40 protein-coding genes and 1 pseudogene (1 of these 41 only partly in view) are annotated in these 49,203 nt (G+C 73.6%); 17 read left to right on the forward strand and 24 right to left on the reverse strand.

Features of this window, described 5'->3' with window-relative positions:
* On the forward strand, nt 1-133 hold the final stretch of the coding sequence (locus IR158_RS05255) for a flavodoxin domain-containing protein (RefSeq protein WP_291810432.1). The gene continues 413 nt to the left of window position 1, outside the view; the window shows 133 of its 546 coding nt (coding positions 414-546); its start codon lies off the left edge, out of view; the stop codon is at nt 131-133.
* 4 nt (nt 134-137) lie between these two features.
* Here IR158_RS05255 and IR158_RS05260 read toward each other — a convergent pair whose 3' ends face one another.
* The gene (locus IR158_RS05260) at nt 138-1,019 is read right to left on the reverse strand and encodes a serine/threonine-protein kinase (protein ID WP_291810435.1); all 882 of its coding nucleotides are present in this window, start codon (nt 1,017-1,019) and stop codon (nt 138-140) included.
* A 220-nt stretch (nt 1,020-1,239) separates the two neighbouring features.
* On the opposite strand from IR158_RS05260, the gene IR158_RS05265 reads away from it, so the two are divergent.
* Genes IR158_RS05265 through IR158_RS05275 form a run of 3 tightly spaced genes read left to right on the forward strand, consistent with a single transcriptional unit; the run spans nt 1,240 to nt 3,592 of the window.
* Nucleotides 1,240-2,403: a ferrochelatase gene (locus tag IR158_RS05265; RefSeq protein ID WP_291810438.1), complete on the forward strand. Its 1,164-nt coding sequence runs from the start codon at nt 1,240-1,242 to the stop codon at nt 2,401-2,403.
* A 42-nt stretch (nt 2,404-2,445) separates the two neighbouring features.
* The gene (hemQ, locus tag IR158_RS05270; protein WP_366928410.1) at nt 2,446-3,156 is read left to right on the forward strand and encodes a hydrogen peroxide-dependent heme synthase; all 711 of its coding nucleotides are present in this window, start codon (nt 2,446-2,448) and stop codon (nt 3,154-3,156) included.
* Nucleotides 3,157-3,178: 22 nt separating this feature from the next.
* Entirely contained in the window at nt 3,179-3,592 is a 414-nt protein-coding gene (locus IR158_RS05275; protein ID WP_291810441.1) for an META domain-containing protein, read from the forward strand.
* Between the two features lie 18 nt (nt 3,593-3,610).
* Here IR158_RS05275 and IR158_RS05280 read toward each other — a convergent pair whose 3' ends face one another.
* The 7 genes from IR158_RS05280 to IR158_RS05310 all read right to left on the reverse strand — a co-directional run bounded on the left by IR158_RS05280 (nt 3,611) and on the right by IR158_RS05310 (nt 11,163).
* On the reverse strand, nt 3,611-4,909 hold the full coding sequence (locus IR158_RS05280; protein WP_291810444.1) for a Glu/Leu/Phe/Val dehydrogenase: 1,299 nt from the start codon (nt 4,907-4,909) through the stop codon (nt 3,611-3,613).
* A 35-nt stretch (nt 4,910-4,944) separates the two neighbouring features.
* Nucleotides 4,945-5,454: a hypothetical protein gene (locus tag IR158_RS05285; protein WP_291810446.1), complete on the reverse strand. Its 510-nt coding sequence runs from the start codon at nt 5,452-5,454 to the stop codon at nt 4,945-4,947.
* Nucleotides 5,455-5,610: 156 nt separating this feature from the next.
* Nucleotides 5,611-6,651 carry a LacI family DNA-binding transcriptional regulator gene (locus IR158_RS05290; RefSeq protein WP_291810449.1) on the reverse strand — a complete coding sequence of 347 codons (1,041 nt, stop codon included), beginning with the start codon at nt 6,649-6,651 and terminating at the stop codon, nt 5,611-5,613.
* A gap of 158 nt (nt 6,652-6,809) precedes the next feature.
* Nucleotides 6,810-7,721: a carbohydrate ABC transporter permease gene (locus IR158_RS05295; protein WP_291810451.1), complete on the reverse strand. Its 912-nt coding sequence runs from the start codon at nt 7,719-7,721 to the stop codon at nt 6,810-6,812.
* Nucleotides 7,718-8,749, reverse strand: coding sequence for a carbohydrate ABC transporter permease (locus tag IR158_RS05300; protein ID WP_291810454.1), 1,032 nt, complete (start codon nt 8,747-8,749; stop codon nt 7,718-7,720). The genes IR158_RS05295 and IR158_RS05300 overlap by 4 nt, the downstream gene beginning before the upstream one ends.
* A gap of 146 nt (nt 8,750-8,895) precedes the next feature.
* Nucleotides 8,896-10,206 (reverse strand): extracellular solute-binding protein, encoded by a 1,311-nt coding sequence (locus IR158_RS05305; protein ID WP_291810456.1) that lies wholly within the window; start codon nt 10,204-10,206, stop codon nt 8,896-8,898.
* A gap of 435 nt (nt 10,207-10,641) precedes the next feature.
* A complete protein-coding gene (locus IR158_RS05310) occupies nt 10,642-11,163 on the reverse strand; it encodes a DUF2505 domain-containing protein (protein ID WP_291810459.1) in 522 nt (173 codons plus the stop codon).
* A 130-nt stretch (nt 11,164-11,293) separates the two neighbouring features.
* On the opposite strand from IR158_RS05310, the gene IR158_RS05315 reads away from it, so the two are divergent.
* Nucleotides 11,294-12,775, forward strand: a complete 1,482-nt coding sequence (locus IR158_RS05315; RefSeq protein ID WP_291810461.1) for a sensor histidine kinase — start codon at nt 11,294-11,296, stop codon at nt 12,773-12,775.
* A gap of 151 nt (nt 12,776-12,926) precedes the next feature.
* Here the strand turns inward: IR158_RS05315 and IR158_RS05320 are convergent, their stop codons facing one another.
* Entirely contained in the window at nt 12,927-13,175 is a 249-nt protein-coding gene (locus tag IR158_RS05320; RefSeq protein WP_013117620.1) for a WhiB family transcriptional regulator, read from the reverse strand.
* Between the two features lie 506 nt (nt 13,176-13,681).
* Here IR158_RS05320 and IR158_RS05325 point away from each other — a divergent pair.
* Complete coding sequence (locus tag IR158_RS05325) at nt 13,682-14,131, forward strand: hypothetical protein (protein WP_291810475.1); 450 nt, start codon at nt 13,682-13,684, stop codon at nt 14,129-14,131.
* A 19-nt stretch (nt 14,132-14,150) separates the two neighbouring features.
* On the opposite strand, the gene IR158_RS05330 is transcribed toward IR158_RS05325, so the two are convergent.
* The 5 genes from IR158_RS05330 to IR158_RS05350 form a co-directional block, all read right to left on the reverse strand.
* The gene (locus IR158_RS05330; RefSeq protein WP_291810478.1) at nt 14,151-17,939 is read right to left on the reverse strand and encodes an FtsK/SpoIIIE domain-containing protein; all 3,789 of its coding nucleotides are present in this window, start codon (nt 17,937-17,939) and stop codon (nt 14,151-14,153) included.
* Nucleotides 17,940-18,075: 136 nt separating this feature from the next.
* Nucleotides 18,076-20,634 (reverse strand): ABC transporter permease, encoded by a 2,559-nt coding sequence (locus IR158_RS05335; RefSeq protein WP_291810480.1) that lies wholly within the window; start codon nt 20,632-20,634, stop codon nt 18,076-18,078.
* Nucleotides 20,634-21,476, reverse strand: coding sequence for an ABC transporter ATP-binding protein (locus tag IR158_RS05340; protein ID WP_291810482.1), 843 nt, complete (start codon nt 21,474-21,476; stop codon nt 20,634-20,636). Before IR158_RS05340 ends, IR158_RS05335 begins: the two co-directional genes overlap by 1 nt.
* A 143-nt stretch (nt 21,477-21,619) precedes the next feature.
* Nucleotides 21,620-22,351, reverse strand: coding sequence for a response regulator transcription factor (locus tag IR158_RS05345; RefSeq protein ID WP_291810484.1), 732 nt, complete (start codon nt 22,349-22,351; stop codon nt 21,620-21,622).
* A complete protein-coding gene (locus tag IR158_RS05350) occupies nt 22,348-23,685 on the reverse strand; it encodes a sensor histidine kinase (protein WP_291810487.1) in 1,338 nt (445 codons plus the stop codon). The genes IR158_RS05345 and IR158_RS05350 overlap by 4 nt, the downstream gene beginning before the upstream one ends.
* Before the next feature lie 186 nt (nt 23,686-23,871).
* On the opposite strand from IR158_RS05350, the gene IR158_RS05355 reads away from it, so the two are divergent.
* The 5 genes from IR158_RS05355 (at nt 23,872) to purE (ending at nt 28,999) form a co-directional block, all read left to right on the forward strand.
* Nucleotides 23,872-24,606: a response regulator transcription factor gene (locus IR158_RS05355; protein ID WP_291810490.1), complete on the forward strand. Its 735-nt coding sequence runs from the start codon at nt 23,872-23,874 to the stop codon at nt 24,604-24,606.
* A 3-nt stretch (nt 24,607-24,609) separates the two neighbouring features.
* The gene (locus IR158_RS05360) at nt 24,610-25,947 is read left to right on the forward strand and encodes an ATP-binding protein (protein WP_291810493.1); all 1,338 of its coding nucleotides are present in this window, start codon (nt 24,610-24,612) and stop codon (nt 25,945-25,947) included.
* Nucleotides 25,948-26,011: 64 nt separating this feature from the next.
* A complete protein-coding gene (gene manA, locus IR158_RS05365) occupies nt 26,012-27,202 on the forward strand; it encodes a mannose-6-phosphate isomerase, class I (protein ID WP_291810497.1) in 1,191 nt (396 codons plus the stop codon).
* 61 nt (nt 27,203-27,263) lie between these two features.
* Entirely contained in the window at nt 27,264-28,442 is a 1,179-nt protein-coding gene (locus IR158_RS05370; RefSeq protein ID WP_291810500.1) for a 5-(carboxyamino)imidazole ribonucleotide synthase, read from the forward strand.
* 8 nt (nt 28,443-28,450) lie between these two features.
* Complete coding sequence (gene purE / locus IR158_RS05375) at nt 28,451-28,999, forward strand: 5-(carboxyamino)imidazole ribonucleotide mutase (protein ID WP_291810503.1); 549 nt, start codon at nt 28,451-28,453, stop codon at nt 28,997-28,999.
* Between the two features lie 30 nt (nt 29,000-29,029).
* Here purE and IR158_RS05380 read toward each other — a convergent pair whose 3' ends face one another.
* Nucleotides 29,030-29,947, reverse strand: coding sequence for an LCP family protein (locus IR158_RS05380; RefSeq protein ID WP_291810507.1), 918 nt, complete (start codon nt 29,945-29,947; stop codon nt 29,030-29,032).
* Between the two features lie 214 nt (nt 29,948-30,161).
* Here IR158_RS05380 and IR158_RS05385 point away from each other — a divergent pair, with 214 nt between their 5' ends.
* Nucleotides 30,162-30,563, forward strand: a complete 402-nt coding sequence (locus IR158_RS05385) for a hypothetical protein (protein WP_291810509.1) — start codon at nt 30,162-30,164, stop codon at nt 30,561-30,563.
* Here IR158_RS05385 and IR158_RS05390 read toward each other — a convergent pair.
* Both IR158_RS05390 and rfbB read right to left on the reverse strand, forming a co-directional pair.
* A complete protein-coding gene (locus tag IR158_RS05390) occupies nt 30,532-31,767 on the reverse strand; it encodes an LCP family protein (RefSeq protein ID WP_291810512.1) in 1,236 nt (411 codons plus the stop codon). The two genes, IR158_RS05385 and IR158_RS05390, sit on opposite strands and share 32 nt — an antisense overlap.
* Nucleotides 31,768-31,853: 86 nt before the next feature.
* The gene (gene rfbB / locus IR158_RS05395) at nt 31,854-32,849 is read right to left on the reverse strand and encodes a dTDP-glucose 4,6-dehydratase (RefSeq protein ID WP_291810515.1); all 996 of its coding nucleotides are present in this window, start codon (nt 32,847-32,849) and stop codon (nt 31,854-31,856) included.
* A 177-nt stretch (nt 32,850-33,026) separates the two neighbouring features.
* On the opposite strand from rfbB, the gene IR158_RS05400 reads away from it, so the two are divergent.
* The 4 genes from IR158_RS05400 (at nt 33,027) to IR158_RS05415 (ending at nt 38,786) form a co-directional block, all read left to right on the forward strand.
* Nucleotides 33,027-34,115 carry a class I SAM-dependent methyltransferase gene (locus tag IR158_RS05400; protein ID WP_291810517.1) on the forward strand — a complete coding sequence of 363 codons (1,089 nt, stop codon included), beginning with the start codon at nt 33,027-33,029 and terminating at the stop codon, nt 34,113-34,115.
* Nucleotide 34,116: 1 nt separating this feature from the next.
* The gene (locus IR158_RS05405; protein WP_291810520.1) at nt 34,117-35,670 is read left to right on the forward strand and encodes a glycosyltransferase; all 1,554 of its coding nucleotides are present in this window, start codon (nt 34,117-34,119) and stop codon (nt 35,668-35,670) included.
* 4 nt (nt 35,671-35,674) lie between these two features.
* Entirely contained in the window at nt 35,675-37,240 is a 1,566-nt protein-coding gene (locus tag IR158_RS05410; RefSeq protein WP_291810523.1) for a DUF2142 domain-containing protein, read from the forward strand.
* A 79-nt stretch (nt 37,241-37,319) separates the two neighbouring features.
* Entirely contained in the window at nt 37,320-38,786 is a 1,467-nt protein-coding gene (locus IR158_RS05415) for a hypothetical protein (protein ID WP_291810526.1), read from the forward strand.
* Here the strand turns inward: IR158_RS05415 and IR158_RS05420 are convergent.
* Together IR158_RS05420 and IR158_RS05425 are read right to left on the reverse strand one after the other, a co-directional pair.
* On the reverse strand, nt 38,736-39,941 hold the full coding sequence (locus IR158_RS05420; protein WP_291810529.1) for an ABC transporter ATP-binding protein: 1,206 nt from the start codon (nt 39,939-39,941) through the stop codon (nt 38,736-38,738). The two genes, IR158_RS05415 and IR158_RS05420, sit on opposite strands and share 51 nt — an antisense overlap.
* A gap of 1 nt (nt 39,942) precedes the next feature.
* Nucleotides 39,943-40,845 carry an ABC transporter permease gene (locus IR158_RS05425; protein ID WP_291810531.1) on the reverse strand — a complete coding sequence of 301 codons (903 nt, stop codon included), beginning with the start codon at nt 40,843-40,845 and terminating at the stop codon, nt 39,943-39,945.
* Nucleotides 40,846-41,032: 187 nt separating this feature from the next.
* On the opposite strand from IR158_RS05425, the gene IR158_RS05430 reads away from it, so the two are divergent.
* Nucleotides 41,033-43,531, forward strand: a complete 2,499-nt coding sequence (locus IR158_RS05430) for a glycosyltransferase (protein ID WP_291810534.1) — start codon at nt 41,033-41,035, stop codon at nt 43,529-43,531.
* Nucleotides 43,532-43,586: 55 nt separating this feature from the next.
* On the opposite strand, the gene IR158_RS05435 is transcribed toward IR158_RS05430, so the two are convergent.
* From IR158_RS05435 to IR158_RS05455, 5 genes and pseudogenes are all read right to left on the reverse strand, one after another.
* The gene (locus IR158_RS05435) at nt 43,587-44,609 is read right to left on the reverse strand and encodes a glycosyltransferase (RefSeq protein WP_291810537.1); all 1,023 of its coding nucleotides are present in this window, start codon (nt 44,607-44,609) and stop codon (nt 43,587-43,589) included.
* Nucleotides 44,606-45,718 carry a glycosyltransferase family 1 protein gene (locus tag IR158_RS05440; protein WP_291810540.1) on the reverse strand — a complete coding sequence of 371 codons (1,113 nt, stop codon included), beginning with the start codon at nt 45,716-45,718 and terminating at the stop codon, nt 44,606-44,608. Before IR158_RS05440 ends, IR158_RS05435 begins: the two co-directional genes overlap by 4 nt.
* A 54-nt stretch (nt 45,719-45,772) precedes the next feature.
* Entirely contained in the window at nt 45,773-47,860 is a 2,088-nt protein-coding gene (locus IR158_RS05445; protein WP_291810542.1) for a hypothetical protein, read from the reverse strand.
* Nucleotides 47,857-48,420 (reverse strand): hypothetical protein, encoded by a 564-nt coding sequence (locus IR158_RS05450; protein WP_291810546.1) that lies wholly within the window; start codon nt 48,418-48,420, stop codon nt 47,857-47,859. Before IR158_RS05450 ends, IR158_RS05445 begins: the two co-directional genes overlap by 4 nt.
* Before the next feature lie 124 nt (nt 48,421-48,544).
* Nucleotides 48,545-49,203, reverse strand: a pseudogene (locus tag IR158_RS05455) (hypothetical protein); the annotation flags it as partial.

Below are 49,203 nucleotides of genomic sequence, written 5' to 3' on the forward strand. Positions count from 1 at the left end.
GCGCGAGGGCGACCACCGCGACATGACGGCGGTCGCGGCGTGGGCGGACGAGATCGCCGACTCCCTCGACCCGGACGCCGCTCCGAACCGGCCCGTCGCGGCGGCCACGCAGGGTCGACCGGTCCGGGCGTGAGGGGTCAGGAGACCCGCAGGGCCCGTTCCCGCTGACGGCGCAGACCGCGCAGCTCGGCGGCGGCCGCGACCATCGTGGGCCGCTGCACGGGATCGGTGCGGGTCATCGCGCGCAGCAGCGCAGCGAAGTCACGGTCGAGGTCGTCGGCGATCTGCGGCGCGTGCAGCAGCCGGGCCAGCGACGCCGTGAGCGGGTCGCCCGGGAACGCGCGCCGCGCCGTCAAGCACTCGAGGAGGACCAGGCCCAGGGAGTACACGTCGCTCGCGGGCCCGGCCTGCTCACCCAACGCCTGCTCGGGGCTCTGGTAGCTCGCCGTGGCACGGTCGTCCGTCCGGCTCGCCGGGTACGCGGCGTCGGACGCCGCGATGCCGAAGTCCGCGAGCACGACCGGCAGGGCCGGTGCGTCGCGTCGCCCCGACGTCGGCGTGGTGTCGGCCACGAGCACGTTCGAGGGCTTCACGTCGCGGTGCACGACACCGGCACGGTGCGCGTGGGCCAGGCCCTGCGCGAGCTGGTGCCCGACGTCCGCGGTCGTCGCGGCGTCGAGGGGACCGTCCGCGACGAGCTCACGCAGCGTGCGGCCCTCGACGAGCTCCATCACGAGGAAGGCGACCGGTCCCGTGGCGGGTGTCACGTCCGCCCCCACGTCGAGCAGGGCGACGAGGGACGGGTGCGACAGGTCGGCCAGGACCCTGGCCTCCTGCGCGTACCGCCGCACCTGCGACGGGTCGGCGCCCGCCAGCCGGAACAGCTTGATGGCGACCTGCCGGTCGAGACGCGTGTCGACCGCCCGGTACACCTGCGCGGATCCGCCCTCCCCGAGGCGATCGGCCAGCACGTAGCGACGCGCCAGCTCAGGTGCGGCGTGCCGTCCGGCGCGCGTCACAGCTTGCTCATCGGTCGTGCTCCGGTTCCTCGGGGTCGCGGCGCGCGGAGGTCGCACCATGACGACCGTATTGCCGTCGACCGGACCCCGCACACGGAGACGCCGGAACCACCCGGACGCGTTCCCGAGGTGACGCGGTGTCGTGACAACGTCACGTCGAGGACGACCCCGTGGGCAGGTCGCTGCCCGGACACGATGGGATGATCGGACGGTGCTTCCCGTGACACCACCCACGACCGATCTGCCCGCAGACCCGTCCGCCGCCGGGCTCGCACCGTACGACGCCGTCCTGCTCTACTCGTTCGGCGGCCCGAACGGCCCGGACGACGTCCTGCCGTTCCTGCGCAACGTGACCGCAGGCAAGAACATCCCGGACGAGCGCCTGGCCGAGGTCGCCGAGCACTACCACCACTTCGGGGGCCGCAGCCCCATCAACGAGCAGAACCTCGCGCTGCGGGCGGCCCTGCAGGACGAGCTGCGGCGCCGCGGTCTCGACGTCCCTGTCGTGTGGGGCAACCGCAACTGGGAGCCCTACACGCGCGACGCGCTCGCCGAGGCCCGCGCCGCGGGCGCGCGCCGGGTCGTGGCGCTCGTGACGTCGGCGTACTCGTCGTACTCCGGCTGCCGCCAGTACCGGGAGAACCTCTGGACGGCGCTGGACGAGGTCGCCACCGGCGACGGGGACGCGCTCGTGGTGGACAAGGTCCGCTCCTACTTCAACCACCCGGGCTTCGTCCAGGCCAACGTCGACGCGGTCGTCGAGGCGTACGAGGGCACGCCCACCGACGCCCCGTGGCCGCGCCTCGTGTTCGTCACGCACTCGATCCCCGACACGATGCAGGACGCGTCGACCGTCGCCGGTGCGTCGTACCGCGAGCAGCACCTGGACGTCGCGCGCACGGTGGCTGACGCGGCCTCGGGACGGCTCGGCCGTCGGGTCGAGTGGGACCTCGCGTACTGCTCCCGGTCGGGCCCGCCCAGCCAGCCGTGGCTCGAGCCCGACGTGAACGACCACCTCGCGGCACTCGCCGCCGCGGGCACGACGTCCGTGGTGCTCTCGCCGATCGGCTTCGTCTCCGACCACATGGAGGTCGCGTTCGACCTCGACACGGAGGCGCTCGAGACCGCGCGCGAGCTCGGCATGACGGCCGTGCGGGCGGACTCCGTCGGCGTGCGCGAGCCCTTCGTGCGCGGCCTCGCCGACCTGCTGCTCGAGCGGGCGGCGATCGCGCGGGCCGACGACGCGGGCCTGCCGCGCCCTGCCGAGGCGACGGTGGGCCAGCTGCCGCCGTTCCGTTCGGTCTGCGTGCCCGGGTGCTGCCGGATGCGCGACGGCGTCGACTCGGGCCGCCCGGCGGCCTGCTCGACGGACCCCTGGACCTGACGTCATCGCCGACGCCCCGCCCCACCCCACGACGGAGACCCTGTGACCACGCACGCGACCGCACCCGACACCGACGCCCTCAACACGACGATCCGCTACACGATGTGGTCGGTCTTCGCCGTCGACGGACCGCTGCCCGCCGACGCCGACGCCCGCGCCGGGGTCGTCGCGGACGCGCTGCGTGCGGTCGCGTCCGACGACGGGCTGGTCGTGCGGGGCTGGTACGACGTGGCGGGCCTGCGTGCGGACGCCGACCTGATGGTCTGGTGGCACGCGGAGACCGTCGAGCAGGTGCAGGGCGCCTACCACCGGCTGCGGGCGAGCGCCCTCGGCGCGGTCCTCACACCCGTGTGGTCGGTCGTCGGCCTGCACCGCCCCGCCGAGTTCAACCGCGCGCACGTGCCGGCGTTCCTCGCCGGCGAGCCGGCGGGCGACTACGTGTGCGTCTACCCGTTCGTGCGGTCGTACGACTGGTACGTGCTGCCCGACGAGGAGCGGCGTCAGATGCTCCACGAGCACGGTGCCGCGGCCCGCGGGTACGCCGACGTGCGGGCCAACACCGTGGCGTCGTTCGCGCTGGGGGACTACGAGTGGCTGCTCGCGTTCGAGGCACCCGAGCTCCACCGCATCGTCGACCTCATGCGCGACCTGCGCGCGACGCAGGCCCGGCGGCACGTGCGCGAGGAGGTGCCGTTCTACACCGGCCCGCGCGTCGAGCTCGAGGAGTGGGCGCAGCGCCTGCCGCGCGCCTGAGCGCGGGATGTCATGATCGAGCATGCGTGATGACGGGCACGACCGGTCGACGTCCCTCGATCCCTCGGGCGAGGTCCCGGACGCCCCCTGGCTGCACGGGACGTGGCGGGTCGTCCGCCTGGACGGTGCCGTGCCCGCCGCCGGCACTCACGGACCGCCGTGGCTCACCTTCGACGGCGACGGCGTCGTGTTCGGTCACGCCGGCGTCAACCGGGTCCGGGGGACGTGGCGGCTCGACGGCTCGGCGCTGACCTTCGGGCCGGTCGTCGCGACGCTCATGGCGGGCCCACCCGAGGCGACGGCGACCGAGCGGGCCGTGCTCGGCGTGCTCCAGGACGGTGCCACGGTGACGCCCGGCGACAGCGCGTTCACGCTGCGGACGGCCGCTGGGCGGACCGCCGAGCTGGTGCGCGCACCGGCTGACGGGCTGCGCTGACCCGCGCAGGGAGTCCGCTCAGGGGTACAGGCCGCGGATGAGGTGCGCCTCGGCCACGCGCCGCACGCCGATCGTCATCGCGGCCTCCCGCAGCGTGACGGACTCGGCACGGGCGAGTGCGGACACCGCTGCGTGGCTCGCGAGCATCCGCTGCTCGAGCCGTTCGGCGATCTCTCCCTCGGTCCACCAGTACGCCTGGTTGGCCTGCACCCACTCGAAGTAGCTGACCACGACGCCTCCGGCGTTCGCCAGGATGTCGGGCACGACGACGATGCCGCGCTCGGCCAGCACCCGGTCGCCCTCGCTGGTCGTCGGGCCGTTGGCGCCCTCGACGACCCAGCGCGCCTTGACGTTCGCCGCGGTCGTGCCGTCCAGCACACCCTCGACGGCGGCCGGGACCAGCAGGTCCACGTCGAGAGCCAGGAGCTCCGTGTTGCTCAGGGGCTCCGCGTCCGCGAACCCGGTGACGGACCCGGTGCCGGCGACGTGCTCGAGGAGCGCCGGCAGGTCCAGGCCGTCGTCACGGCGCACGCCGCCGTGCTCGTCGCTGACCGCGACGACGCGGGCGCCGGCCTCGTGGAGCAGCCGCGCGGCGTGGGACCCGACCTTCCCGAAGCCCTGCACGGCCGCGGAGACCTCGGACAGCTCGACGCCGTCGGCGCGCAGCGCCGCGCGGGCCGTGTGGACGACGCCCTGCGACGTGGCCGTCGGGCGGCCGAGAGAGCCGCCGACCGCCAGGGGCTTGCCCGTCGTGACCGCCGGGATCGTGAACCCGCGGTTGACCGAGTACGTGTCCATGACCCAGGCCATGGTCTGCTCGCTCGTCCCGATGTCGGGCGCCATGATGTCCCGCTCCGGTCCGATCATCGGCATGATCTCGCTCGTGTAGCGGCGGGTGATGCGTTCCAGCTCGGCTGACGAGTGCGCGTGCGGGTCGATCGTGACGCCGCCCTTCGCGCCACCGTAGGGGACGTCGACGACCGCACACTTCCACGTCATCCACATCGCGAGCGCACGGACCTCGTCGATGTCCACGCCGGGGGCGTATCGCAGCCCACCCTTGCCGGGACCGCGCGAGATGTTGTGCTGCACCCGGTAACCCGTGAAGACCCGCACGCGGCCGTCGTCGCGTCGCAGCGGGACGGCGACGCGCAGCTCACGACGCGGGGTCGCGAGCACCTCGTGCAGGTCGCTGTCGTAGCCGAGGATCTCGACCGCACGCGCCAGCTGGGCCTGTGCGGTCGCCAGGGGAGCGGTGCCGGGGTCGGGCTGGGCGGTCGCACCGTCGGGCGTCGGGGGAGAGGAGGGGAGGGCCATGCCCCACCCTGGCACGTCGACCGGCGCCCCACCCGTCAACACAGCCGGACGTCCGTGACCCACCGGACGATGTCGCCGCCCAGGTGGCGGCTGTGCCGTGCCGGCACCACCACGCACGATCCGAGCGAGTCGTCGGCGTGCACCGGGGCGACGGACAGGTCGGTGGAGCGGCAGTTGACCACACGGGCGGACCACGGCGACGGGAACGCCAGGTAGTACGACGAGACGTGGTCGCACCACGCCTCGGCGTCGTCGATGGCGGCCGACGTGGCGACGTCGTCCTGGTCCGCCACGGACGCACGGTCCCTCACCGTCGTGTCTGCTGCGGTCGGTGCGCGGGGCGCGACATCACGCGCGGTGGCAGCCGTCAGGAGAGCGGTCGCCGCGGCCGCCACCACTGCGAGGGCGAGCCTGCCACGGTGGTGCGCGCGGGCTCCCCGGTCGGCGAGCAGACGCTCGCGGCGGCTGGTCGCTGCTGCGTCGCGCTCCGGGTGACGCGCGGCCGCGGGCACGTCGTGCTCACCGGGACGGGGGGTACGGAGCATGGCGTCTCCTCTCGGCTCCCGCCGAGGCGCTGACGGGAGCGCCACACTCCGTTGTGCGGCGCCGCGACCACCATGGCGTGGTGACGTCGGGCTGTCAAGAATTGACAGCACTAGGTCAGCGCGAGTACTGACTCGCCCCGGGCCGGCGCCGGGAGATCACGCGGACGCGCGCACCACGAGCTCCGGCGCGAAGATCAGCGGCTCCCTGTCCGGGGCTCCGTGCAGCTGGTCCAGCAGTCGCGCACCGGCCGCGCGGGCCATCGCGACCACCGGCTGGATGACGCTCGTCAGCGGCGGCGTCGTCGACGCGGCCACACCGAGGTTGTCGTAGCCCACGATCGCCACGTCTCCCGGGACGTCACGCCCGAGCTCGGCGAGGACCCCGAGCGCGCCGGTGGCCATGAGGTCGGAGGCGATGAAGATGCCGTCGACGTCGGGGAAGCGTGTGAGCAGGTCGCGCGCCGCGTGCGCACCCGAGGTGATGGTGAAGTCGCCGTGCACGACCGCCGACTGGTCCAGGCCGGAGGCCTCCATCGCCAGCCGCCACCCGGCGAGCCGGTCGATGCCGGCGGACATGTCCTGCGGTCCGGCGATGGTCGCGATGCGACGGCACCCCCGGTCGATGAGGTGCTGGGTGGCCAGCCGCCCACCCTCGGTGTTGTCCGTGTCGACGTACTGGACGTCCTCGTCCGAGGCCGACAGCGGCCGCCCGACGAAGACGTTGGGCACCCGCGACGTCAGGAGCGCCCGGTCGAGCTCGTCGTCGCGGTGGTGCGACACGACGATGGCGCCGTCCACGTGACCGTTGCGCAGGTAGCGGATCGTCCGCTCGCTCTCGCCCGGACGGGCGATGACGAGCACGACCTGGATGTCCGAGTCGGCGAGCGACGTGCTCAGGCCGTTGAGCGTGCCCGCGAAGAACGGGTCGGACAGCACGCGCTCGTCGGGCTCGGGGACGACGAGTGCGATCGAGTCGGTGCGTCGCGTGACGAGCGAGCGCGCCGCGCGGTTGGGCGTGTAGCCGAGGTCGGAGACGGCGGCCTCGACGGCGGACAGCGCCTCGGGGGAGACCCGCAGCCCGCCGTTGATGGCGCGTGACGCCGTCGACCGGGAGACGCCTGCGCGTTCGGCGACCTGCTCGAGCGTGGGTGCGTTCGGGCGTGCGAGGTCCGTGCGGGTCGGGACGATGTCGACCACCTTTGGTCATCCCCTCCTGTGGCTGCCGGGCAGCGTGGACGTTCTTGCGGCCCGGGGCACCGTGAAGCTACCGCGCACGATGCGCAGGTTACCTGGTGCCGAGCTGGTGGGCCGTGGTCGGGCGCTCGGGAGTGTGCGCCCGACCACGGTGCAGGGCATCAGCCCTTCACGGCTCCCGCCATGATCCCGGCGACCAGCTGGCGCCCGGCAAAGATGAACAGCACGATCAGCGGCAGCGTGACGAGGAACACGCCCGCCATGACGAGCGAGTAGTCGACGAAGTAGTTCGCCTGGAGCAGACGGACCGCGACCGGCAGCGTCGGGTTCTCCGGGTTGAGGACGATCGACGGCCAGAAGAAGTTCGTCCACTGGGTGACGAACGTGAACAGCGCCAGCATCGCCATGGCCGGCCGTGCCGACGGCATGGCGATCGACCAGAACGTCCGCAGCATCGACGCCCCGTCGACACGGGCGGCCTCGATGAGCTCGTAGGGCAGTGCCTCCTGGAGGTACTGGGTCATCCAGAAGACGCCGAACGCCGTGACGAGCGCCGGCACGATGACCGCCTGCAGCGTCCCGATCCACCCGATCTTCGCCATGATGATGTAGAGCGGGATGACGCCGAGCTGCGTCGGCACCGCCATGGTGGCGATGACGAACACGAGCAGCGGCCCGCGCCCCCGGAAGTTGAGCTTCGCGAACGAGAACCCGGCGAGCGTCGAGAACAGCACCGTGGCGGCCGCCGTGATCAGCGAGACCAGGAGCGAGTTCCGGAACGCCTTCCAGAAGTCGAAGGCGTCGGAGTTGATGACCTTCGAGAAGTTGTCGAAGAGACTCGCGTCGGGCACCAGCTGCGGCAACGGGCTCTGCGCGAGGCTCACGGGGTCGGACGACCCCAGGAGCAGCGTGTAGTAGATCGGGCCGATGCCGATGAGCACGGCCGCGCCCAGGAGCACGTACGTGACCACGCCCGGACGCCGGTTGTAACCGCCGGTCTTCCCGCGACGGCTGCTGGCCGCCTTGGCCGCCCTGGGTCCGGCGGTCTGGTGGATGACGGGGACGGAGCTCATGCCGACCTCCTCGAGCTACGCGCAGCGGCACGGCGCTGGCGACGGGATGGACGGCCGGTCCCTGCGGACGAGATCCGGTTCGTGATCGCGAAGTTCGCCAGGCCGATGATGACGACGACGATGAAGAGGAGCCACGCGACCGCTGCCGCCCTGCCGAGGTTGCGCTGGGTGCCCCAGCCGACGTCGTAGAGGTAGAGCGTCGTGGTCATCCACTGCTGCGAGGCGCCGCCACGGCCCTGGGCGTCGAACACGCGCGGCTCGTCGAAGATCTGCAGGCCGCCGATGGTGGAGGTGAGGATGACGAAGATCACCGTGGCGCGGATCTGCGGGACCGTCACCGAGAAGAACTGCCGAACGCGGCCGGCGCCGTCGATGATCGCGGCCTCGTACAGCTCACGCGGGACGGCCTGCATGGCCGCGAGGAAGATCAGGGTGTTGTACCCGGTCCAGCGGAAGTTCACCATCGAGGCGATGGCCACGTGGCTCGCGAGGGGGTCGACGTGCCACCGGATGGGGTCGACCCCGAACGCGCCGAGCCAGCTGTTGATGAGGCCGGACTGGTCGGCGAACATGCGCCCGAAGATGAGGCCCACGGCCACGGGGGCGACGACGTACGGGAGCAGCACGCCCATGCGCCAGAAGGTCTTGGCGCGCAGGTTCTGGTCGAGGAGAGCCGCCAGCACGATCGCCACCAGCACCTGCGGCACCGACGAGAGCGCGAAGATCGAGAACGTGTTGCGCAGCGACTTCCAGAAGGTCGCCTGCCCGAGCACGTCGGTGTAGTTCTGCAACCCGATGAAGTCGCCCTGACCGCCCAGCAGCTTCCAGTCGTACACCGACACGAACGCCGTGTAGATGAGCGGGAACAGGCCGGTGATGGCGAAGATGATGAAGAAGGGGGAGATGTACAGGTACGGGGAGAGCTTGACGTCCCAGCGGGAGAGCCGCTGGGAGAAGCCGACCCGTCGCGGCGCACGTGGCGCGCCTTGTGGCGCTGACCGCGTGGGCGCGGGTGACTTGACGGACATGACGGACCTCGCGTGGGGAGCCGGGACTCAGGGCCGCGTCCTGCCGGCGGCCCTCGGACGTCGGTGGCGGTGATCGCGTACCGCCACCTGAGGACCGGCCGGGGACGTCGGTGGACGTCCCCGGCCGGTCCGGGTGAGTCAGAGACTCAGAGACCCAGGCTGTCGAACGCCGAGACTGCGCCCTGCCAGCCCGCCGCGGGGTCCTCGCTCTTGTCGACGTCCACGCGGGCGAGCGCGTCGGTCACCGTCTGGTGGATCTGGAAGTAGTTCGGGCCCTTGAACTGGGTCACCGAGATCGCTGCAGCGCGGTTCGCGAAGATCTCGCCGACCGGTGCGTCGTTGAAGAACTCGTTCGTGGCGGACTTGAGGTCCTCGGACTCCCACGCCTCGACCTGGCTCGGGAAGGTGCCCGCGTTCTCGAACGCCTTGACCTGCGTCTCGGGCGACGTGAGCCACGCGGCCAGCTTCTTGGCCTCCTCGACGTTCTTGCCCGAGGCGGGCACCGTCAGGTACGAGCCACCCCAGTTACCGCCACCGCCGGGGAAGACGTCGGCGACGTCCCAACCGGTGACACCGCCCGCGCGCTCCTCGATCGGGCCGGTCATCCAGGCGGGGCACAGCATCGTCGCGAAGCCGTTGCTCTGGAACGCGGCGTCCCAGTCGGGGCTCCACTGCGTGAGACCGGCCGACAGGTCGGCGGACGCCGCGGTGACCTGGTCGAACAGGTCCTTGATCTCCGTGTTGTCACCGAGGGACTTCGGCGTGCCGTCGCTCTCCTCGTACGGGTTCTCGACCTGGTTGACCATGCCCTGGAACGTGGCGGACGCCGAGTCGAACCACGCGACGTCGGGCGAGGCGGCGGTGAACGTGCGGCCGACCTCGAAGTACTTGTCCCACGTGGCGCCCTCGCCGCCGAGCAGCTCGGCGACCTCCGCGCGGTCGGTGGGCAGGCCGGCGGCCTCGAACAGGTCGGCGCGGTAGCAGATGCCCTCGGGGCCGATGTCCGTGCCGTAGCCGATGAGGCGGCCGTCCTCGGACGTCGCGGCCTCCTGCTTCCAGGTCTCCCAGCGGCCCTCGACCGACGGGTCGGTCAGGTCCTCGAAGGCGTCGGCACTGGTGAGCAGCTCGGGCAGCCAGTCGACCTCGATGGCCTCGACGTCGGCGAGACCGGCACCGCCGGCTGCGAGCTTCGTCGTGAGGTTGGTGCGGGCGTCGGCCGACTCGGCGGCGCGCGTCTGCTTGACCGTGACGTTCGGGTTCGCCTCGGTGTACTCGGCGAGCAGCTCGTCGGTGTAGCCGAAGTTGTTGAACGTCGCGACGGTGAGCGTGACCTTGCTGTCGCCGCTCGCTGCGTCGTCGTCGGCCTCGCTGCTCTCACCGGAGCAGGCGGTGCTGAGCAGCGAGATGCTCATGACGCCAGCGGCGAGCGCCCACGCCTTGCGTGTGGTCTTGCGCACAATGACTCCCTTGTCAGTCGGACGGCTGCGTCGCCGTACACCTTGTCCGCGTCCCGCCCGCCGACCGATTCCGGCCGGGACGAGCGTCGCGCGTTGGGGCTGTCGAGCCCCGACGTGGGTGCGCTCCCGTGACATCTCGCGGGAGCGTTCCCACGCACTGCGGGACACCTTTGTCGGGAGATGGGCGGGTGTCAAGGACGGGGATCGGCAAAGGTGGGGTGGTAGCGGTCCCACGGGGGTGTCATCGCTGGTCAAAGCGATTTCCCATGCTTCCCACGTTATTCAATCGTTACGGCTCGGAGATCTCCCCGTGCCCCCGTTCGGGGGAAGTGTCCGGGGCGCCCCCGGGCGTGCCGACGGAGGTCGTGCGCCGTGCCGCGGGGGCGGACGCGGCGGGGGGCTCGCGGCGTGCCCGGCTCGAGGTCGCCGACGACCTCAGCGGGCGGCCTCGGCGTCGCCGTGGTGCTCGCCCTGCGCGGCGAGCCACCGCGCGGCCACGTCCTGCTCCGCGCGCAGCGCCGCGCGGACGGCGGCGCCGGCCGCCTCCTCCACGGCGGCGGCGAACAGCGGGACGGCCGCACGGACCTCGCCGTCGTACGTCACGCGTGCCAGGTCCGGTCGCGCGGCGGCGAGCGAGGTCCGGCCCGTCACGCGCACGGGCGCGCCCGCGATCTCGACGACGACCGTCCCGGTGCGTGAGCCGTCGGCGAGGGGCGCCTCCCAGGCCTCGACCTGGCGCACGTCGATCCGCGCTCCCACCAGCGCGTGCATGTGGGCGGGGATCTGCTCGGTGGGCAGGGCGCGACGCGTCGTCACCGTGAAGGCGCCGGCTGCGGTCCCTGTCACGTCCACCTGCTGCTCGACCGCGCCCGAGGCGCGCACCTTCGCGTCCACGTACGCCGGGTCCGCCAGCAGACGGGCAGCGGTGCGCACGTCGGTGGGAAGGTCGATCGTCACGCGCAGCTGCACCGTGGGCCCCCGTGGTGGATGAGCTCTGGTCCGAGCGGCCGCGCGGACCAGCGACGGACGTCCGACCGCGGCACCCCCGTCGTCGTCGAGCGTAGCCGCCGCTGCGTACCCTGGGCGTGTGTCCACGCTGAGCGACCTCGTCACGCGTCATGGTGCGCTCGATCCCGCAGACGTGGAGTGGCTCCATCTCCTGGTCGGTGACTGGCAGGTCGTGTCCGACCTGGCGTTCGCCGACCTCGTGCTGTGGCTGCCGACCGTCGACGGGGAGTTCGTCGCCGTCGCGCAGTGCAGGCCCTCGACGGGCGCGACGGTGCACTACGACGACGTCGTGGGTTCCCGGCCTCCCGAGGGGCAGGTCGCCCAGCTGCGGCGCGCCCTCGAGGAGCAGGCGCCGCAGCGGTCCCGCGAGCCGCGCTGGTTCGGCTCGTACGCCGTCCGGGAGGAGGCCGTGCCGGTGGTGCGCGGGGGGCGGTCGATCGCCGTCCTCGCGCGTCAGACGAACCTCGGGGGGGCGCGCACGCCGTCGCGCCTGGAGCTCAACTACGTCGAGGCGGCCGACGACCTGGTCGGCATGGTCGCGCGCGGTGAGTTCCCCGCCCCGGACGCGCCGACGGGGCCGCGTCGGGGTGCGCCGCGCGTGGGCGACGGCCTGGTCCGGCTCAACGGCGAGGGAGAGGTGCTCTACGCGAGCCCCAACGCCCTGTCCTGCTTCCACCGGCTCGGTGTGCTCGGCGACCTGGTCGGCAGGTCGCTGATCGAGGTCACGTCGGACCTCATCGAGCAGGACGCGACCGTCGACGAGTCGATGCCCCTCGTCCTGATGGGCAGGGCGCCGTGGCGCGTCGACGTCGAGGCCCGCGGCGTGGCGCTCTCGCTGCGTGCCGTCCCCCTGACGGACAGCGGTCAGCGGACGGGGGCCGTGCTGCTGTGCCGCGACGTCTCCGAGCTGCGGCGGCGCGAGCGCGAGCTGATCACGAAGGACGCGACGATCCGGGAGATCCACCACCGGGTCAAGAACAACCTGCAGACGGTCGCCGCGCTCCTGCGGCTCCAGTCGCGTCGCATGAGCTCGCCGGAGGCCCGCGATGCGCTCGCCGAGGCGATGCGTCGCGTCGCCACGATCGCCCTGGTCCACGAGACGCTGTCGCAGACCCTCGACGAGAGCGTGCCGTTCGACGACCTCGTCGGGCGGAGCCTGCGGCTGGCGGCCGACGTCGCGACCGCCGGCGCGCACGTGCGGACGACGGTCCGCGGCTCGTTCGGCGCCGTGCCGGCCGAGGACGCGACAGCGCTCGCGCTGATCCTCACGGAGCTCGTGACGAACGCTGTCGAGCACGGGCTCGCCGGGCGCGACCAGGGCACGGTCGAGATCGTCGTCGAGCGGTCAGGTCACCGGCTGCGGGTGGAGGTCGCCGACGACGGCGGCGGTCTGCCGGAGGGTCGGGGAGAGGGGACGGGGCTCGGCACGCAGATCGTCTCGACCCTCGTGCGCAACGAGCTCGGCGGCTCGATCGCCTGGCTCGCTCGCGAGGGCGGCGGGACGTCCGTGGTCATCGAGGCGCAGCTCCGGCAGGGGAGGGACGCCGCGACCGTCGCGTGAGACCACGCGCGACGAGCGTGCGTCGCGCTGCCAGCCGGGTCGACGGGGCCGGACGCCAGGACCTGCCCGGACGTCACGACGGGGCCGCCGTCATCGGCGGCCCCGTCGGGCGGTCGGCGGTCGTCGCCGGCAGGTGCTGGGGTCCGGCTGCTCAGCCGGCTCGACGCTGGCGGGCGGTGCGGCGCTTCAGCGCACGACGCTCGTCCTCGGACAGGCCGCCCCACACACCGGCGTCCTGACCGGTCTCGATGGCCCACTTGAGGCACGTGTCGACGACGTCGCAGCGACGGCAGACGGCCTTCGCCTCCTCGATCTGCTGCAGCGCAGGACCCGTGTTCCCGATGGGGAAGAACAGCTCGGGGTCCTCGTCGAGGCAGGCTGCGCGGTGACGCCAATCCATGGGGGCTCTCCTTGGCACACGCATGCCCGCACGCCCGAAGCGCGCGCGGCAATGCATGGGATCAATGGTGGGGGGAAAACGTGCTGAACCCAGCGTCACACCCCGGACCTCGGCGCACAAGGGTTACGGCAACGTTTCATGTCCATAACGACTGAGGCGTTGATCACATGGTCGCGTGCTCCGTCCGAGTCGTCCCGTCGACCGTCCAGGCGCCGCCCAGGTGGCCTGGGTCGAACGTCCAGGTCAGCGCGGTCGGAACCAGGCTAGGCCGCTGACCTGGGAGATTGCTGTGCCCGGCGTGGCGATGTGCAGGGCGCTCACCCGCCGGCCGGGCCCCGGGGGCAAGGGGGTGACGCGCCTCACGTGCGTCCCGGCCGCCGTCCGTCGGGGCCACGGGGCCGGTGAGGTGGTCCGAGGCGCTTGCGGCCTCTGGTATGGGTGCCGCGCAGCACGCTGCACACCGCCCGGTCCGGCCCTCGACGCTCCTCTCCGCCTAGGGTCGTGCCATGCCCCGAACACCCCCCGACCGCGGGTCGGTCACCGGACCCGACGCGGCCCGTCCCGGCCCCGGCGGCGGACGCCCGCCGATGCTCCTCCTGGCGTGCGCGGCCGTGCTGGTCGAGGCCGCGCTGCTCGTGGCGGCTGCCGTCGTCGGCGTGGTCGCGCTCGTGAGCGGCGGCGACGCGGGACCTGTGCTCTTCCTCGTGGCACTCGCGCTCGGCACCGCCACGCTCCTGGCGAGCGCAGCGCGCGGTCTGTGGCACGGGCGCCGGTGGGCACGGGCGCCCGTGCTGACGGCCCAGGCGTTCCTCCTGGTGACGGCGGCAGCGTGGTGGAGCGTCGACGGTGGAGCGACGGCGCTCGCACTCGGCCTCGTCGCACTCGGCGTCGTCGTCGCGGTCCTCAGCCCCCGTGTCGTGGCCGTCACGTCGAGAGGCCGCGACGCAGGCGCGTGACGCCGTGCGGCTCGCCGGGTCACACCGCGCCTGCCCCGCGGTGCCGTCCGGCGAGGTCGTGCACCTGGACCCGGACCAGCACCCGACCTCGCCGCAGCACGCCGCGGCCCGGTGGGCGCGACCTCGGGTCCGTGTGGAACGCCCCCGTGGGTCCCAGCAGGTCGGACGCGGCAGGCCCGTAGGCGTCGAGGACCAGCACCTGGCGTGCGCGCAGCGCCGCGGCGACCGGGCCGCGGTAGCCCGTGGCGGCGTGCTCGCCCGTGGTGGCGAGCGCGACGACCCGGGGGCCGCCTCCCCGGCCGTCCACCATCGACTCGAGGCGTTCGGCGAGCTGCGGTGACGCGCGTTCGAGCAGGTCGAGGTCGTCGACGAGGAGGACGCCGCCGTCGTCGTCACCGGTCGCGGTCCGCGGACCCGGGGCGCGGTCCAGGACGGCCGGAGCGTCGGACGGGGACAGCACGAGGACGCCGGGCGGCGCGTCCTGCACCTGCGGCGGTGGCGCGTGCCCGGTGAGGATCATCACGTGCCGACCGCTCGCCGCCCAGCCGCGGGCGAGGACGTGCAGCGCGGTCGTGCGCCCGGTTCCGGGCGGCCCCGCCACGACGAGCGGCCTGGTGGGGTCGACATGGACGGGACCGGGTCCGTCGGCGCCGACGCCGATCACGATCGTGTCCCGGACGGTCCTGCCGCGAGACGCCGAACCTGGTGGCGGCACGGAGCGTTCGGGAAGGACGCCGATCCGCACGGCGGGTGGCGCGGCGCCGGACGCGTGCCTCACCGGGTGGGCCTCTTCGGCTCGTGCCGGCAGGACCACCTGGCACAGGAGCGCGCTCTCGACGGTGCACGCCACGGCACGGCCCGGAACCGTGCGGGCGGTGACCATGCCGTGCGGGACCCCGGCCTGCGAGTCGAGCGCGGAGTCCGGCACAGGCAGGACGAGGCGTAGCCCGAACGCGCCGACGAGGCGGGACAGCGCGGGCACGACCGGTCCCGCGGCGGCGACGCGCACCCCGCAGGGTGGGTGACGCAGCAGTGTCGTGAGCAGGTCGACGCCCGCTCCCCGGGCGTGCGTCGCGAGTGCGTCCAGGAGCGCGTCGAGCCCGTCGAGCAGGAGCACGACCTCGGGACCGTCCGGCTGTCGGGGCGACATCAGGCGATCGAGCAGCAGCAGCGCGCGATGCACGTCGTCGACCGGGAGGGTGGTCCCCAGCTGCTCTCCCGCCACCCGTCGCAGACGATCGAGACCCCCGTCCGGCAGCCCCACGGCGTGGACGTGCGCACCGCCGAGCAGCGCGTGCGAGGCGACGGTGAGGAGGGTCGTGGACCGGCCTGAGCGCGGGCCGCCGAGCACCAGGAGGTGACCGTGCGCGGGCCCCCACCGCACCGGCGTGCGGCGCTGCTCGTCCGGGAGGTCGCCCACCGCGACGAGCAGGCCGTCGGTGTCCGCGCCGGTCGCCACCAGGTCCGCGGTCACCTGGTCCGGCAGCGGGGGGAGCCACGGCACGGCCGTGCCCGGCAGGCCGCTCGCCGCCTGGCGGCATGCGGTCACCCACTCCGTGACGTCGTCGTCGTCGACCGGCGCGACGCACCAGCCCGCCACGCCCCGTGACGGGACAGGCGCCGCGAGCCGCACCGGTGCAGCCGTGCGCCGGTGGCGTGCACGTGCCACCTGCAGGGGTGCCGCCGGCTGCGACCCGATGCGGACGAGTGCGCGGCCGGGGCTCGCCACGTCGAGGTGGGCGGCGTCCGGGCACCCGACGACGTCGCGCGAGTCCTCCTCGTCCGCGACGCGCAGGGCGATGCGCAGCCCGACGTTCGCGCGCAGGTCGGCGGGCACCGCGCCGGCCGGCCGCTGGGTCGCGAGCAGCAGGTGCATGCCGAGCGCACGTCCCTGCGCCGCGAGCCGCGAGAGCGCCGCGGCGGCGTCGGGGACGTCGTCGACCAGGGCACGCAGCTCGTCGACGACGACGAGCAGGCGGGCAGGGGTGCTCGCGGCCGCGGGGTCGAGGTCGGCGACGTCGGTGCGCCCGGCGCGGGCCAGCAGGTGCTCGCGGCGGCGCAGCTCCGCGCGGAGCCCCACGAGCGTGCGTCGCGCTGCTGCGACGTCGAGGTCGTGGACGTGGTCGACGACGTGCGGCAGCCGCGCGAGCGGGCCCAGGCCCGTGCCGCCCTTGAAGTCGACCAGCAGGACGGCGAGGCGGTGCGGCGGGTGCGTCAGCGCCAGACCGAGGACCACGGTCGTCAGCAGCTCCGACTTGCCGGCGCCGGTGGTGCCCGCGACGAGGGCGTGCGGCCCGTCGCGCACGAGGTCGAGCACGGCGGGTGCGCCGCCTGGGCGGGTGCCCACGGGCGTCGCCAGCGTGCGGGCACCTGCGGGACGCCACGCCCGCGCGACGGCTGCCGCGTCGGGCGCGGGGACTCCCGGCAGCTCGCCCAGGGCGGTGACCGGCAGCGACGTGGGCGGCACGGCCGTGCCGTGCGTCGACAGCGACCACGCGAGCGCCGCCGCCGACCTCCCCTGCGCGTCGGCCACGTCCGCGGCCACCGCCTGCGGTGCGCAGCCCGGTGTCGAGTCGTCGCCGGTGCGCAGGACCGTCGCCGCCCACGCGGGCACGGTGGCCCCCGGCGGCACGACGAGGAGCAGCCGGGCCCGCGGTGACGCGAGGCGCCACGCACCGAGGGTCGTGTCCTCGCCGTCGGACACCACGAGGACGTCGTCCTCGTCCGTCCCCGGCAGCAGGGCCGACGGGCCCCACCACCGGGTCCACCGCCAGTCGGCGCTCGCGCCGGAACGCAGCACGAGACGCGTCGGTGTGCCCGCTCCGAGCGTGCGCAGCACGAGCGCGCGCGCCGCGCCGAGCGAGCGGTCGCGGGGACCGGTCAGCGCCAGGGTGCGGTCCGCGGGCCATGCCGCGTCGTCGCCGGGGACGGTGCCCGCGTGGTCGCGCAGGCGGAGCGCCGTGGTCAGGCGCACCCCCGCGACGTCGGGACAGGACGGCGCGGGGGTGCCGGTCGCGTCGGGCTCCGTGGGGGCGTCCGGTGTGCGCGCCCCCCGCACGCCGAGGAGCCCGGCCAGGCCCGTCACCGCGGTCAGCAGCAGGACCGGCTGGCGCAGCGCGACGGCCAGGGCGAGCGCGACGCACGCCGAGGCACCGGCCGTCCATACCCACGCGGGCCCCGCGGGTGTCCGCCGGCCGCGACGGCGGACACCGACCGCGCCGCGCAGCTGCAGCGCGAGCCCGCCGACCCGCACGTCGTCGCCCGGCGACCACGTGCGCGGCCGCGGTCCGACGCGTCGTCCGCGCTGGGGGAGCCGCAGACGCCCGGACCGTCGCCGTGACCGAGCCGTCATCGTCCCGCGCGCACCGACCACGCGGACCGTGACGCGAGCGCCCCGCCGGTGCACGTCGACCCACGAGGGCGTGGTCCGGCCCGGACCCCCGGTCCCGACCGCCGACACGACAGGGACCCGGACGCGCGCGCCGTCCGCCAGCGCGACGAGACGCCCGGAACCGGGCCCCTCGAGCACGGCCAGGTGGTTCCCGGCGCGGAGGGCGGTCAGGACGTCGTCGTCGGGAGCGGGGCCCGGCGCGAGGTGGGCCCCCGGCAGGAGCGGGGGTGCGCCCGCGGGGTGGTGGTCGTCGAGCACGCTGCCCGCGACCTGCAGCAGCGCGCGCGGTGCGGCCCAGCGCACGTCACCGGTGAGCACGGCGAGCCGACGACGCAGGTCGCCGGCGGGGACGCCGGGGTCCACCTCGACGTCGAGGAGCCGGTCCGGCAGGACGGGGGAGGGCAGGGTGAGGCGCACCCCGCGAGCATCGGCCCGCGGGGTGCGCCGTGACGTCCCGGGGCCGCGAGGTGTGGGTGACACCCCGCGGCCCCGGGTCTGTGGTCGGCTCGACGGTGCGGCGGGCCCTCCTCCGCGCCGCACCGCGGCCGTGGTCTCAGTCGACGCCGAGCGCGGCGACCGGGGGCGTGCGGGCGGCTGCGCGGGCGGGGAGCGCCGAGGCGGCGAGCCCGGCGAGCAGCGCCACGACGAAGACGGCTCCGACGTGCGCCCAGGGGACGGACAGGTGCACGTCACCGAGCGGGCCGAACACCGTGGCGGCGCCCGCCCAGCCGTACATCAGCCCGAGCACCGTGCCGATCAGCGCGCCGACGCCGGCGATGAGCATGCCCTCGGTCGCGAGCATCCACCGCAGGCCACGTCGGGACAGCCCGACCGCGCGCAGCGTGGCCGACTCCCGGCGACGTTCGATCACCGAGAGCGACAGCGTGTTCGCGACCCCGATCAGCGCGATCACGACGGCGACCCCCAGCAGGCCGATGACGATCGCGAGCACGACGGCGATGATCTGCTCGTCGCCCTGCCGCTGTGCCGCCGTGCTCTCGAACTGCATCGTGTCGTCCGCGACCAGGTCCTGGACCTCCCGCAGCGTCTCGACCGCGTCGGCCCCGCTGCTCAGCCTCGCCAGCAGTGCCGTGGGCGGGCCGTCGATCCCCAGCGCGTCGGCCGCTTCGGTCGTCAGGAGCGCCGTCTTCGTGCCGCGCGGCAGGACCTCGATGCGCGCGGTGTCCTGCGCGCTCACGTCCATGGCGGTCACGGAGCCCGACCAGCTTTCCGGCACGACGCTGCGACCTGCAGCGATGGCGTCGGCCGCGACCTGGTCCCGGAGCACGTGGGCGTCCGCGGGGTCGACCACGTAGGCGCTGCGTTCGAGGCCCTCGGCGTTCTGCACCAACCCGGCCCGTGCGACGACAGCCGTCTCGACGCCGTCGAGGCCCGTGACGTCGGCCGCGACAGCCGCGCTCATCGCCTCGCCGGACGAGTCCACCACCAGCAGGTCGACCGGTCCGCGCTCGTCCATCTCCCGGGCGAGCGAGTCCTGCGCCGAGATCGCCCCGGTGCTCATCATGACGACGAGCGTGACGCCGATGACCAGGGCGGTGCTCGTCGCGGACGTCCGTCGCGGGTTGCGCAGCGTGTTGGCCGCGGCGAGACGGGCGCTCGTGCTGATCGCCGCCACGGGGCGTCCGACGGACGACACGATGTGCGGCACCCACAGCGGCGAGCCGACGAGCAGGCCGACGAACGACGTCCCGCCACCGAGGACACCGATGCCCAGCGGCAGCATCGCGTCCACGCCGGTGCCGGCACGGGCGAGCACGATCCCTGCCGCCAGCGCCGCGAGCCCGCCGACCGTCAGCAGCAGCGACAGCACGAGCCGGATCCGGCCGGGCCGTGCGTGTACCGTCGGCGCGTCCGCCGGCCGCAGCGCCGCCACGGGGGACACCCGGGTCGCCGCCCGAGCGGGCAGGAGCGCGGCACCGACGGTCACCGCGACCGACACGAGCACCGGGACCAGGATGTTGCGGAGCGTGGGCTCGACCGCCGGGGGCAGCGGCACGCCGGTCTGGACCCGCGCCAGGACGCTGAGCATGCCCTGCGCGAGTCCGAGCCCCGTGAGCACGCCGGCGACGCCGGCGACCAGGCCGAGGATGCCGGCCTCGAGCAGCACCGATGCGCGCAGCTGGCCGCGGCGTGCGCCGACGCAGCGCAGCAGTGCCAGCATGCGGGTGCGCTGGGCGACGATCACCTGGAACGTGTTCGCGATGACCAGGGCCGCGACCAGCAGCGAGACGGCGGCGAACCCGAGGACCATCATGACGAGGAGGTTGCCGGCGCCGTACGACTCCACGCTCCGGGCCGCGGCCTCGTCCCGTGTCAGCACCTCGTCCCCGTCCAGCTGGCGTGCCAGGTCGGACTGCACGGCGGCGACGTCGCCGTCGACGGCCACGAGGATCTCCGAGACGCCCATGTGGTCGATGGTCGCCACACCGCTCCACTCCACGACCGCGTCGGGGGTCGCCAGCCCCGCGCCGCCGTAGCGGGCCCAGGCGCCCGACGAGTCCTGGACGATCCCGACGAGCGTGACGTCCGCCGTCATCTGCGTGGGCTCCATCTCGAGCGACGTGACGACGTCACCCGTCCCCTCGACGGCGTCCTCGACCGTGCCGCCCTCGGACTCGTCCGCGGGCCAGACCGTCCACGAGGCGCGGAGGGTGTCGCCGACCCCGATCCCGAGCCGCTCCGCCGAGGCGGCCGGCAGCGCGACCTCGGCGTCCGACGCGGGCGCGCGGCCCTCGGCGACGTCGAGCGACGCCAGCGAGGGGTCGGAGGGCACCGGGATCACGCCCTCGTTGGAGGAGCGCCGACCGCTCTCGAGGGACACCCAGCTGATGACGAGCGCGTCGGCGGCGGTGACGCCCGCGGTGTCCCGCGTGGCGGCGAGCGACTCGGACGGCGTGGCGTCCATCGAGGGGAAGACGACGAGGTCGGCGTCGCCGTAGAGCGCCGTCATCGCGTCGTAGCCGCCGCGTTCGATGACGTCGCCCGCGGTGAGGGTCGCCGTGACGAAGGCCGAGCCGAGGAGGATCGCGACGCCCGCCGCGATCAGGCGTCCGAGGCTGCGGCGCATCTGGGCGAGGGTGAGCCGCAGCATCAGCGCACGCCCCCCGACGTCACGTCGACGACGGGCGTCGCGCCCGTCGGCGTGCCTGCGGGCGCCTCGAGCACGCGCAGGCCCTCGAGGCCCGCGAGCACCGACTCGGGGGTCGGGTCGGCGATGTCACCGGCGATCCGGCCGTCCGCCAGCAGCACCACGCGGTCGGCGTACGCGGCCGCGGTCGGGTCGTGCGTGACCATGATGATCGTGCGGCCCAGCTCACGGACCGAGCGGCGCAGGAAGCTCAGCACCTCGGCGCCCGAGCGGGAGTCCAGGTTGCCCGTGGGCTCGTCGGCGAAGACGACGTCGGGCTGCGCGATGAGGGCGCGCGCGATCGCGACGCGCTGCTGCTGCCCGCCGGACAGCTCGCTGGGCCGGTGCGTGAGGCGCGCCTGCAGCCCGAGCGTCGTCACCAGCGTGTCGAACCAGGCGCGGTCCGGTGCGCGGCCGGCGAGGTCGAGCGGGAGCAGCACGTTCTGCTCGGCGGTGAGCATCGGCAGGAGGTTGAACGACTGGAAGACGAAGCCCACGCGGTCACGGCGCAGCCGGGTCAGCGCGTCGTCGCCGAGCGACGTGATCTCCGTGGCACCGAGGTGCGCCGTGCCGGAGGTCGCGTCGTCGAGGCCCGCGAGCAGGTGCATCAGCGTCGACTTGCCGGACCCGGACGGGCCCATGATCGCGGTGAACGCCCCCGTCGCGAAGTCCACGTCGACGGCGTCGAGCGCGCGGACCGCCGCGGCTCCGGACCCGTACACCTTGGTCAGCGCGCGGGCGCGGGACGCGGGCGCGGCGTCGTCGGCCGCGGACCGGTCGTGGGGGAGGGGGGCGGTGGTGGGCAACGGGTGCTCCTGTCTCGAGGTGTGCCACCAGGTTCACCCGGCGGCCCGGTCCCCCGCGTCCCGCCCCGGGTGGGTCCTGCCGGTGCCCGGGTCATCCCCAGGCCGCACACCCGCGACCCGTCGGTACTCCGCCGGGACGTCGCTCAGGACCCCGCCCGCACCAGCCCGGCCTCGTAGGCGACCACGACGGCCTGCACGCGGTCGCGCGCGCCGACCTTGGCCAGGATGCGCCCGACGTGGGTCTTGACGGTGGCCTCGGCGACGAACAGGTCCTGGCCGATCTCGGTGTTGGAGCGGCCGCGGGCCATGAGCACCAGCACCTCGCGCTCGCGCTCGGTGAGCTGGGCCACCGCCTGGTGCGCCGGGTGGTCGGTGGCCGACGGCGCGTCGTCGGGCAGGGCGGTGACGAGGTGCTCGAGCAGCCGACGGGTGCTCGACGGTGCGATGACCGCGTCGCCGCGGTGGACGGTGCGGATCGCCGCGAGCATCTCCTCCGGCGGCGCGTCCTTGAGGAGGAAGCCGCTCGCACCGGCGCGGATCGCCGCGAGCACGTACTCGTCGAGGTCGAACGTCGTCAGGACGATGACCTTGGGCGCGGGTGCCTCCGGGGTCGCGCGCGACACGATGCGCTCGGTGGCCTCGAGCCCGTCCATCGTCGGCATGCGGACGTCCATGAGGACGACGTCGACGGGCCCGGTCGCGGTCCGTGCCGCCGGGTCGAGGGCGCGCACCGCCTGCGCACCGTCACCGGCCTCGAGCACGACCTCCAGGTCGGCCTGGGAGTCGATGACCATGCGGAACCCGGCGCGGACGAGCTGCTGGTCGTCGACGAGGGCGACGCGGATGGTCGCCGCGTCGGTGGTCTGTGCGGTCACGAGGTGGTTCCTCCGGCTGGGTCGAGGGACGGGGTATGTGTCAGGGTGCCGGCGGCGTCGGCTCCCGCAGCCGCGCCGGAGCCCGGTGTGGGCAGCGTCGCCCGGACGCGGAACCCGCCACCGGGGCGGGGGCCGGCGGTCACCGTGCCCCCGAACATGGTCGCGCGCTCGCGCATGCCCACCAGGCCCTGGCCCAGGCCGTCGGCGTCGGCGGCGGCGCCGCGTCCGTCGTCGCTGACCTCCAGCGTGACGGCGGCGGGCTCCCACCGGAGCATGACGGTCACGCCGGGGTCGGGGCCGGCGTGCTTGAGCACGTTCGTCAAGGACTCCTGGGCGATGCGGTAGACGGTCAGGCCGGCGCCGGGCGGCAGGTGCCGCGGCGTCCCCAGACGCACGTACGACACGCGCATCCCGCTGGCCCGCATCTGCGCCACGAGCTGCTCGACGTCCTCCACGGCCGGCTGCGGCGTGGTGGTGGCGACCGGCGGCCCCGCGGCCCCGGGTCCCGAGGGCGCGGCGGCGAGGACCCCGGGTGCCGCGCGCCCGGGCCCGCCGGCACCCGGCGCGTCACGCAGCACGCCCAGCAGGCGGCGCATGTCGGTCAGTGCGGCGCGGCCGGTCTCCGCGATCGTGCCGAGCGAGCGGCTCGCGGCGTCGGGGTCCTGCGCCGCGGCGTACCGCCCGCCGTCGGCCTGCGCGATCATCACGGAGAGGCTGTGGGCCACGATGTCGTGCATCTCGCGTGCGATGCGTGCGCGCTCGGCCGCCGTCGCGATGATCGCCTGCTGGTCCCGCTCGACCTCGAGCCGCTCGGCGCGGTCCACGAGCGCCTCCAGGTGCTCCCGGCGGCTGCGGCGCACGAGCCCGAACGCCCACGCGACCAGGAAGATGCTCGCGATCAGCACCATGATGATGACGGCGCTGGCGTGGTCGTAGGGCGCGAACATGGCAGCGCCCACGACGACCGCGCCGACGATCGCGGTGACGATGCCGGTGCGGTGGGCCCAGCGCGGACCGTGCAGCGCGACCGAGTACAGGGAGAAGGGGATCACGACGTCGACGGGCAGCAGCGGGAACCCGGCGGCGATGTGCAGCAGGGCGCAGGTGTACACGAGCGTGACGGAGGCCGCCGGGTGGGTGCGGCGCCACGCGAGGGGCGCGACGACGCCGAGCACGCACAGTGACAGGAGCGCCGCGCTGCCGCCCGCGGCCTCTGTGGTGACGGCCAGGATCGACACCGGGACCAGTGAGAGGGTCAGGAGCGCGGTGATCGCAAGGTCGACGCCCTGGCGGTGGGTGTCCTCCCACTTCCACAGCCGGTCCCACCACGTCATCCTGCAAGCCTAGGTGGCCGGTCTGCCGTCGGCGTGCACCTGGGGTCGGACGTGGCCACCGCCTCCCGTCCGTCCCCGGGCGCACGTGGGCCGGGCGCGGGGCGGTCCCCGACGATCGGTGGATCTCCGGCGCGTCCGGGACCGAGGGCTGGCGGCGGGGGCGAGTTCGTGACCTAACATGGCCGAATGACCCAGGTGCTGCTGGCGGAGGACGACCCCGCGATTGCCGAGCCTTTGGCCCGGGCGCTGGGGCGTGAAGGTTACGACGTGCGCGTGCAAGGCACGGGTCAAGGCGCGATCGACGGCGCCGCGAGCGCCGACCTCGTGGTCCTCGACCTGGGCCTGCCCGACATGGACGGGCTCGACGTCGCCCGCGCGATCCGCAGCCAGGGCCTGACGACGCCCGTGCTGGTGCTGACCGCGCGCGCCGACGAGGTCGACCTCGTCGTCGGGCTCGACGCCGGTGCCGACGACTACGTCACCAAGCCGTTCCGGCTCGCCGAGCTGCTCGCGCGGGTCCGGGCGCTGCTGCGCCGCACCGTGGGCGACCCTGCGGACGAGGACGAGCTGCACGCCCAGAACGTGCGCGTCGACGTCGCCGCGCACCGCGCGTTCCAGGGCGAGCGTGAGCTGCACCTCACGGCCAAGGAGTTCGACCTGCTGCGCGTCCTGGTCGCCGCCGCGGGCACGGTCGTCTCGCGCGAGACACTCATGCGTGAGGTGTGGGGGTCCGACCCGACGGGTTCGACCAAGACGCTCGACATGCACGTGTCGTGGCTGCGTCGCAAGCTCGGCGACGACGCGAACGCTCCCCGCTACATCTCCACCGTGCGCGGCATGGGCTTCCGCTTCGAGACCGGGAGCGCGTCCGACGCCGCCACGGCGTCCGACGCGGCCGCGGGGCCGCTCGACAGGGTCTGACGCGTGCGTCGTCGCGTCCTGCAGGCGACGATCGCCGCCGTCACGGTCGCGGTCGTCCTGCTGGGGTTCCCGCTCGCGTTCCTCGGCGCACAGCTCGTGCGGGAGAACGCGCTCTACGGTCTGGAGGTCCGGGCCCAGTCGGTCGCGCGGACCGTCGACTTCCGGGTCGAGCAGCAGATCGCGCTGTCCGACCGCATGCTCGAGCCGTACACGGGTGCCGATTTCCCCGGTGGCACCGGTGAAGGCCTTGAGGCGAGCGTCGTGGTGCGGACCCCCGCCGGCGAGACCTACCGGGCCGGGCCCACGTTCGACCAGCGGCGCCTCACGGTCCAGACCACGTCGGGGACCGGGGCGACGGTGCTGCTGTACGTCTCGTGGTGGGACGTCTTCTGGATGTCGACGCAGGTCATCGCGCTCGTCGTCGTCGCGGCCGTCGTCGCCTTCGCCGCAGGGATCGCGATGGCGATCTGGCAGGCCAACAGGCTCGCGGCGCCACTGGTGTACCTCGCGGCCTCGGCCGAGCAGCTCGGCTCCGGACAGGTCCGGCCGCAGCTCGAGCCGTCGGGCGTCGAGGAGATCGACCTCGTGGCCGCCGAGCTGGCCCGTAGCGCCGACCGGATGGCGGGGCGTCTCGCCGCGGAGCGCCAGTTCGCGTCCGACGCCTCGCACCAGCTGCGGACCCCGCTGACCGCCCTGTCGATGCGCCTCGAGGAGATCATGCTCACCGCCGGCGAGGAGGAGGTGCGCGAGGAGGCCCGCATCTCGCTCGAGCAGGTGGAGCGGCTGGTGCGCGTCGTGGACGACCTGCTCGCGAGCTCGCGCCGCGCCCAGGGGGGCACGACCGAGGCGATCCTCCTGCAGGAGGTCGTGCACCAGCAGGAGGAGGAGTGGGCCCCGACGTTCGCCGCGGCCGGTCGACGGCTGGTCGTCGACGTCGACCCGAGCACGCAGGTGCTCGCGACGCCGGGTGCCCTCGCCCAGGTGCTCGCGACGCTCATCGAGAACTCCCTGAAGCACGGTGCGGGCACGACGACCGTGCGTTCGCGCGCCGGCGGCCCGTCGCGTGCCGTGGTCGTCGAGGTCGGGGACGAGGGCGAGGGTGTGCCCGACGACCTGGCCCCGCGCATCTTCGAGCGCGACGTCACGTCCGGCGCCGGGACGGGTCTGGGACTGGCGCTCGCGCGGGACCTCGCCAGCGCCGACGGCGGCCGGCTCGAGCTGGCGCAGCGCCGGCCCGCGGTGTTCGCGCTGTTCCTGTCCGGCGTCCCGGCGTCGCTGCGGCCCGACGTCGTCCTGCCGCGCGGTGCCGTGATCTCGGTGCGGCGCGAGCGTCGGTGGTGATCTCAGCCCCCCGGAACCCCCGTCGGGCTAGGCTTCCACCACATCCGTCCGCGAGGGGGAAGACGTGCAGGTTCTCGAGCCGGCGCTCCAGGGTTACGCCTGGGGATCGTCGACCGTCATCCCGGAGATGCTCCGACGCCCTGCTGACGGCTCGCCGGTCGCCGAGGCGTGGTTCGGCGCGCACGCGTCCGCGCCCTCCCGGCTCGTCGGCGCCGGGGGAGAGTCGCTGGACCGCGCGATCGCGACCGACCCCGTGGGGAGGCTCGGGGACGCCGTCGTCTCGCGCTTCGGCCCGGAGCTGCCGTTCCTGCTCAAGCTGATCGCGGCCGCGCGCCCCCTGTCTCTCCAGGTGCACCCCAGCATCGAGCTGGCGCGCGAGGGCTATGCGCGGGAGGACGCGCGGGCCGTCGCGATGGACGACCCGCGACGGTCGTACCGGGACCGCAACCACAAGCCGGAGCTCGTCTACGCGCTCTCGCCGTTCGAGGCACTCGTCGGCTTCCGCGCGCCGCGCCGCGCGGCGGAGATCCTGGACGGCGTCGACCACCCGACGGCACGCCGGCTGCACAAGGTCGTGACCTCGGACCCCACGTCGACGGGCATGCAGGAGGCGTTCACGCTGCTCGTGAGCGAGGCGACGCGCCCAGGACCCGACGAGGTCCATGATCTCGCGGACGCGTTCCGGGCCCGCCTGCGGACCGGGTCGCCGTCGCCCCGCACCGACCGCGCGGTCGACCTGCTCGAGAGCACCTACCCAGGTGACCCCGGTGCGGTGACGGCAGTCCTGCTCAACCCCGTCTCGCTGCGACCGGGCGAGGCGCTCTTCGTGCCGGCGGGCACCGTGCACGCGTACCTCGACGGCTTCGCGGTCGAGCTCATGGCGAGCTCCGACAACGTCGTGCGGGCCGGTCTGACGACAAAGCACGTCGACGTCCCCGAGCTGCTGCGGATCGTCGAGTGCGTCGCCGCCCCACCGATCCGCATCGCCCCCGAGCACGTGTACGACGCGACGGACGTCTACTACGTGCCCGTCGACGACTTCGAGATGTCCGTCACCCGCCTGTCCGACGAGCGGTGCCGGGTGCCGGGGGGCGGGCCCCGGATCGTGCTCTGCCTCGAAGGGCAGGTCACCCTCCACGCGGAGACGGGCGAGGCGCTCGAGATCACGTCGGGGCAGGCCGCCTTCGTCCCCGCGTCCGACGGCGTCCTGCGCGCCCGCGGCGAGGGGCGGGTCGTCCAGGCGTCCGTCCCGTGAGGTCCCCGCGTCGGTGGGCACCACCGCGGGCACGCACCGTCAGCGGCTACCCTCGACGCCCGTGACACCTCCGATCGTGGCCGTCGTCGGCGGCGGCCAGCTCGCCCGGATGATGGCCGGTCCCGCCACCGCACTGGGTCTGCACCTGCGCGTCCTGGCCGAGGCGGCCGACGGCTCGGCCGCGCAGGCCGTCGCCGACGCACCGGTGGGGGCCGCGTCCGACGTGGGCGCGGTGCTCGGGCTCGTGGACGGGGCCGACGTGCTCACGTTCGAGCACGAGCACGTCCCGGCGCACGTCCTCGAAGCGGTCGAGACGCGCGGCGTCCCCGTGCACCCGGGGCCGGCGGCCCTCCTGCACGCGCAGGACAAGGCCGTGATGCGGCGACGCCTCACGGACCTCGGCGTGCCCTGCCCGCGCTGGGCGCCCGTCGGCGACACCGCCGACCTCGAGCGCTTCCGCGCCGCCGTCGGTGGGCGGGCGGTGGTCAAGACGACGCGGGGCGGGTACGACGGCAAGGGCGTGCGGGTCGTCGACGACGGCGTGCTGCCCGACGACGTGGCCGCCTGGTGCGCGGCGGCGGCCGACGGCACGGGGCCGGCGCTCCTGGCCGAGGAGCTCGTGCCGTTCACCCGTGAGCTGGCCGTGCTCGTCGCCCGGACGCCCTCGGGGCGCAGCGTCGTGTGGCCGGTCGTCGAGTCGGTGCAGCAGGACGGCGTGTGCGCGGAGGTCGTCGCGCCCGCGCCCGCGCTGCACCCGCAGACCGCCGCGCAGGCCGAGGGCATCGCCCGGGCCGTCGCCGACGGCCTCGGCGTGACGGGCGTGCTGGCCGTCGAGCTGTTCGAGGTGGCGGACCCGGCGGGCGGCGCGCCGCACGTGCTCGTCAACGAGCTCGCGATGCGTCCTCACAACTCGGGTCACTGGACCATCGACGGGTCCGTGACCAGCCAGTTCGAGCAGCACCTGCGGGCCGTGCTCGACCTGCCGCTCGGCGACGTCGCCCCCGTGGCCCGGTGGACGGTCATGGTGAACCTCCTCGGCAGCGCGCTCGACGACCCGACCGAGGCGCTGCGTGAGGTGCTCGGGGCCGACCCGGGCGCGAAGGTGCACCTGTACGGCAAGACGGTCCGACCGGGCCGCAAGCTCGGGCACGTCAACGTGTCCGGTGACGACCTGGACGACGTCCGCGCGCGTGCGCGCGCGGCGGTCGCGCGGCTGCGCGGCGAGACCCCCGAGGACTGAGGGACGAGATGAGCGGCACCACGCCCGGCGGCACCCAGGTCGGCATCGTCATGGGGTCCGACTCCGACTGGCCCGTGATGCAGGCCGCGGCGGACGCGCTCGCGGAGTTCGACGTGGCCGTCGAGGTCGACGTCGTGTCGGCGCACCGACAGCCCGACAAGATGGTCGCCTACGGCCGCGAGGCAGCCGACCGCGGGCTGCGCGTGATCGTCGCCGGCGCCGGGGGAGCCGCCCACCTGCCCGGCATGCTGGCCGCGGTCACCCCGCTGCCCGTCATCGGGGTGCCCGTCCCGCTCGCCCACCTCGACGGCATGGACTCCCTGCTGTCCATCGTCCAGATGCCCGCCGGCGTGCCGGTCGCGACCGTGTCGGTCGGTGGTGCGCGCAATGCGGGCCTGCTGGCCGTGCGCATCCTCGCCTCCGGCTCGGGACCGGAGGCCGACAGGCTCCGGACGGCGATGCTCGACTTCCAGGACGGCCTGCGTGCGCAGGCCGAGGCCAAGGGCGAGCGCCTGCGGGCCCGGGCCGGACGACCCGCGGCGGGTTTCTCCGCCTGATCGCCCGAACGGGGTCCGCGCGGCCGCGGCCTACGAGCCGGGGACGCCGCCCACCTGACCCGGCGGGAGCGAACCGTCCCGGACGGCGGCGAAGAAGGCCGGCGTGGCGTCGGGGTCGAGCAGCACCGTCGAGCCGATGCCGCCGGGACGGTGGTCCATGCTGGCGATCGGCGGCGTGCCGGTGACGCCGCCCTCGGCGTTCGCGGCGCGGAACGCCAGCGCCAACCGGGCGACGTCCAGCACACCGGCGTCCTCGTCGAAGGTGAGGGCGCCCGTCCCGGCGTCGACGAGCGCGACCTGCGCGCCGGGGTCGAACGCCAGCGAGCCCGGGCTGACCTTGCCCATGACCGCCCCGATGAGCTGCCGCTGCCGCAGGGCGCGACCGACGTCACCCTGCGGGTCCGCCTTGCGCATGCGGGCGAACGACAGCGCGGCCTGCCCGTCGACGTCGTGGCAGCCGGCGGTCCAGACCATGCCGGAGTCGGGGTCGTGGACGTCGCCGTCGTAGCAGAGGTTCACGCCGCCGACGGCGTCCACGAGGTGCGAGACGCCCCCCATGCCGATCTCGGCGTAGTGGTCGATGGTGAGCCCGGTGAGACCCTCGACGGTCTGCACCAGCAACGGCGCCCCGCCCCACGCGAACGCGGAGTTGAGCTTGGCCCCGCCGTGCCCCGGGACCTCGACGTACGTGTCCCGCGGCAGCGAGATCATCGCGGTCGGGCCGCTCTGCGGGACGTGCAGCAGCAGGATCGTGTCGGTGCGCTGGCCCTCGGTGCCGTCCTGCGCGATCCCGCCGTCGTCGCCGCGGGCGTCCGTGCCGGCGAGCAGGTACGTCGTGCCGGGCGTGCCGGCCGCACCGGAGAGCGCCGGCGTGTGCTGCAGGAGACCGTTCGCCCAGATCAGCAGTCCGACGGGCCACGCGACGAGCGCCACGAGCAGGACGATCACGACGAGGCGGGCGCGGGGGAGTCGGCGTCGCCGGGCCCCGGTCGTCGGGACGGGCGGCGCCCCACCGGGCCGGGGGGCAGGGCCGGAGGCGCGGGGCGCAGGCCGCGGGGCGACCGTGCGCCGCGCCGCCTGGCCGGGTGCGGCGGGTGCGTGTGCCGGACGGCCGCCCGCGCCGGCGGGGGCGTACGAGGCCGGAGCACCTGACGGAGGTGTCGTGGTGCCACCGGCGGCCGCACCGTCCGTCGCGCCGCCGCCACGTGCGGAGGCGCTGCGCGGTGCGGAGGCGCTGCGCGGTGCGGACGTGCTGCGCGGTGCGGAGGCGCTGCGCGGTGCAGGTGGCGGCGTCCCGCTGGCTGCGCGCGCCGGAGGCGGGGGCGTGCTCCTGCGCGTGACCGACGCGGGCGGCGTCGCGGCCCGCCCGGCGGTGCCGGCGGGACGCGCGACCCGGGCCGGTGCGGCCGGTCGCGCCGTCGACCTGCCGACGACGCGTGCGTCGTCGGCACCGGGCCGGGTCCGGCCGGGCGCCGGAGCGAAGCTGGGAGGAGGGGTCGCGTCCTCGTCGCGGCGGCCGGCCATCCGCCCGCTCAGCAGCTCACCGACGCGTCCGCGGCCGTGAACGCGTCGACGCCCGGCGTCTTCGTGTCGGTCGGGGTCGGCTCGGTGGGGGGCGGCGCGACCGGGGCGCCGGGGTCGGAGGCGGGCGCGTCGGGGACGTCCGGCACCTCGGGGACCTCCGGCGCGCCCAGCATCGGGACGTCGGCCGCGATGTTCGCCCACAGCTCGTCGGCCGCGGACGTCCACTCGACCCGGTTCCTGTCGCTGCTGGCGGGCGCCCAGGGCACGGTCATGAAGGTGATGTTGTCACGGCTGACGCCACGCAGGCTGAACGCGAGGCCGGTGAGGTCGCCGACCGACAGGTTGGTGGTCACCGACTGCGTCGCGGCGCTGAGGAACTGCAGCAGCTGCCCGGCGTCGGTGAGCAGGTTCTTCGAGAGCACCTCGTTCGCGACGTTCGCGACGAGCTTCTGCTGGCGGCCCGCACGCATCGTGTCGGAACCGTCGAACCCCGTGCCGTGGCGCGCCCGCGCGTACTGCAGGGCGGTCACCCCGTCGAGCACGTGCTGGCCGGCGGTGATGTTCAGGCCCGTGTACTCGTCGTAGTGGTCCTCGGCGATGCACATGGGGACCCCGCCGATGGCGTTGACCATGTTCTGGAACCCGGCGAAGTCCACGACCACGACGTTGCTGATGGGGACACCCGTGTTGGCCTGCACCGTGTTCACCGTGCACGCCGCCGCCGACTCGAGGTCGCCGCCGTAGTCCCAGCCCATCGCGAACGCCGAGTTGAGCATCCCCCGCTTCTGGGACTTGGTCGTCTTGCCGTTGGTCAGCGTGCACGACGGGATCTCCACGAGGGAGTCGCGCGGCAGCGACACCATCTCGACGCGCGACCGGTCGGCGGAGACGTGCAGCAGGATGGTCGTGTCCGACCGCATGCCCTCCTCGTCGCCCCCGATCTCCGCGTTGACGCCATCACGCTGGTCGGAGCCCATCACCAGGATGTTCACCGGCTGCCCCGCGTGGGCGTCGGCCGGGTCCGGAGCCTGCTCCGGGGTCGGTGCCGCGTCCACGAGCCCGTCGAGGTCCAGCCCGTTGACGTTGCCGGTCATCCGAGCCGCCACGGCGACACCGCCCGCGGCACCGAAGACCACCACCGTCGTGACGACGAGCGCGACCGCGCGCATCGCCCCGTGCGACGCGAGGTTCCTGGCGTGGCGGGGGGCACGAAGGCGCCGACCAGCGGCATGGCGTGAGGTCACGGACTGATCGTAGGCGGCGTCGCCCTGCTCGCCGCGGGGCTCCCGGCAGGGGACGCGTAGAGGAATCGTGGAGGTGTGTGTCCCGGTCAGCGACCGAGGACCGCGTACTTCGCCTCGGTGGCGTCCTTCTGGGGCCGCCACCACGCCTCGTTCGAGCGGTACCAGTCGATCGTCGCGGCGAGGCCGTCCTCGAACGTCGTGTACTGCGGCTCCCAGCCCAGCTCGGTCCGCAGCCTCGTCGCGTCGATCGCGTACCGCAGGTCGTGGCCGGGTCGGTCGTTCACGTGCTCGTAGGCGTGGGGCGACTGCCCCATGAGCTCGAGGATGAGCTCGATGACGGTCTTGTTGTCCTTCTCGCCGTCCGCACCGATCAGGTAGGTCTCGCCGAGGCTGCCCTTGTCGATGATCGACCAGACCGCGGAGTTGTGGTCCTCCACGTGGATCCAGTCGCGCACGTTCTCGCCCGTGCCGTACAGCTTGGGGCGCACCCCGTCGATCACGTTCGTGATCTGACGCGGGATGAACTTCTCCACGTGCTGGTAGGGCCCGTAGTTGTTCGAGCAGTTCGAGATCGTCGCGCGCACGCCGAAGCTGCGGGACCAGGCGCGGACCAGCAGGTCGGAGGACGCCTTCGTCGCGGAGTACGGGCTCGACGGGTTGTACGGCGTCTCGGGCGTGAACTTGGCCGGGTCGTCCAGCTCGAGGTCGCCGTAGACCTCGTCGGTCGACACGTGGTGGTAGCGCACGTCGTACCGGCGCACGGCCTCGAGGAGCTGGTAGGTCCCGATCACGTTGGTCCGCACGAAGGGCCACGGGTCGTGGAGCGAGTTGTCGTTGTGGGACTCGGCGGCGAAGTGGACCACCAGGTCCGAGTCCTTGACGAGCCGGTCGACGACGTCCGGGTCGGCGATGTCGCCCTTCGCGAACGTGACCTTGCCCTCGACGGGGTCGAGGCTGCGCTCGTCGCCCGCGTACGTCAGCGCGTCGAGCACGGTGACGCGCACGTCGGAGCGCTCGCGCACCGTCTGGTGCACGAAGTTGGAGCCGATGAAGCCGGCACCGCCGGTGACGAGCATGCGCACGGTGATCTCTCTCCAGGTGGTACGACGCGGGGCTGTATCGTCCAGTTCGGGGACGTCGACCACCTTAGCGGACGGCCGTCGGGCGTCCGGTTCGTCCCTGCGGTCCGGCCCGGTAGCATCAGGCGGTCCGTCGCGGACCATCGGCCCGCGTGTCGCCATGCTCGAGGAGTCCGCCCGGTGTCGTTCTACAAGACCACCGTCGACACGAGAGTCCGCAACTCCAGTCACACGCTCATCGTCGAGATGGTGGGTGAGGGTCGCATCGTCCTCGACGTCGGCTGCGCGTCCGGCTATCTCGGTGCGGCGCTCCAGGAGCGCGGCTGCGAGGTCAGCGGTGTGGAGATCGACCAGCAGGACGCGTCCGAGGCGCGCAAGGTGCTGGGACGGGTCGAGGTCGTGGACCTGGAGACGACCCCGCTCGACGAGGTCTTCGAGCCCGGCTCGTTCGACGACGTGATCTTCGGGGACGTGCTGGAGCACCTCCGGGACCCGGCCGCTGCGCTGCGCTCCGCCGAGCGCCTGCTGCGCCCCGGCGGCTCGGTCGTGGTGTCGGTCCCGAACGTCGCGCACGGCTCGGTGCGGCTCGCGCTGCTCGAGGGGCGCTGGGAGTACCTGGACACCGGTCTGCTCGACCGCACGCACGTCACCTTCTTCACCTACGACTCGCTGATGCGCACGCTCCACGACGCGGGTCTGCGTGTGCGGGAGCTGCGGGCCACCGTCTTCGACGCGCTCGGCACCGAGGTCGCGGTGGACGCCCAGGTGCTGCCGGACGAGGTCGTCCACTGGGTGCGGCAGCAGCCCTACGCCGACGTCTACCAGTTCGTGCTCGCCGCCGGCCGGGCCGACGAGGTCGACCTCGAGCCCACTGACGTCGTGCCGGCCGAGCTGCTCCCGCAGGTCGAGGACGAGCACACCGAGCGGGCGCTGCGGGCGCGCGTGGCCCGCGAGACGGCCGATGACCCCGGGTCCGCGGCCGCGCGGCTGCTCGCCCTTCGCCACGAGGTGCTCGTGGCGAAGGACCACGCGATCGGGCAGGAGGCTCAGCTCGGCGTCCTGCGCCACGACCTCGCGGTCGCCAACGAGGAGCTGCGCAAGGCGATCGCGGACGCCAAGCACGCACACGCGCAGTGGGCCGCGACGATCGCGCACGCACAGGGTCTGCAGCGCCAGATCGACGGGGGTCTGCCGGCACGCACGTTGGCAGCCGCCCGGTCGGCAGCACGCGACGCGCGCCGGGTCGGCCGTCGCCTCCGGAGGCGGTGAGGTGCCCTTCTTCTCCGTCATCACGCCCGTCTACGAGCCGCCGATCGACGTCCTGCGGGAGATGATCGACTCGGTCCTCGCGCAGACGGAGCCGGACCTCGAGCTCGTCCTCGTGGACGACCGGTCGCCCTCGGACGAGGTACGCGACGTGTTGCGGGCGGCGGCGGCCCGCGACTCGCGCGTCAAGGTCGTCGAGCGCGCCGAGAACGGCAGGATCGTCGCCGCGTCGAACGACGCGATCGCGGCCGCCACCGGCGACTTCCTGGCGCTGGTCGACCACGACGACCTGCTGGTCCCGGACGCGCTGGAGGCCGTGCGCGCCGCGATCGAGGCAGACCCGGACGCCGACTACGTCTACACGGACGAGGACAAGGTCGACTCCGCGGGCGTCTACTACGACGAGTTCCGCAAGCCGCAGTGGTCGCCCGAGCGGCTGCGCAGCCACATGTACACCGGTCACCTGTCGGTCATGCGTGCGTCCCTGGTGCGTGAGGTCGGAGGCTTCCGCGACGGTTTCGACGGCTCGCAGGACCACGACCTCGCGCTGCGGGTCTCGGAGCGTGCGCGCCACGTCGTCCACGTCCCGCGGGTGCTGTACCACTGGCGCGTCGTGCCTGGATCGACCGCCGGCGCCGCCGACGCCAAGCCCTACACGTGGGACGCAGGGCGCCGTGCGGTCGCCGACCACCTGCGCCGCGTCGGCATCGACGGTGAGGCGGAGCTCGGCGCCTGGCAGGGCACCTACCGCGTGCGTCGCCGTCTGGATCCCACGACGTCGGTGAGCATCGTCATCCCGACCCGCGGCGGGCGCGGCCTCGTCTGGGGGAAGGACCGAGTCTTCGTCGTCGAGGCCGTGCGGTCCGTGCTCGCACGCACGCGGCACCCCCGGCTGGAGGTGGTCGTCGTCCACGACACGTCGACCCCGCCGGAGGTGCTCGCGCAGCTGCGCGAGCTCGCCGGGAGCCGGCTCCTGCTCGTCCCCTTCGACGAGGAGTTCAGCTTCTCCCGCAAGTGCAACCTGGGCTTCCTGCACTCCTCCGGTGACGTCGTCGTGATGCTGAACGACGACATCGAGGTGCGCTCCGACGGGTTCCTCGAGGCGCTCGTCGCGCCGCTTGCCGAGGAGGACGTCGCGGCCGTCGGTGCGCACCTGACGTTCGAGGACGGCACGCTGCAGCACGCCGGTCACGTCTACTACGACGGTCACCTCCGGCACGTCGGGCTCGGCTCCCCGCCGCAGGACCCGGGGCCGTTCGCGGCGTTCGTGGTCGCGCGCGAGGTCTCCGGACTCACCGCGGCGTGCGTGGCCGTGCGGCGGGAGGTCTACGAGGAGGTCGGGGGCTTCTGCGAGACGCTGCCCGTGAACTTCAACGACGTCGACTTCTCCCTCAAGCTGCGGCACACGGGACGTCGCGTCCTGTGGCTGCCGGACGTCGAGCTCTACCACTTCGAGTCGCGCACCCGTGAGCCGGTCGTGCGCGAGTGGGAGTACACGCGGCTGCGCCAGCGGTGGACCGTCGAGGGTGACGACGTATACCTGCCGGGGGTGAGGTGACGGGATGTCGCGTACGGCGCCCGACTCCGCCGCCACGAGCACGCGTCATCCTGTACGGCAGTACGTGGACGGCATCCTGCAGGTGGCCCGCGGGGCGGTGAGGTCCCCGTGGGCCGGCTCCGCCGTGGTCGCAGGCTTCGCTGTCCAGTCCGCAGTCCTCGCCGTCGTCCTGCGGCGGTCCATTTACGACGAGGACTACCACCTGGGGGCGATCGCGTACTTCGCGGGCGGCGCAGGGCCGTTCGACGAGCAGCCGGACACCTTGCGGCGTCTCGGCGACGTCGAGCGGTACGGCTCGTACCTCTACCACGTGCTGCTGGGCGTCGTCTGGCGGATGACCGCGGGGCTCGCCCCGGACCACCGCGTGGTGGTGCTGCGTCTCGTCTCCGTCGCGATGGTCGCCGGGGCGCTGCTGGTCCTGCGCCGGCTGATGCTGGTGCTGGGGATGTCCGGGGCCGCGACGAACGTCGCGCTGCTCCTGGTGGCGTCGGTGCCGATGCTCACGTTCCTCGCGGCCAGCGTCAACTACGACAACCTCATGATCCTCGCGGTGTGCCTCTTGTGGCTCGCCGTCGCGGAGGTCTGGAGGGGTGAGCGTGACCCGTGGAGCGCCTGGGCCCGGGTCCTGCTCTGGTCCGGGGTCGCGTGCCTCGCCAAGTTCTCGGCGGTCCCGCTGGTGGCGGGTACGGTGATGGTGCTGCTCGTGAGGCAGGTGCTCGTCCTGCGCCGCGGACGGGAGCCGCGTCCTGGGGCGACCCGCGTCGCGGTGATCACGCGGGGGGCCTGGTTGCTGGCGGCCGTGGTCGCCTCCGTGGCCGTGGTCGAGCGCTACGGGTGGAACCTCGTGCGCTACGGGACGCCTCTACCCGACTGCATCCAGGTCCAGGACCTGCAGACCTGCCTGTCGTGGGGGCCGTGGCGACGAAACTACGAGCTCGACGGCCAGTTCCCCGACCTCAGCCCCGGGGTCCCTGAGCTGGTCGCTTACGTGACCCGGGACTGGATCCCGTCGCTCTCGACGACGTGGACGTTCTTCGGCGCGGTGGTCGACGGGAAGGTGTCCGGGACGCTCGGCGCCCACGTCGCCGGTCTCCTCGTCGTCGCGGCGTCTGTCGCGGTCGTCGTGCTCTGCCTCGTCGGGCTGCGGGACGTCGCCGCGCTGCGAGGGGCGGTGCCGTTGCTGGTGGGCTGCACCCTGTACGTGGTCGCGCTCGGTGGGCAGAACTTCTCGGACTACCTGCGGCTCGGCGAGCCCGTCGGCGTTCAGGGTCGTTACCTGCTGCCGGTCGCGGTCGTCCTGATCCCCTTCGCGGTCCACGCGTGGGCACACCTCGTGCGGCGCCAGCGGCTGCGTAGCGCCCCGTTCGTGACCGCACTCGCGGTCGCCCTGATGATCTCGCAGGGTGGGGGAGTGATCGGGGTGCTCGCCCGCTCGGACACCACCTGGTTCCGTCCGGGAGGATGGGAAGCGGTGGGCACAAGCGTGCGCGAAGTCGCGCTGACGGTGGTGCTCGACGACGCGCTGATTCCCGACCCGCGGCGCGTCGTCGGCACGAGCGCGGTGCCGTAGCGTCGCGAGGAGGGCGATGACGAAGCCGCGTCCGGCGCATGTCCTGGACGGCGCGGGTGCTCGACCCAGGGGAGTAGGAATGCAAGCGCCAGAGGGTCGCGTGCGGCGTGTCCGTGCGCGATGGTCGATCGGGGAACGCCGCTCGACCCTGGCGGCGGCAGTAGCCGCCGCCGGGGGCGCACTGGCCTTCGCGGTTGTCGCGCCCCCCTACGTCTCGGCGGACGAGGCGGCGCACGTCGACTACGCTCTGCAGCTGTGGCACGGGGGGCTCCCGGTGTTCGAGGACGGCCTGCGGCTGCAGCTCGACCAGGGTCACGTCCCCCCAGTGCAGTGGACGGCCCAGCATCCGCCGCTGTTTTACGCGCTCCTCGCGCCGGTCGTGGGCCCCCTGGTCGACGGCGACCGGCCGACGACGGCGGCGTTCGCCGCGCGCGGCGTCACGATGGTCCTGGCGTTCCTCACGGTGCTGGCTGCCGCCTGGGCGGCCCGGTGGTTGCTGCCCTCCGCGTACCGCGCGGCACTCTGGGCGGTCCCCGTCGTCGTGGCCGGCGGCACGTGGCTGCTGCGGCTAGGTGGCGCGGTCTACAACGACGTGCTGCTGATCCTCGAGGTGACCCTGCTCATAGGGCTCGTCGGGTACCGGCTGAGGACGGACGCGCTCGCGCGCTGGTGGCGACCCGCCTGGGCGCTGCTGCTGGCCGCCGCGGCACTCACGCGGGCATCGGGCCTGTCGCTCGCGCTGCTGTGCGTCGCTGTCGTTTCGCTCGACATCGCCCTGCGGCGTCCGCGGGATGTGCGCGCCTGGTGCGGCGATCTGTTCGCGCCTGTCGCGGTGGCGGTGGCGGCGTCGTGGTGGTTCTACGCGCGAAACGTTCGTCTCACCGGCTCGATCACGGGTGGGCACCCGGGGTGGGCCGTCGAGCACCTGGGGCGGCAGCATCGCGCCCTCGAGCAGGTCCTGACGTCATCCACTTTCTGGGAGACGTCGCTGCAGCAGTACGCGTCGGCACCAGCCGTCCGCGACGACGCGAACCTGCTGCTCTTCCTCGTTCCAGCCGCGCTGGGCGCGGCGCTCCTCGTGACGGGGGTCCTGCGTCGCCCCGGCGAGACCGCGCTCGCGGACAGGCTGTGCGTCCTTCTCCTTGCCGGCGCCGTCGGGGGGATTTTGCTCCAGCAGGCGCTGTACCACACGACCGGTGGCGGCGCGAACGGCCGTTACCTGGCGGTGCTGGCGCTCCCGTTCGCCGTGCTCCTCGTCGCGGCGGTGGGACCGTGGGGTGCGCGGCCCCTGCGGGTCGCGTGGGTCGTGGGGCTGTGGTTCGTCGCGCGGGCGGTCGAACTCGGCCTCGACGTGGAGGCGACCCGTGCGCGGTACGCACCGGCGGGAGCGCCGGGCCTGCCGACCTGGCTCGGCTGGTGCGGCTACGGGCTGTTCGTCGTTGCAGGCCTCACGTCGGTCGTGGTCGGCGCGCGCGGCGCCTGTGAGGCGTCGCCGTCAGGCCGTGGCGGGCTCGAAGACCGCGTCGAGGTGCAGCGGGCCCTGTGAGCGGCCGTCGGCCTTGACGGTGAAGTGGGCGGCCTCCGGGACGCCGTGCACCTCGCTGCCGTCGGGCATGGTCAGCGACGTCTGGACGATGTACTCGCCGTCACCCAGCTGGAGCGAGTCCACGTGGAACCGGTAGCGGCCCGTGCCCTCCAGGGCAGCCGGGGGAGTCTCCAGCAGCCGCGTGTTCGTCCCGCCGAGCACCGTGCCCAGCGGGGTCGCGATGCCGATCCCGATCTCGAAGCCCTCCGGGAGCGCCGAGTCGGCCTGGATCTCGACCGCCACGGTCAGGCCCTCGCCGGTCTGCAGCACCGGGCTGCCGGTCTCACCGGAGTCGGACTGCAGGGCGACGCCGGTGAAGCGGGCGCGGGGGAGGCGCGACGCCACCTCGATCGAGGCCTGCTTGCGCTCGATCTCGTCCTGCCGGGTCGCCTCGAAGTCGGCCCGCAGCACCCGCAGCGCCTCGCGGGGGGGACCGTCGGCCGCGACGCGACCGTGCTCGAGCACGACCGCACGGTCGCAGAACTCCGCGACCTGGTCGAGCCCGTGCGTGACCAGGACGATCGTGCGGCCCTCGTGCTGGAAGCCGCGGATCCGCTCGAGGCACTTGCGCTGGAACGGCTCGTCACCCACGGCCAGCACCTCGTCGACCAGCAGGATGTCCGGGTCGACGTGCACGGCCACGGCGAAGGCCAGCCGGACGTACATCCCCGAGGAGTAGAACTTCACCTGGGTGTCGATGAACTGCTCGATGCCGGAGAAGTCGACGATCGCGTCGAAGTGCCGGTCCGTCTCCTGCCGCGACAGGCCGAGGATCGAGGCGTTGAGGTAGACGTTCTCCCGCCCGGTGAGGTCGGGGTGGAACCCGGCGCCGAGCTCGAGGAGCGCCGCAAGCCGTCCGCGCAGGCGCACGGTGCCCGACGTGGGCTGCAGGATGCCGCCGATCATCTTGAGCAGCGTCGACTTCCCCGAGCCGTTCGGGCCGATGAGGCCGACCGTGCTGCCGGACTCGATCTGCAGGCTCACGTCCCGCAGGGCCCAGAAGTCGTCCTTGTGGAGGTTGGATCGACCGAAGTTGACCAGCCGCTCCTTGAGCGACTTCTCCTTGCGGATCACGAACCGCTTGGAGATGTCGTCGATGTCGATGACGGTCGTCACGTCACAGCTCCTGCGCGAAGTTGCTCTGCAGCCGGGCGAAGACCCGCTGGCAGACCCAGAGGAGGACCACGCCCACGGCCAGCGCGATGCCGAGGCGCGCCGCCAGCTGGTCGGGTGCGAGCTGCCCGTCACCGGACACCCAGAACGTGCGTTGGAACCCGAGCACGGCCAGGGTCATGGGGTTCGTCAGGTAGATGTCCTGCAGCCGGGGGCTGATGGAGCCGGCGACCTGGTGCCAGGCGTACACGATCGGCGACGCCCAGAACATGATCATCAGCGCCACGTCGACGAGGTACTGCACGTCGCGCAGGTAGACGTTGACCGCCGAGAGGAGCAGCGCGAGGGCCGTGGCCCACACCAGCACGACCGCGAGAGCCAGCGGGAAGTAGAGCCAGCGGCCACCGGTGGGGAACCGCTGCACCGCCAGCGTCGCGCCCGTGAGGATGACCAGCTGGATGCCGAAGTTGAACAGCGACGAGCCGACCACGCTGAGCGGGAAGACCTCACGCGGCAGGTAGACCTTCTTGATCAGCCCGGAGTTCTGGACGATCGAGGCCGTCCCGACCGTGACGATCTCGCTGAAGAGGGTCCATGCGGTCAGGCCCGTGTAGATGAACACCGCGAAGTCCGGCACGTTGCGCTCGTTGCCGAGGAACTTGCCGAGTGCGACGTAGTAGATCAGGAGCATGGCGAGCGGCCGGATCAGGCTCCAGACGAAGCCGAGAGCGCTGTCCTTGTAGCGCGACTTCAGCTCCCGGCGCACGAGGGAACCGAGCAGCTCGCGGTGACCCACGATGTCCCTGATGGACGAGACCGTCCCGCGGGCGAAGCCAGGGCGGGGACCGGCGATCCGCATCGGCTCGTCGGCCAGCGCGTGCGCGCGGGCCGTGGCGATGTCCGTCATGACGCCTCTCGGGAGTTCGTGGCCGCCGCGGGTTTCGGGCGCTGAGCGGCACAACACTACCCTCGCGTCGTGGCACACCGTGCGGCCCGGTGCGTGGGCTGCACGACGGTAGTGTGGCGCGTCGGGGTCGGGGAGCACCGGCCGGCGGCGCGCCGTCAGGGCCGCTGCACCGAGAGCTGGAGGACGAGTGACTCGCACACCCGAGGAGACCCGCCCGGGCGTCGTGACCGTGGTGCTGGTGAACTACCGGGGCGCGGACGACACGATCACGTGCCTACGTGCGTTCGACGACGTCGACTGGCCCGCCGACCGCCTCGAGCTGGTCGTCGTGGACAACGACTCGGGCGACGGCAGCGCCGAGCGCATCCGCGACGCGGTCCCCGGGGCGAAGGTCGTCGAGTCCGGCGCGAACCTGGGCTTCGCCGGCGGCTGCAACCTCGGGGTCGAGCACGCGCACGGGGAGTGGGTGGCGTTCCTCAACAACGACGCGCGGCCCGGGACCGACTGGATCTCGGCGGCGGTCGAGGTCCTCCAGCAGGACCCGACCGTGGGCGCGGTCGCCAGCAAGGTCCTCGACTGGGACGGCCAGCTGGTCGACTACGTCGACGGCTCGCTCACGTGGTACGGCGCCGGGTACAAGCGCGAGGCCGAGAAGCCGGACTCCCCGGAGTACGACGTCCCGAAGGACGTGCTGTTCGGCACGGGTGCCGCGATGTTCGTCCCCACGGACCTGTACCGCAAGGTGGGGGGCTTCGACGAGCGCTTCTTCATGTTCTACGAGGACGTGGACCTCGGGTGGCGGCTGAACCTGCTCGGGTACCGCGTGCGGTACGTGCCGGGCTCTGTGGCCTACCACAAGCACCACGTGACCATGAAGAAGTTCGGCAACTTCCGCGAGGCGTACCTGCTGGAGCGCAACGCGCTGCTGTCGATGTACAAGAACCTCGATGACGAGTCGCTCGCACGGGCGCTGCCCGCGGCGATGGCGCTGGCGGTGCGGCGCTCCATCGCGCGCGCCGGCGTCGACGCGTCCATGCTCGACCTGCAGCGCTCTCCCGGAGGGGACGACGTGGGCACCGTGGAGATCCCGAAGATGGGACTGACGGGGTTCTTCGCGATCGACTACCTCGTCGACCAGCTGCCCGGGCTCGCGGAGACGCGGCGGGAGCTGCAGGCTGCTCGCCGCCGCAGCGACCGCGAGCTGTTCCCGCTGTTCCGGCACGCGATCGAGCCGGCGTACGCGATCGAGGGCTACAACACCGCGCACGACGCGCTGGTCGACGCCTTCGGCATCGCCGAGCACTTCGTCTCGCGGCACCGGGTGCTGGTGGTGACCGGCGAGCCGCTGCTCGAGCGCATGGCCGGGCCCGCCATCCGGGCGTGGGAGATCGCGCGCGTCCTCGCCCCCGAGCACGACGTGCGCCTGCTGTCGACCGCGGGCGCCCGCGTGACGTCCGACGACTTCGAGGTCGTCCACGCCACCGGGAAGGCGTTGCGCGAGCAGACGGACTGGGCCGACGTGATCGTGTTCCAGGGATTCCTGCTCGAGGGTGCACCGTGGCTCAAGGACAGCTCGAAGATCCTCGTCGCCGACGCGTACGACCCGATGCACCTCGAGCAGCTCGAGCAGGCCAAGGACCTCGGCCCGACGGGACGGGCGACGTCGATCCGCGAGACGACGCGCGTGCTGAACGAGCAGCTGCGCCGTGCCGACTACGTGCTGTGCGCGTCCGACAAGCAGCGCGACTTCTGGCTCGGCCAGCTCGCGGGGCAGGGCCGCCTCAACGCGGCCGTGTACGACGAGGACGCGAGCCTCGACTCGCTCATCGGCGTGGTCCCGTTCGGGATCTCCGAGGACCCGCCGGTGCAGAAGCGTCACGCGATCAAGGGCGAGGTGCCCGGCATCGGCCCAGACGACAAGGTGATCCTGTGGGGGGGCGGGGTCTACAACTGGTTCGACCCCCTGACGCTCGTGCGTGCGGTCGACCGCCTGAAGGACCGCCGTCCCGACGTGCGGCTGTACTTCCTCGGGCTGAAGCACCCGAACCCCGGGGTGCCGGACATGCGCGTCGCGTGGGACCTGCGTCAGCTGTCGGACTCCCTGGGCCTGACCGACCGCCACGTGTTCTTCAACGAGGGGTGGGTCCCGTACGCCGAGCGTGCCGACTACCTCCTCGACGCGGACCTCGGTGTCTCGACGCACTTCCACCATGTGGAGACGGCCTTCAGCTTCCGCACCCGCATCCTCGACTACCTGTGGGCGGGCCTTCCGATCGTCGCGACGGCGGGGGACACGTTCGGGACGCTCATCACGGAGCACGGGCTCGGCGCCACGGTGCCGGCGGAGGACGTCGACGCGCTCGAGCGGGCGCTGGAGACGTACCTCTACGACGACGAGGCGATCGCGCAGGCGCGCAGCAACGTCCGGGTGTTCGCGCAGGACTACCGGTGGTCGCGCGTGCTCGCGCCGCTCGTCGAGTTCTGCCGGTTCCCGCGTCGTGCGGCCGACCTGCAGCTCGAGCTCGGGGACCCGTCGGTCACGGCGCAGCCCTTCGCCCGGCCCCGTGGTCTGCGCTCGGACCTCGCGCTCGCGCGCGACTACCTGCGCGCGGGCGGCGTCGGCGAGGTCGCCCGGCGGGCGAGCGGTCGCGTGTCGCGCATGGTCGGACGGGGGCCGCAGGGCTGAGCCCGTCTGCCCGACGACCCGGGCCACCGGGTCGTCGGGCAGGCCGTGCGCCGCGTCAGAACCGTACGGAGGGCGAGCGCGGGCCCCGGGCGTCATGCCAGATGCGGTGGCGCTCGACGAGCGTGCGGGGCAGGCGCACGCTCGCGTCCCGCAGCCCGCGGAGACGTGCGCGCATCACCGGGTCACTGGGCCCGTCGTGGACCAGCGCACGGACGCTCCCCGCGGTCTGGCGCGTCCACGACGTGAGCGCGAGGCGCGCGGGCGCGTGCCGGGTGACGACCGTGAGCGAGTTGCGCGTGTTGTGGTACCGGAAGACCGGACTGCGCACGCCGCTGCTCGCGGCGTGCTGGTGCCGGGCGACCGCTCCGGCGACGTACCGCGTCCGCCAGCCACGGGACCGGAGCCGCCAGGACAGGTCGGTGTCCTCGTAGTACAGGAAGAGGTCGGCGTCGAAGCCGCCGACCTCTTCCAGCGCGGTGCGCCGCAGGGCTGCTGCGCCGCCGCAGAACCCGAACACGACGGCGTCGTCGGACTCCTGGCCGACCGGCGCCATCCAGTCCCGGTCCCCGCCCGCGCCCCGGTCGTCGACGACGTTGCCGGTCGAGTTGATGAGCTCGATGCCGTCGGGGTCGTCGTCGTCGGTGCGCACCCAGGTGCCGGAGGCGTCCCGGCGGTACCTTCCGGTCAGCAGGAGTCGTGCGGTGACGGCCCCCACGCGCTCGGCGCCGGGCGCATCGAGCGCCGCGAGGAGAGCGGCGACGGCGCCGTCCTCGAAGGTGGCGTCGTCGTTGAGCAGCACGATCGCATCCCCGGTGAACCCGGCCGTGCCGGCCGCCGCCCCGCCGGCGAAGCCGAGGTTGCGGGGTGTGCGCAGGGTGCGGATCTGGGGGAAGCGGGTCGCGAGGAGATCGGCGGTGCCGTCGTCGGAGGCGTTGTCGACGACGAGGACCTCCATCCCGGTCACCTGCTGGGCGAGCAGGGAGTCCAGGCACGCCGCGATGGTGGCGGCGCCCCGCCAGGTGACGACGACGGCGCGGACACGGGCTGCGGACGGGGACGTCGCGCTCACCGCGCTCATCGGGCGACCTGCCGGTAGACGTCGGCGGTCAGCGCGGCCGCCCGCGCCCACGACCGGTCGGCCGCGCGTGCGGCCGCCGCCCCGGCCAGCTCGTCGTGCCGCACGCCCACGGCCTGGTCCAGTGCGTCCGCGAGCGCGTCGACGTCGGTGGGGTCCACGAGCAGCCCGGCGCCCTGCGTGAACTCCACCATGGGCGTGCCCGCGGACGTCACGACGGGTACCCCGTGGGCCATCGCCTCGAGGACCGGCATCCCGAACCCCTCGCGCAGCGACGGGAAGCAGAACGCGCGCGCGCCCGCGTACGCCGCGTGCAGGTCGTCGTGGCTCAGTCGTCCAAGCCGCACGACGCGGTCGGCGGGCAGCTGTCCCCACCGCAGCGCGACCTGCTCGGCCGCGTCCCCCCAGCCGTCCGGTCCTGCGAGGGCGAGCGCGAGGTCCGGGTGACGGTCCGCGACCGCGGCGAACGCGTCGAGCAGCGCGGGCAGGTTCTTGCGGGGCTCGAGAGTGCCGCACCACAGCACGTAGGGCCGCTCGAGGCCGTGGCGGCGCGCGAGATCGGCGACCGCCTCGGCCGACGGTCGCGGGACGCGCACGCCGTGCGGCACGACGTGGACGCGCGCGAGGTCGAGGCCGACGGCCGCGCAGTCGTCCGCGGTCGCCTGGGAGGGGACCACGATCGCGTCCGCCTCCCGGCGGACGACCTCGAGGGCGCGGCGGAAGTAGGAGTTGCCGCGCGCCGTGAAGTGGTCCGGCTCGTGCAGGAAGGCGACGTCGTGGACGGTCACGACCAGCGGTGCCGAGCGCGGCGGGACGGCCCACGTCGTGGCGTGCACGACGTCGACGGGTCCCCCCGACGGTGGCGTCGCCGGCCACCGCAGGCGGTTCCACGCCTCGTACAGCGCGGTGCGCGGCAGCCGGTGCGCCTGGACCGTCATGGTCCGACCGCCGATGGAGCGGGACGTGTGCCCCCGTGCGGCGACGGGCACGACGTCGACGTCGTCGAGGTCGTCGAGCGCGCGGACGAGCTCGTGCACGTAGGTGCCGGAGCCCCCGGGGGCCGGCTGCCAGAGCTGCTCGACGGTCAGGGCTGCACGCAGGGGGCCGGGCACGGCGTCATCCTACCGACGTGTGTGCCGGCGCCCCCGCGCGCAGCCCCGACCGCCTCAGGGGACGGTCACCGAACGACACCCGAGCAGGGGGTTGGGCCCACCGCCCCACGAGTCGATCGCGTAGGCGCAGACGCTGCGCGTCCCCGGCAGCGCCGTCAGCTGGACCGAGAAGCCGTGCGCGGCACCCATCCCGTGCGCCCGGTCGACGTCGGGACGCGCGAGGTTCGCCGTGACCGCGCGCACCGCCGTGCCGTCGACGTAGAGGTGGACGGAGATCGGCTCGGTCGTGTTCGGGTCGATCGCCCAGCCCGTGGCGGTGACGGTGCCGCTCCCGGCCGTCGCCGTGTCGAGGCGGCCGAACGCGACGCCGTTGACGTCGACCGTGCGGCAGGCGATGCGCGTGGCGGGACCGTCCCACGAGTCCAGCGCCTCCACGCAGAACTCGTGCGGCCCGGGCGTCGCAGGCACGACCACGTTGAATCCGTGCGCGGCGCCCCGCCCGTGGACGCGGGCGACGTCAGGACGGGATGCCCCGGCGACGAGCGAGACCGGTTGCTTGCCGTCGGTGGTCACCCGGACGGTGATCGACCCGTCGGTGTCGGGGTCGAACGCCCAGCCGCCGAGCGTGACCTCTCCCGTCCCGGAGCGTGCGACGTCGAGCGCTCCGACCGGTGACCGGTTGACGACGGTCGTGGTCGTGCAGCCGATGCGGGGGTTGGCGCCCCCGGTCGAGTCGATCGCGTACACGCACACCTGGCGTGCGCCGGGGGAGGCCGGGACCGTCGTGGAGTAGCCGTGGGCGGCGCCTCGTCCGTAGACGCGTGCGACGTCCGGCCGTGACGTGTTCGCCGTCACGGACCGCACGGCCTTGCCGTCGACGTACACGTGCACGGCGATCGACGCCGACGTGTCGGGGTCGAACGCCCAGCCGCGGACCGCGAGCCGGCCTTCGGTGGACACGGCGGAGTCGAGCACCCCGACGGGCGCGGAGTTGCGCACGGTGACGTCCGCGCAGCCGAGCATCGGGTTGCCGTCGCCCGTGCCGTCGATCGCGTACACGCAGACCCGGTGCCTGCCGTCGGCGGCGTCGACGGTCGTGCTGAACCCTGCCGTGGCGGTGGTCCGGCGGTACACCCTCTGGACGTCGGGACGTGCGCCGTTCGCGGTCGCCGCACGCACGGCCTTGCCGTCGACGTAGACGTGGACGGAGATCGGCGCGCTCGTGTCCGGGTCGAAGGCCCAGCCGCGAACCGAGATCGTCCCCGGTGCGTCCGAGCTCACCGCGTCGATCACGCCGATCGGCTGGCGCGCCGTCGACGAGCCGAACCAGTCGGCGAAGTAGTTCCAGAAGTTGCGGTTGCCGTACGACGAGCACGCGTCCCCGGTGCCGTAGCCCGCAGCGAGGGCCGCCGCGTTGGGCTGGTAGGGCGTGTAGTTGTACAGGCCGGCCGTGGCCTGGTTCTGGATGTGGACCTGCGAGGACCCGCAGGCGGCGTTCGGGTGGAAACGCACGGCGTTGGTGCGGCCCGCGATGTGCCCGTACCGGGTCGGGTGCAGCGCGTACTGCTTGAACTGGGATGCGGCCGAGTACACCTGGTTGAAGAACCCGTAGTACTGCGTGTCACACGCCGCGGTGTCGGGGCAGCCGAAGCCCATGGCCTTGCGGTACACGGCGGCCGACCGGCCCGTCGACGCGGTGACGAGGCCCTGCTCCTTCTGCAGCGTCACGAGCAGGACCTGCGGGTTGATGCCGCAGGCGACGGCGACCTTGGCGATGATCGTCGCGGCGGACTCGGACGCGGCACCGCTGTAGGTGCCGGCGCACCGATCGGTCGCGGGCCGGGTCGTGGTCGACTCGCGGTAGCTCTTCAGGCACGTGCTGCCCGCCGCCGGCCGGCAGTCGGCCCCGCGCTGGTCGAGGAAGGCCTGCACCTGGGCGGCGGACATCGTGCCGCTGTCGTAGAAGACCGAGTCGCTGATGATCAGGCCCGGGTCGAAGCGAGAGAGGTCCGCGGCCTCGGCCGCGGGAGCGGTGGCGGGGCCGGGCAGCAGCGGCGTGACGAGCACCCCGACGCCGACCAGCATCGCGAGGACGAGTGCCCGCGCCGTGAGGCGGGTGCTGCGGGTTGCGTCGCGCGTCATCGGACCCGCACCTCCACGGGCGCGGACGCGCCACGACTCGCGTCGGACGAGTAGCTCAGCACCGCCTGCCAGGTCCCGGCGGACGGCGTGGTCGGCGCGGCGGACATCAAGCCGCAGCTCGTCGTCGAGGCGTCGGCCACGGCCACCTCCGACCCGGTGACTGTCCGCCCGTCGCGCGTGATCGTCAGCGTGCAGGTGCCGCCGTCCTCCACGACGTCCGCGTAGCCGGACACCTCGACCGCCCCCGAGGCCGCGTTCCACTCGGCGATCGTCACGGACACGGCAACGTCCTGACGGGTGTCGCCGGACGGCGTCGGCTCAGCCGTGGGCTCCTCGGTCGGAGCGGACGACGAGGTCGGCGACGGTGTGGGCCTGGGAGCCGGGTCGTCGTCCGGCGTCATGGACGCGGTGGGTGTCGCGCGTGTCGCCGAGGGTGTGGGTGTGGCGGTCGCGGCGTCCGCGACGTCTCGTGTGCCGAACCGCAGCGCGACGGCGCCGACGCCCAGCAGGACGACGGCGAGGACGACGACGACGGCGGCTCTGCGCCTCCCGGTTGGCACGGTGACTCCTCGGTTCGGTGGCGGGGCCCGACAGCGGAACGGTAACCCGCAGGGCGGTCCTCGCCCCGCTCTGGGCGGCGGGTCGCGCACCTCGGTCCGAAGTGCCCCGGTTCGTGTCCGCGGCTCAGCGTACTGAGACGCTGCGGCAGGTCAGGAGGGGGTTGGGACCGGTGGGCCGGTTGATGAGGTACAGGCACACCGACCGCGTCCCCGCGGCGGCGGAGACGGTCGCGTCGAACCCATGGCGGTCACCGAGGCCGAACTTGCGCGCGATGTCGGGCCGGGGGCGGTCGGCCGTCAGCGCGCCCGCGAGGCGGCCGTCGACGTAGACGTGCACCCCGATGGGGGCCGTGGTGTCGGCGTCGAGGGCCCAGCCGCCCACGGTGATGCTCGTGGGCGTGGTCCGGATCGTGTCGAGGGAGCCGATCGGCGGGTGCCCGACCTGCACGGTGCGGCACGTGAGCACCGGGTTCGGTCCGGTGGGCTGGTTGATGAGGTACAGGCAGACGGAGCGGCGGCCCTGCTCGGCGGGGATCGTCACGTCGAACCCGTGGGCGTCCCCCTTGCCGTAGGCCCGCCCGACGTCGGGCCGCGAACGGTCGGCCGTCAGTGCACGGGCGGCCTTGCCGTCGACGTAGACGTGCACCCCGATGGGGGCCGTCGTGTCCGGGTCGAGCGCCCAGCCGCCCACGGTGATGCTCGTGGGCGTGGTCCGGATCGTGTCGAGCGAGCCGATCGGCGGGTGCCCGACCTGCACGGTGCGGCACGTGAGCACCGGGTTCG

Source organism: Cellulomonas sp., from assembly GCF_015234515.1.
In the GTDB taxonomy this organism is placed as follows: Bacteria; Actinomycetota; Actinomycetes; order Actinomycetales; family Cellulomonadaceae; genus Cellulomonas.

What these genes read in the sequence shown, in the direction of transcription:
- IR158_RS05445 (WP_291810542.1), bottom strand. Translation starts at nt 47,860, where the DNA reads ATGACGCGCGACGCAACCCGCAGCACCCGCCTCACGGCGCGGGCACTC.
- IR158_RS05355 (WP_291810490.1), top strand. Translation starts at nt 23,872, where the DNA reads ATGACCCAGGTGCTGCTGGCGGAGGACGACCCCGCGATTGCCGAGCCT.
- IR158_RS05325 (WP_291810475.1), top strand. Translation starts at nt 13,682, where the DNA reads ATGCCCCGAACACCCCCCGACCGCGGGTCGGTCACCGGACCCGACGCG.
- IR158_RS05300 (WP_291810454.1), bottom strand. Translation starts at nt 8,749, where the DNA reads ATGTCCGTCAAGTCACCCGCGCCCACGCGGTCAGCGCCACAAGGCGCG.
- IR158_RS05415 (WP_291810526.1), top strand. Translation starts at nt 37,320, where the DNA reads ATGCAAGCGCCAGAGGGTCGCGTGCGGCGTGTCCGTGCGCGATGGTCG.
- IR158_RS05280 (WP_291810444.1), bottom strand. Translation starts at nt 4,909, where the DNA reads ATGGCCCTCCCCTCCTCTCCCCCGACGCCCGACGGTGCGACCGCCCAG.
- IR158_RS05320 (WP_013117620.1), bottom strand. Translation starts at nt 13,175, where the DNA reads ATGGATTGGCGTCACCGCGCAGCCTGCCTCGACGAGGACCCCGAGCTG.
- purE (WP_291810503.1), top strand. Translation starts at nt 28,451, where the DNA reads ATGAGCGGCACCACGCCCGGCGGCACCCAGGTCGGCATCGTCATGGGG.
- IR158_RS05410 (WP_291810523.1), top strand. Translation starts at nt 35,675, where the DNA reads ATGTCGCGTACGGCGCCCGACTCCGCCGCCACGAGCACGCGTCATCCT.
- IR158_RS05435 (WP_291810537.1), bottom strand. Translation starts at nt 44,609, where the DNA reads ATGAGCGCGGTGAGCGCGACGTCCCCGTCCGCAGCCCGTGTCCGCGCC.
- IR158_RS05285 (WP_291810446.1), bottom strand. Translation starts at nt 5,454, where the DNA reads ATGCTCCGTACCCCCCGTCCCGGTGAGCACGACGTGCCCGCGGCCGCG.
- IR158_RS05335 (WP_291810480.1), bottom strand. Translation starts at nt 20,634, where the DNA reads ATGCTGCGGCTCACCCTCGCCCAGATGCGCCGCAGCCTCGGACGCCTG.
- IR158_RS05275 (WP_291810441.1), top strand. Translation starts at nt 3,179, where the DNA reads ATGCGTGATGACGGGCACGACCGGTCGACGTCCCTCGATCCCTCGGGC.
- IR158_RS05295 (WP_291810451.1), bottom strand. Translation starts at nt 7,721, where the DNA reads ATGAGCTCCGTCCCCGTCATCCACCAGACCGCCGGACCCAGGGCGGCC.
- IR158_RS05425 (WP_291810531.1), bottom strand. Translation starts at nt 40,845, where the DNA reads ATGACGGACATCGCCACGGCCCGCGCGCACGCGCTGGCCGACGAGCCG.
- IR158_RS05350 (WP_291810487.1), bottom strand. Translation starts at nt 23,685, where the DNA reads ATGACGTGGTGGGACCGGCTGTGGAAGTGGGAGGACACCCACCGCCAG.